Origin of the sequence: Streptomyces sp. NBC_00669, from assembly GCF_036226785.1 — a bacterium.
In the GTDB taxonomy this organism is placed as follows: Bacteria; Actinomycetota; Actinomycetes; order Streptomycetales; family Streptomycetaceae; genus Actinacidiphila.
The window spans coordinates 7071918-7129588 of the sequence record NZ_CP109018.1 but is presented as its reverse complement, the minus strand read 5'-3'; the positions used below and the strand labels follow the sequence as shown (position 1 = coordinate 7129588).

At 72.3% G+C, this 57671-nt stretch carries 54 protein-coding genes and 1 riboswitch (1 of these 55 only partly in view); of the genes, 22 read left to right on the top strand and 32 right to left on the bottom strand.

Annotation, left to right across the window (positions count from 1 at the left end; all coding sequences use genetic code 11):
• Positions 1-84: 84 nt before the first annotated feature.
• The 6 genes from OG896_RS30090 to OG896_RS30065 form a co-directional block, all read right to left on the bottom strand.
• Positions 85-828, bottom strand: coding sequence for an endonuclease/exonuclease/phosphatase family protein (locus OG896_RS30090; protein ID WP_329370372.1), 744 nt, complete (start codon positions 826-828; stop codon positions 85-87).
• A 184-nt stretch (positions 829-1012) separates the two neighbouring features.
• On the bottom strand, positions 1013-1954 hold the full coding sequence (locus OG896_RS30085) for an ROK family glucokinase (RefSeq protein WP_328463049.1): 942 nt from the start codon (positions 1952-1954) through the stop codon (positions 1013-1015).
• A gap of 54 nt (positions 1955-2008) precedes the next feature.
• Positions 2009-2413: a DUF5304 family protein gene (locus tag OG896_RS30080; RefSeq protein ID WP_329370371.1), complete on the bottom strand. Its 405-nt coding sequence runs from the start codon at positions 2411-2413 to the stop codon at positions 2009-2011.
• A 578-nt stretch (positions 2414-2991) separates the two neighbouring features.
• Positions 2992-4179: an ArsA family ATPase gene (locus tag OG896_RS30075; RefSeq protein WP_329370370.1), complete on the bottom strand. Its 1188-nt coding sequence runs from the start codon at positions 4177-4179 to the stop codon at positions 2992-2994.
• Between the two features lie 2 nt (positions 4180-4181).
• Positions 4182-4697, bottom strand: a complete 516-nt coding sequence (locus tag OG896_RS30070; RefSeq protein ID WP_329370369.1) for an SRPBCC family protein — start codon at positions 4695-4697, stop codon at positions 4182-4184.
• Positions 4698-4807: 110 nt separating this feature from the next.
• Positions 4808-5569 (bottom strand): metallophosphoesterase family protein, encoded by a 762-nt coding sequence (locus tag OG896_RS30065; protein WP_329370368.1) that lies wholly within the window; start codon positions 5567-5569, stop codon positions 4808-4810.
• Positions 5570-5710: 141 nt separating this feature from the next.
• Here OG896_RS30065 and OG896_RS30060 point away from each other — a divergent pair, with 141 nt between their 5' ends.
• Entirely contained in the window at positions 5711-7507 is a 1797-nt protein-coding gene (locus OG896_RS30060; protein ID WP_329370366.1) for an AMP-dependent synthetase/ligase, read from the top strand.
• A 475-nt stretch (positions 7508-7982) separates the two neighbouring features.
• Here the strand turns inward: OG896_RS30060 and OG896_RS30055 are convergent, their stop codons facing one another.
• From OG896_RS30055 to OG896_RS30020, 8 genes are all read right to left on the bottom strand, one after another.
• The gene (locus tag OG896_RS30055) at positions 7983-9074 is read right to left on the bottom strand and encodes an IS630 family transposase (protein WP_329361896.1); all 1092 of its coding nucleotides are present in this window, start codon (positions 9072-9074) and stop codon (positions 7983-7985) included.
• A gap of 43 nt (positions 9075-9117) precedes the next feature.
• The gene (locus tag OG896_RS30050; protein ID WP_329370365.1) at positions 9118-10248 is read right to left on the bottom strand and encodes a glycosyltransferase family 4 protein; all 1131 of its coding nucleotides are present in this window, start codon (positions 10246-10248) and stop codon (positions 9118-9120) included.
• A 76-nt stretch (positions 10249-10324) separates the two neighbouring features.
• Complete coding sequence (locus tag OG896_RS30045; protein ID WP_329370363.1) at positions 10325-11509, bottom strand: M48 family metalloprotease; 1185 nt, start codon at positions 11507-11509, stop codon at positions 10325-10327.
• Positions 11506-12747, bottom strand: coding sequence for a hypothetical protein (locus OG896_RS30040; protein WP_329370361.1), 1242 nt, complete (start codon positions 12745-12747; stop codon positions 11506-11508). Before OG896_RS30040 ends, OG896_RS30045 begins: the two co-directional genes overlap by 4 nt.
• Before the next feature lie 152 nt (positions 12748-12899).
• Positions 12900-13946, bottom strand: a complete 1047-nt coding sequence (locus OG896_RS30035; RefSeq protein ID WP_329370359.1) for a C40 family peptidase — start codon at positions 13944-13946, stop codon at positions 12900-12902.
• Between the two features lie 278 nt (positions 13947-14224).
• Positions 14225-15259 carry a C40 family peptidase gene (locus tag OG896_RS30030; protein WP_329370357.1) on the bottom strand — a complete coding sequence of 345 codons (1035 nt, stop codon included), beginning with the start codon at positions 15257-15259 and terminating at the stop codon, positions 14225-14227.
• Positions 15260-15615: 356 nt separating this feature from the next.
• Positions 15616-17007 (bottom strand): NYN domain-containing protein, encoded by a 1392-nt coding sequence (locus tag OG896_RS30025; protein WP_329374372.1) that lies wholly within the window; start codon positions 17005-17007, stop codon positions 15616-15618.
• Positions 17008-17274: 267 nt separating this feature from the next.
• Positions 17275-17535 carry a hypothetical protein gene (locus OG896_RS30020; RefSeq protein ID WP_328463069.1) on the bottom strand — a complete coding sequence of 87 codons (261 nt, stop codon included), beginning with the start codon at positions 17533-17535 and terminating at the stop codon, positions 17275-17277.
• A 167-nt stretch (positions 17536-17702) separates the two neighbouring features.
• On the opposite strand from OG896_RS30020, the gene OG896_RS30015 reads away from it, so the two are divergent.
• Positions 17703-18482, top strand: coding sequence for a rhomboid family intramembrane serine protease (locus OG896_RS30015; RefSeq protein WP_329370355.1), 780 nt, complete (start codon positions 17703-17705; stop codon positions 18480-18482).
• Entirely contained in the window at positions 18479-18760 is a 282-nt protein-coding gene (locus OG896_RS30010; RefSeq protein WP_328463073.1) for an Lrp/AsnC family transcriptional regulator, read from the top strand. The genes OG896_RS30015 and OG896_RS30010 overlap by 4 nt, the downstream gene beginning before the upstream one ends.
• 152 nt (positions 18761-18912) lie before the next feature.
• Here the strand turns inward: OG896_RS30010 and OG896_RS30005 are convergent, their stop codons facing one another.
• From OG896_RS30005 to ctaE, 6 genes are all read right to left on the bottom strand, one after another.
• Positions 18913-20232 (bottom strand): aminotransferase class V-fold PLP-dependent enzyme, encoded by a 1320-nt coding sequence (locus OG896_RS30005; protein ID WP_329374371.1) that lies wholly within the window; start codon positions 20230-20232, stop codon positions 18913-18915.
• A gap of 272 nt (positions 20233-20504) precedes the next feature.
• Positions 20505-20622, bottom strand: a riboswitch (SAM riboswitch).
• Between the two features lie 158 nt (positions 20623-20780).
• Positions 20781-21848, bottom strand: coding sequence for an anthranilate phosphoribosyltransferase (gene trpD, locus OG896_RS30000; RefSeq protein WP_328463075.1), 1068 nt, complete (start codon positions 21846-21848; stop codon positions 20781-20783).
• 171 nt (positions 21849-22019) lie between these two features.
• Positions 22020-23657 (bottom strand): cytochrome bc1 complex cytochrome b subunit, encoded by a 1638-nt coding sequence (qcrB, locus tag OG896_RS29995; protein WP_329370353.1) that lies wholly within the window; start codon positions 23655-23657, stop codon positions 22020-22022.
• Complete coding sequence (qcrA, locus tag OG896_RS29990) at positions 23654-24718, bottom strand: cytochrome bc1 complex Rieske iron-sulfur subunit (RefSeq protein ID WP_329370351.1); 1065 nt, start codon at positions 24716-24718, stop codon at positions 23654-23656. The genes qcrB and qcrA overlap by 4 nt, the downstream gene beginning before the upstream one ends.
• Positions 24715-25524 carry a cytochrome bc1 complex diheme cytochrome c subunit gene (qcrC, locus tag OG896_RS29985; RefSeq protein WP_329370349.1) on the bottom strand — a complete coding sequence of 270 codons (810 nt, stop codon included), beginning with the start codon at positions 25522-25524 and terminating at the stop codon, positions 24715-24717. The genes qcrA and qcrC overlap by 4 nt, the downstream gene beginning before the upstream one ends.
• Positions 25525-25632: 108 nt before the next feature.
• Positions 25633-26253, bottom strand: coding sequence for an aa3-type cytochrome oxidase subunit III (gene ctaE, locus OG896_RS29980; protein WP_328463083.1), 621 nt, complete (start codon positions 26251-26253; stop codon positions 25633-25635).
• Between the two features lie 177 nt (positions 26254-26430).
• Between ctaE and OG896_RS29975 the strand changes: the two genes are divergently transcribed.
• Positions 26431-26850, top strand: a complete 420-nt coding sequence (locus OG896_RS29975; RefSeq protein WP_329370347.1) for a hypothetical protein — start codon at positions 26431-26433, stop codon at positions 26848-26850.
• Between the two features lie 71 nt (positions 26851-26921).
• On the opposite strand, the gene OG896_RS29970 is transcribed toward OG896_RS29975, so the two are convergent.
• The 4 genes from OG896_RS29970 to ctaC form a co-directional block, all read right to left on the bottom strand.
• Entirely contained in the window at positions 26922-28262 is a 1341-nt protein-coding gene (locus OG896_RS29970) for a L,D-transpeptidase (RefSeq protein ID WP_329370345.1), read from the bottom strand.
• A gap of 136 nt (positions 28263-28398) precedes the next feature.
• Positions 28399-28797, bottom strand: coding sequence for a cytochrome c oxidase subunit 4 (locus tag OG896_RS29965; protein WP_328463088.1), 399 nt, complete (start codon positions 28795-28797; stop codon positions 28399-28401).
• Positions 28794-30539 (bottom strand): aa3-type cytochrome oxidase subunit I, encoded by a 1746-nt coding sequence (ctaD, locus tag OG896_RS29960; RefSeq protein ID WP_328463090.1) that lies wholly within the window; start codon positions 30537-30539, stop codon positions 28794-28796. Before ctaD ends, OG896_RS29965 begins: the two co-directional genes overlap by 4 nt.
• Complete coding sequence (gene ctaC, locus OG896_RS29955; protein ID WP_329370343.1) at positions 30536-31528, bottom strand: aa3-type cytochrome oxidase subunit II; 993 nt, start codon at positions 31526-31528, stop codon at positions 30536-30538. Before ctaC ends, ctaD begins: the two co-directional genes overlap by 4 nt.
• Before the next feature lie 303 nt (positions 31529-31831).
• Between ctaC and OG896_RS29950 the strand changes: the two genes are divergently transcribed.
• A complete protein-coding gene (locus OG896_RS29950) occupies positions 31832-33352 on the top strand; it encodes a cysteine desulfurase/sulfurtransferase TusA family protein (protein WP_329370341.1) in 1521 nt (506 codons plus the stop codon).
• A gap of 61 nt (positions 33353-33413) precedes the next feature.
• Here the strand turns inward: OG896_RS29950 and OG896_RS29945 are convergent, their stop codons facing one another.
• The gene (locus OG896_RS29945) at positions 33414-34391 is read right to left on the bottom strand and encodes a carbohydrate kinase family protein (protein WP_329370339.1); all 978 of its coding nucleotides are present in this window, start codon (positions 34389-34391) and stop codon (positions 33414-33416) included.
• A gap of 193 nt (positions 34392-34584) precedes the next feature.
• On the opposite strand from OG896_RS29945, the gene OG896_RS29940 reads away from it, so the two are divergent.
• Positions 34585-34785: a hypothetical protein gene (locus tag OG896_RS29940; protein WP_329370337.1), complete on the top strand. Its 201-nt coding sequence runs from the start codon at positions 34585-34587 to the stop codon at positions 34783-34785.
• 144 nt (positions 34786-34929) lie between these two features.
• Entirely contained in the window at positions 34930-36513 is a 1584-nt protein-coding gene (locus tag OG896_RS29935; protein WP_329370336.1) for a hypothetical protein, read from the top strand.
• 117 nt (positions 36514-36630) lie between these two features.
• Here the strand turns inward: OG896_RS29935 and OG896_RS29930 are convergent, their stop codons facing one another.
• Positions 36631-36984, bottom strand: coding sequence for a HesB/IscA family protein (locus OG896_RS29930; RefSeq protein WP_328463099.1), 354 nt, complete (start codon positions 36982-36984; stop codon positions 36631-36633).
• A gap of 249 nt (positions 36985-37233) precedes the next feature.
• Between OG896_RS29930 and nadA the strand changes: the two genes are divergently transcribed.
• On the top strand, positions 37234-38427 hold the full coding sequence (gene nadA, locus OG896_RS29925) for a quinolinate synthase NadA (protein ID WP_329370333.1): 1194 nt from the start codon (positions 37234-37236) through the stop codon (positions 38425-38427).
• A 132-nt stretch (positions 38428-38559) separates the two neighbouring features.
• On the opposite strand, the gene OG896_RS29920 is transcribed toward nadA, so the two are convergent.
• On the bottom strand, positions 38560-39141 hold the full coding sequence (locus tag OG896_RS29920; protein ID WP_329370332.1) for a PadR family transcriptional regulator: 582 nt from the start codon (positions 39139-39141) through the stop codon (positions 38560-38562).
• Between the two features lie 79 nt (positions 39142-39220).
• Between OG896_RS29920 and OG896_RS29915 the strand changes: the two genes are divergently transcribed.
• Positions 39221-39697, top strand: coding sequence for a hypothetical protein (locus OG896_RS29915; protein ID WP_329370331.1), 477 nt, complete (start codon positions 39221-39223; stop codon positions 39695-39697).
• Between the two features lie 9 nt (positions 39698-39706).
• Positions 39707-40582 (top strand): GNAT family N-acetyltransferase, encoded by an 876-nt coding sequence (locus OG896_RS29910; protein ID WP_329370330.1) that lies wholly within the window; start codon positions 39707-39709, stop codon positions 40580-40582.
• 81 nt (positions 40583-40663) lie between these two features.
• Here the strand turns inward: OG896_RS29910 and OG896_RS29905 are convergent, their stop codons facing one another.
• Complete coding sequence (locus OG896_RS29905) at positions 40664-41725, bottom strand: nicotinate-nucleotide--dimethylbenzimidazole phosphoribosyltransferase (RefSeq protein WP_329370328.1); 1062 nt, start codon at positions 41723-41725, stop codon at positions 40664-40666.
• Positions 41726-42219: 494 nt separating this feature from the next.
• Entirely contained in the window at positions 42220-43443 is a 1224-nt protein-coding gene (locus OG896_RS29900; protein WP_329370326.1) for a bifunctional adenosylcobinamide kinase/adenosylcobinamide-phosphate guanylyltransferase, read from the bottom strand.
• A gap of 211 nt (positions 43444-43654) precedes the next feature.
• Here OG896_RS29900 and OG896_RS29895 point away from each other — a divergent pair, with 211 nt between their 5' ends.
• Positions 43655-43885, top strand: coding sequence for a hypothetical protein (locus OG896_RS29895; protein WP_328463108.1), 231 nt, complete (start codon positions 43655-43657; stop codon positions 43883-43885).
• Positions 43886-44019: 134 nt separating this feature from the next.
• On the opposite strand, the gene OG896_RS29890 is transcribed toward OG896_RS29895, so the two are convergent.
• The 3 genes from OG896_RS29890 to OG896_RS29880 form a co-directional block, all read right to left on the bottom strand.
• Positions 44020-45141 carry a S1C family serine protease gene (locus OG896_RS29890; RefSeq protein ID WP_329370324.1) on the bottom strand — a complete coding sequence of 374 codons (1122 nt, stop codon included), beginning with the start codon at positions 45139-45141 and terminating at the stop codon, positions 44020-44022.
• Positions 45142-45259: 118 nt separating this feature from the next.
• Positions 45260-45991 carry a class I SAM-dependent methyltransferase gene (locus OG896_RS29885; protein ID WP_329374370.1) on the bottom strand — a complete coding sequence of 244 codons (732 nt, stop codon included), beginning with the start codon at positions 45989-45991 and terminating at the stop codon, positions 45260-45262.
• 269 nt (positions 45992-46260) lie between these two features.
• The gene (locus OG896_RS29880) at positions 46261-46851 is read right to left on the bottom strand and encodes a DUF3043 domain-containing protein (protein WP_329370322.1); all 591 of its coding nucleotides are present in this window, start codon (positions 46849-46851) and stop codon (positions 46261-46263) included.
• A 195-nt stretch (positions 46852-47046) separates the two neighbouring features.
• Between OG896_RS29880 and OG896_RS29875 the strand changes: the two genes are divergently transcribed.
• The 11 genes from OG896_RS29875 to OG896_RS29825 all read left to right on the top strand — a co-directional run.
• Positions 47047-47841, top strand: coding sequence for a PspA/IM30 family protein (locus tag OG896_RS29875; RefSeq protein WP_329370320.1), 795 nt, complete (start codon positions 47047-47049; stop codon positions 47839-47841).
• 31 nt (positions 47842-47872) lie between these two features.
• On the top strand, positions 47873-48151 hold the full coding sequence (gene pspAA, locus OG896_RS29870) for a PspA-associated protein PspAA (protein ID WP_328463113.1): 279 nt from the start codon (positions 47873-47875) through the stop codon (positions 48149-48151).
• Between the two features lie 246 nt (positions 48152-48397).
• Positions 48398-49861: a sensor histidine kinase gene (locus tag OG896_RS29865; protein ID WP_443057174.1), complete on the top strand. Its 1464-nt coding sequence runs from the start codon at positions 48398-48400 to the stop codon at positions 49859-49861.
• 9 nt (positions 49862-49870) lie between these two features.
• Positions 49871-50587 carry a response regulator transcription factor gene (locus tag OG896_RS29860; RefSeq protein WP_329370318.1) on the top strand — a complete coding sequence of 239 codons (717 nt, stop codon included), beginning with the start codon at positions 49871-49873 and terminating at the stop codon, positions 50585-50587.
• Between the two features lie 235 nt (positions 50588-50822).
• A complete protein-coding gene (locus OG896_RS29855) occupies positions 50823-52313 on the top strand; it encodes an arabinofuranosidase catalytic domain-containing protein (RefSeq protein WP_329370317.1) in 1491 nt (496 codons plus the stop codon).
• Positions 52314-52464: 151 nt separating this feature from the next.
• Positions 52465-53373 (top strand): hypothetical protein, encoded by a 909-nt coding sequence (locus OG896_RS29850; RefSeq protein WP_329370316.1) that lies wholly within the window; start codon positions 52465-52467, stop codon positions 53371-53373.
• A gap of 37 nt (positions 53374-53410) precedes the next feature.
• Positions 53411-53668, top strand: coding sequence for a hypothetical protein (locus OG896_RS29845; protein ID WP_329370314.1), 258 nt, complete (start codon positions 53411-53413; stop codon positions 53666-53668).
• 78 nt (positions 53669-53746) lie between these two features.
• Positions 53747-54388 (top strand): DUF1707 SHOCT-like domain-containing protein, encoded by a 642-nt coding sequence (locus OG896_RS29840; RefSeq protein ID WP_329370312.1) that lies wholly within the window; start codon positions 53747-53749, stop codon positions 54386-54388.
• A 127-nt stretch (positions 54389-54515) separates the two neighbouring features.
• Positions 54516-55097: a 3'-5' exonuclease gene (locus tag OG896_RS29835; protein ID WP_329370310.1), complete on the top strand. Its 582-nt coding sequence runs from the start codon at positions 54516-54518 to the stop codon at positions 55095-55097.
• A 42-nt stretch (positions 55098-55139) separates the two neighbouring features.
• Positions 55140-55952 (top strand): adenosylcobinamide-GDP ribazoletransferase, encoded by an 813-nt coding sequence (locus OG896_RS29830; RefSeq protein WP_329370308.1) that lies wholly within the window; start codon positions 55140-55142, stop codon positions 55950-55952.
• A gap of 325 nt (positions 55953-56277) precedes the next feature.
• Positions 56278-57671 carry the 5' portion of a leucyl aminopeptidase gene (locus OG896_RS29825; protein WP_329370306.1) on the top strand. It continues 121 nt past the right edge of the window, so 1394 of the gene's 1515 nt are visible here — the first part of the coding sequence; its start codon is at positions 56278-56280; its stop codon lies off the right edge, out of view.

Here is a 57671-nt window from a genome sequence, read left to right as displayed (position 1 = left end):
CCCGGGCCGGGACGCGCGTGACCCCGGGCCGGGACGCGTGACCCCGGGCCGGGACGCGTGACCCCGGGCCGGGACGGGAAGGCGCTAGGCCGGGACGCGCAGGGCCGCCAGCACCGGGAGGTGGTCGGTGGCCGAGGCGAGGTCGGTGCGCTTGACGCCCGGGAGGTCCAACGGGACGCCGGCGCCGAGGACTTGGATGCCCGTGGAGGCGAAGATCGCGTCGATCCGCCGGCGGGGACCCAGCGCGGGAGAGGTGGGCTCGCCGCCCCACGGTTCGGTGGCCCAGGCGTCCTGGAGGGTGCCGGTCAGCCGCCGGAAGGCGCGCCCACCGGGCGGGTCGTTGAGGTCGCCGCCGACCACCCGGTGCTCCTCGCCAAGGGCGTCGAGGCGGCGCAGCAGGAGGTCGGCCTGCTCGGCGCGCTCGTCGGCGCGCAGGCTGAGGTGGGCGCTGAGCACGGACAGCCGGGTTCCGCCGAAACCCAGCACGGCGGTGGCGAAGCCGCGCTGGTGGAGCCCGGGGGTGCGCGGCAGCAGGATGTCCTCGGTGCGGATCACCCGGGCCCGCAGGGACGCGAGGACCATCGGCCCGGCGGCGGGAGCGCCGCCGGTGACGTAGAAGAGCCCGGTCGACTCGGCGAGGCGGGCCGCGGCCTTGCGCCACCGGAAGAACCGCGGGGCCTCCTGGACCAGGACGAGGTCGGGGGCGCAGGCACGGATCACCCGGGCCAGCGCCGCCGTGTCGTCCCGCAGCGAGCGGACGTTGTAACTCAGTACGCGGATGACCGCCGAGCCCCCTGGCTCCGTGGCGGAACTCGGCAGATCTTCCACTCGCGCTGCGCTTTCGTCGTGTCGTCCGGGTCGGCTCGAACCGGAGGGGTCGAGCCGGAGAGGTCGAACCGGTCGGGTGGGATGGGTCGGGTGGAACCGGTCCGGTGGGACCGGGTCCGGTGCGACCGGTCGGGTCGGGTCGGGTCCAGTCGGTCCGTTTCCGGTCCGGGCCGGACCCGAGCGCTCAGCCCTGGCGGGCCAGGTCCGCCGCCCCCACCAGCCCTGCCTTGCCGCCGAGTTGGGCGGCGAGCACCTGGGCGTGCGGCCGCCACTCGCCGCCGATCAGCCAGCGCCGGAACGACTTGCGGATCGGGTCGAGGACGAGCTCGCCCTCGTCCGAGACGCCGCCGCCGACGATGAACGCGGACGGGTCGAAGAGCGAGGCGAGGTCGGCGAGGCCGGCGCCGGCCCAGCGGGCCAGCTCGCGGAAGGAGTCGATCGCGACCGGGTCGCCCTGCCGGGCGGCGGCGCTGATGTGCCGGCCCTCGATGCTCTCCGGGGTGCCGTCGCCGAGGGCGAGCAGCACCTGGGCGTTCTCCGGAGTGGCGTTGGCACGCTGCTTCGCGTACCGGACCAGGGCGCGGCCGGAGGCGTACTGCTCCCAGCAGCCCTGGCTGCCGCAGCCGCAGAGCAGGCCGTCGGGCACCACGCGGACGTGGCCGAACTCCGCGGCGACGCCGAACCGGCCGCGGCGCAGCTTGTTGCCGATGATGATGCCGCCGCCGAGCCCCGTGCCGAGCGTGATGCAGATCACATCGGAGTGGCCCTGTCCGGCGCCGAAACGGTACTCGCCCCACGCCGCCGCGTTGGCGTCGTTCTCCACCACGACGGGCAGCCCGACGCGCTGTTCGACCTTGTCCTTGAGCGCTTCGTGCCGCCAGTTGATGTTGGGCGCGAAGAGCACGGTGGCGCGCTTGTCGTCGACGTAACCGGCGGCGCCGATGCCGACGGCCTCGATCTGATGACCGGTGCTGACCTGGCGTACCGCCGCCACGATCGCGTCGATGACGCCTTCGGAAGTCGACGGTGTCGGCACCTTGACGGTCTCGAGAATCGAGCCTTCCTCGTCGACCACTCCGGCCGCGATTTTGGTGCCGCCGATGTCGACGCCGATGGTGAGTCCCATGTGTCCCTCAGTTTTCGGTCGATCCCCGCTAAGAGAACCGTACCGGAGAGGGGGTCAGTCGAGGTCGATGTGTTCAGCGGTTGAACGCGCGGAGCTCCCACCTGAGGTCCAGCGCGCCTCCGCTCCGGCCACCGCGGAGCGGTAAGCCGCCAGGAGTTCGGCTCCCGCGGTGCTCAAGTGATCGAACAGATCCGGGTTGCGTTCCTTGATGGGTTCGACAACGGAACGCACCTGGGAGATGACGCCTTGCGCGGCCATCTGCACGGCCGGGTTGCGGAGGGTGGCCAGCCGCTCCGTCACGGCGTCCCCCACGGCCTCCGCCAGCCTGCGCAGTTCGTCCGCCGCCGAGCCCGGCATCTCGCCCGCCTGTGCCCTTCGCCGCGCGTGCTCCGCCGCGATGTCCTCCGCGCTGGCCTTCGCCCACGCGTCAGCGTCGGGACGGTCCTTGGCTTCGCTCATGATCGGCTCCAAACGGTGTGTATCTCCGACGGTACCTGAACCCCCCGAGTTTCCCCTTTCTCCCGGTTCCGGGACCACCCGCCGGTGGTGGGCTTCTCGCGCCGTTCTCCCCCAGAGCTTCGCCTGGGAGGTACCCCCACGCGCCCCTGGGTTTGTGCGGGTACTCCGCGGTGCGGCTCCGCCCGCTCTGCCCCTTCGCGGGTTGCCGGATCTTCCGCCGGTAAGTGGCTGATCGCGCAGTTCCCCGCGCCCCTGGGTAAGCCGACCTTCGTACGGAGTGGGGTGACGTGGCTGAGGTGCGCTGTCCCCGCGGCGAACAACCACCCACCAAGGGGCGCGGGGAACTGCGCGACCAGCCCAGCACCGGGAGAAGATCCGGCAAACCCCGCAAGGGGCAGCCTGGACGGCAGTCCAGCCCGCCAAAGCCCGAGAGAGGCAAGCATTCCCGGGCACCCCGAAGGAAGCGAGCTTCTTTTCACGGAGGAGCCGAGCGCAACCAGGGGCGCGGGGAACGGCGCGACAAGCCACCCACTCACCGCAAGGTCCCGGGACGGGCGGGTCCGGGCCACCCGGGGGGTTCAGCTCGGCCACACCGTGGGGTCGGGGACGAAGCGCACCCGTAGGGCGCCGTCGCGGAGGGCGGCACCCTGGACGGTGCAGCGGCGGAGCGCCGAGGGGAGGGGGAGAATACGGCGGAACCCACCTGCGTCGACGACGAGTTCGTCCCCGCGCCGGACCAGGTCGAGCCCTTCGCGGTCGGCCCCGGGCAGCGGAAGCACCCAGAGGAAGTGCCCTTCGGTGCCGAGCAGATCCTCGACCTCCCAGGGCTCGCCGGCCCGCGCCGGACCGCCGGACAGCGGCACCCCGCCCAGCTCGGCAAGATCCGCGGGGATGCGCGGCTCCCGCCCGAGATGCGGGAGTTCGACCAGCGGTACCCCGTCGGCGGCGCAGCTCTCGGCCACCGCCTTGAGCTCGCTCTGCTGCTGCCCGGACAGCCCCGCGAGGAACGCGTCGGCCGAGCCGGTCGGCAGCAGGCGGTTGGCGACGACGGCGGCGAGCCGGTGCCCGTACAGGGCCAGCCCGGTCCGCGCGGTGCGCAGCGCCTCCTGGGGCCGGGCCCCGGGGTCGAGGACGACGGCCACCGCCGTGCCGGGGTCCTCGATCACCGCCTGTACGGCGGCGAGTTCGCGGTCGGCGCGGGCCGCGGCGTCGTACGCCCACTCGGCGGGCATCGGGACGCCGGCGAGTTGGGCGAGCACCGGGCGCAGCGCGCGGGCGGCCTGCCGGTCGGGGGGCAGAAACCGCCAGAGGTAGCGGCGCAGTTGCTCCGGGAGCGCCAGCATCCGCAGCGCGTCCCGTACGGCGGGCAGGTCCACGACGACCAGGTCCCACGGGGACGGGCCGGCGGCCCCCGTGTCGTGCTGGTCGGACAGCACCCGGGCCTGCCGCAGCGCCCGCAGCAGGGCGAGCGGGTCGGCGCCGGGAAGTTCGGTCAGTTCCTCCGGGTCCAGCGGCGCCGCGCCGAGCAGGGCGAGCAGCGCGCCTGTCCGGCTCTGCGCGTCGAGCGCGCCCTCGCGGAACGCGGCGGCCGGATCGACCGGGCCGACCGTCAGGCCCGGCGCGGTGACCTCGGCGGCGGCCCGGTCGGCGGTGAGCAGCAGGGTGCGGCTGCCGCCGCCGGCCGCTGCTGCGGCGACGGCAGCGGCGACGGTGCTGCGGCCGGCCCCGGACGCGCCGGTGACCAGCAGGGTGCGTACCGCGGTCACGCTCAGACCGACTTGCCGGACGTGCCGGACCCGGCGTCCGTGCCGGCGCCCTCGACGCCCTCCGCGGGCCGGTCCGCGTCGCCGGACTCCACCCGCTGCTTCAGGCCGGCCAGCGCCCGGTCGATGATCACCTTCTCGGCCTTCCGCTTGATCATCCCGAGCATGGGGATCTTCACGTCGACCGTGAGCTGGTAGGTGACCTCGGTGCGGCTGCCGCCGTCCAGCGGCACGAGCGCGTAGGAGCCGTCGAGGGTGCGCAGCATCTGGGACTTCACCAGCGACCACCGCACCTCGTCGGCGCCGATCCACTCGTACGCCAGGGTGTGGTCGTCCTTGATCGCGCCCGCGTCCAGCACCAGCCGCACCTGCGCGGCGCGCCCGGCGTCGTCGGTGGCGAGCACCTCCGCCTGCTTGACCTCGCCGGTCCACTCCGGATAGCGGTCGAAGTCGGCGATGACGCCCATGACCGCGGCCGGCGCCGCCTCGATCGTGATGCTCGACCTCGTGTGTTCCGCCATCGCCGTGGCCCTCCGGACTACTGGTGCATCTGGTGAAAGTGCTGATAGCGCTCGTACTGCTCGACCTGTCCCGACGTGGGGAAGGCTATCGCGCCGGGCCGTGCGGCAGGTCACCACTGGAGTGCCCAGGGGACGCGGGTGTGGTTGAAGTGGCCGACATTGACGCATTCGGTGCGGCCGATCCGGGTGCGGCGCACCAGCGGCTGGTGGACGTGCCCGAAGAGCGCGTACTTCGGCTGCACGGACCGCACCGCGTCGAGCAGCGCCTCGCTGCCGCGCTCGAACCGCCGGGCGGACGTGTCGTAGCAGAGTTCGGGGACGGCCGGCGGGATGTGCGAGCACAGCACGTCCACCGGGCCGAGGGCGGCCACCTTGGCGGCGTACGCCTCCTCGTCGATCTCGTACGGGGTGCGCATCGGGGTGGGCAGGCCGCCGCCGACGAAGCCGAAGACCCGGCCGCCGATCTCCACGGTGGCGCCGTCCAGGACGGTGGTGCCGGGCCGGGCGTACTCCTTCCACAGCCGGGGCACGTCGACGTTGCCGTAGGTGGCGTAGGTCGGGGTGGGGAACGCGGCGAAGAGCTCCGCGTACTGCTTGCGCACGGCCTGCTCGATCAGCGCGGGCCGGTCCCGGCCGGCCCACAGCTCGCGGTCGAGCACCCGCGCCTCGTCGAAGCGGCGGGCAGTGCGCAGGGCCACCATGCGGTCGGCGTTGGCCTCGCCGAAGAGGTCGGGGAAGATGCCCCGGGAGTGGTCGGCGTAGTCGAGGAAGAGCACCAGGTCGCCGAGGCAGACCAGCGCGTCCGCGCCGTCCCCCGCCCTCGCCAGCGCCTCGACCGCGCCATGTACGTCACTGACCACGTGAACCCGCATGCCGTCACCCTATGCTCGGGTGTGTGACCCTGAGAACATCTGCCCTGCGCCCCCTATCCCGAGGCTTTACCGATGGGTAACGTCCTCGCAGTCCATACCTTCCCTCCGGGTGCGACGCGGCACCGATGAGGAGCAGCAGCCTTGCGTGAGTTCAGCCTTCCGGCCCTGTACGAATTTCCCGCGGACGGCAACCTGACGGACCTGATCCGCCGCAACGCCGCGCAGCACCCGGACACGCCCGTCATCGGCCGCAAGGACTCCGCCGGGCACTGGCAGGACATCACGGCGGCCCGCTTCCTCGACGAGGTGCGGGAGGTCGCCAAGGGCCTGATCGCCTCCGGGGTGGAGCCCGGCGACCGCGTCGCGGTGATGTCCAGGACCCGCTACGAGTGGACGCTGCTGGACTTCGCGATCTGGACGGCGGGCGCGGTGACCGTGCCCGTCTACGAGACGTCGTCCGCCTCCCAGGTGGAGTGGATTCTCGCCGACTCCGGCGCGGTCGCGGTGGTGGTGGAGTCGCAGCCGCACGAGGAGACGGTGGAGTCCGTACGGGAGCGCCTGCCGCAGCTCAAGCAGGTGTGGCGGATCGACGGCGGCGGGGTGCGGGCCCTGGTCGAGGCGGGCAGCGACGTCTCCGAGGCGGTGGTCGACGAACGCTCCACAGCCGCCGGCGCCGACGCCCCGGCCACGATCGTCTACACCTCGGGCACCACCGGCCGCCCCAAGGGCTGCGTGCTCAGCCACCGCAGCTTCTTCGCCGAGTGCGGCAACGTGGTGGAGCGGCTGAGCCCGCTCTTCCGCACCGGGCACTCCTCGGTGCTGCTCTTCCTTCCGCTCGCGCACGTGCTCGGCCGCCTGGTCGAGGTGGGCAGCGTGATGGCACCGATCCGGCTCGGACACGTGCCCGACGTCAAGAACCTCACCGAGGACCTCCAGGGCTTCCGGCCGACCCTGATCCTCGGGGTGCCGCGGGTCTTCGAGAAGGTCTACAACACCGCCCGGGCCACCGCGCAGGCGGGCGGCAAGGGCCGGATCTTCGACAAGGCCGCGGACGTCGCGATCGAGTACAGCAAGGCGCTGGACACCCCCGGCGGCCCCTCGTTCAAGCTGCGGCTGACCCACCGCGTCTTCGACCGGCTCGTCTACGCCAAGCTCCGCGCGGTGCTCGGCGGGCGTGCCACCCACGCGATCTCCGGCGGCGCCCCGCTCGGCGAGCGGCTCGGCCACTTCTACCGGGGCCTCGGCTTCACCGTCCTGGAGGGCTACGGCCTCACCGAGTCCTGCGCGGCCACCGCGTTCAACCCGTGGGACCGTACGAAGATCGGCACCGTCGGCCAGCCGCTGCCCGGCTCCACCGTGCGGATCGCCGACGACGGCGAGGTGCTGCTCTACGGAGAGCACCTGTTCACCGGCTACTGGAACAACGACGCGGCCACCGCCGAGGCGGTCTCCGACGGCTGGTTCCACACCGGGGACCTGGGCACCCTCGACAACGACGGGTACCTGACGATCACCGGCCGCAAGAAGGAGATCATCGTCACCGCCGGCGGCAAGAACGTCGCGCCCGCGGTGATCGAGGACCGCATCCGCGCGGACGCGCTCATCGCCGAGTGCATGGTCGTCGGCGACAAGCGGCCCTTCGTCGGCGCGCTCATCACGCTCGACGAGGAGTTCCTGCCGCGCTGGGCCGAGCAGCACCAGAAGGCCGGCCGCACCCCGGCGGAGCTCTCCTCCGACCCGGACCTCCTCGCCGCCGTCCAGCACGCCGTCGACGAGGGCAACGCGGCCGTCTCCAAGGCCGAGTCCGTCCGCAAGTTCCGCATCCTGCCCGGCCAGTTCACCGAGGAATCGGGCCACCTCACACCGTCCCTCAAGCTCAAACGCTCCGTCGTGGCCGCGGACTTCGCCGCCGACATCGAGGCGATCTACTCCGCGTAGGGGGTGCCCCCGACCCCCCGGGGTGGGTGGTCCTGTCGGTCGAGGGACCACCTGCCGGTGGTGGCCGGTCGCGCAGTTCTCCCCCAGAGCTTCGCCTGGGTGGTACCTCCACGCGCCCCTTTGGGGCGTACCCGCCTGCGGCGGGAAGAGCCGCACATACCCAGGGGCGCTGGGGGTACCTCCCAGGCCCAGCTCTGGGGGAAGACCTGCGCGCTCAGCAGGCCACTGCATGTGGCCGGGAGCGGACCGCAAGGGGCGCGGCGCAGGCCCGTACACCCCCACCGGGCCGGCAACCGGCCTAGGCCGTGTTTTGGAAGTAGCGCCTGGCCCGTGGCGCCTGGCACGCACGCTCGCTTCGTTGTCGGGCTTGTCCGAGTAGGCCCACTACGAGGACAACCCTCCGCCTTGCGATCGCACGCACCAGACGCCACGGGCCCCGCCCAAAGGGCGGACGGCGCTACTTCCAAAACACGGCCTAGTGTTCTGAGTCGGGAATTCGCTTCAGATATCCGGCGAGGCGTTCGAGGATGTCCTCTGCGGTCTTGGTCCAGATGTAGGGCTTGGGATCGGTGTTCCAGGTGGCGATCCACTGGCGGATGTCGGTCTCCAGGGCCTGGACGGATTTGTGGACGCCTCGCCGTATCTGCTTGTTAGTCAGTTCGGCGAACCATCGCTCGACCAGGTTCAGCCAGGACGAGCCGGTCGGTGTGAAGTGCAGGTGGAACCGTGGGTGTGCCAGCAGCCAGGTCTTGATGGCCGGGGTCTTGTGGGTGGCGTAGTTGTCCAGGACCAGGTGCACCTGCAGGTCCGCCGGTATCTCCTTGTCGAGCTTGGCCAGGAACTTCTTGAACTCCTCGGCCCGGTGCCGGCGGTGCAGTGAGCCGATGACCTTGCCCGTGGCGACCTCCAGTGCGGCGAACAGGGTGGTCGTGCCGTGCCGGACGTAGTCGGCCGTCATCCGCTGCGGGACTCCGGGCATCATCGGCAGTACGGGCTGGGACCGGTCCAGTGCCTGGATCTGCGATTTCTCGTCCACGCAGAACACCAGAGCCCGCTCAGGCGGATCCAGATACAACCCGACCACGTCGTGGACCTTGTCGACGAAGTACGGATCGGTCGACAGCTTGAACGTCTCACTACGGTGCGGCTGCAGGCCGAACGCCCGCCACACCCGCGAGACCGTCGACTGCGACAGCCCCGTCTCCTTGGCCATCGACCGCGTCGACCAGTGGGTCGCGTCCTTCGGAGTACGTTCTAAAGTCCTGGCGATCAGGTCCGCCACCTGCTCATCGGTCACCGTGCGCGGGCCACCCGGCCTGGGCATGTCACCCAAGCCGGCGATCCGGTGCTGAACGAACCGCGCCCGCCACCGACCCACCGCATGCGGCGTCGAGCCCACCTCCGCCGCCACGTCTTTGTTCGACGCCCCACTCGAGCAGGCCAGGATGATCCGGCACCGCAAAGCCCACGCCTGCGGCGTCGAACGACGCCGCACCCACCCCTCCAGGGCAGCCCGCTCATCATCCGACAACACCAACTCGGCCTTCGGCCGACCCGTCCGCACCACAGACACAGCCTACCGTTATGAACAGAACTCCCGACTCAGAACACTAGAGCAGGGACTGGAGGCGGTTCGCCAGGAGGTCCCAGCTCCACGCTTCGTGGACCCACGCCCGCCCGCGCTCCCCGAGGGACCGCCGCAACTCCGGGTCACGCAACAGCGTGAGGATGCGGGAGGCGGCCTGTTCGGGCGACCCGCCGGGGACGACGTACCCGGTCTCACCGTCGAGCACGGCGTCCGGCGCCCCCCCGGAGTCGCCGGCGACGACGGGCAGCCCCGTCGCGGACGCCTCGAGGTAGACGATGCCGAGCCCTTCGACGTCGAGCCCGCCCCGCCGGGTCCTGCAGGGCATCGCGAAGATGTCCCCCGCGCCGTAGTGCGCGGGCAGTTCGGACCAGGGCACGCTGCCGGTGAACCGGACCGCCGCGGCCACCCCGGTGCGGGCCGCCAGCTTCTCCAACTCGCCGCGGTACGGCCCGCCGCCGACGATGAGGAGCACCGCGTCGGGCACCTCGCGGAGGATGCGCGGCATCGCGAGGATGAGCGTGTCCTGCCCCTTGCGCGGCACCAGCCGCGACACGCAGACCACCACCGGCCGGTCGGCGAGCCCGAGCCGCGCCCGCAGCACCGCGCCGTCCGGCCCGGGGTGGAAGACGCTCTCGTCGACGCCGGGCGGCAGCCGCACCATCCGCTCGGCCGCCTCGGGAGTGAGCGCGGCCGCGATCCGCGACCGGGTGTACTCCCCCAGGTAGGTCAGGACGTCGGTGCCCTCGCCGATCCTGCGCAGGAGTTGGCGGCTGGCCGGGAGCTGCGCCCACCCGGCCTCGTGGCCGTGCGTGGTGCCGACCAGCCGCCGGGCGCCCGCCTTGCGCAGCGCGGGCGCCATCAGGGCGAGCGGCGCGGCCGCCCCGAACCACACCGACGAGCAGTCGTGTTCCCGCAGCAGTTCCGCCGCGCGCCGGGTGACCCGGGGCGTCGGCACCATCATCCTGGTCCGGTCCCGCACCACGGTGAACGGCTGCTCGGCGTCGAACCGCGCGACCTCGCGCCCGTCCCGCCAGGTCGAGGCGTACACCACGACCTGCTCGGGGTCCATCCGCACCGCCATGCTGTGCACGAACGCCTGGATGCCGCCGGGCCGCGGCGGGAAGTCGTTGGTGACGATGAGGGTCTTTTCCATCGCCGCCGACAGTACCGCCTCGCCCCGGCCGGCGGGCCGCGCCACCCGTCCGGGCACCCTGAGCGGCGGTGCGCGGTCAGCGTCCGGCGGCCCACCGGCGGGCGGCGGCGATGCGCTCGGCGGCGGTGGGGTGGCTGCCGAGCAGGGCGTGGGCGAGGCGGGGCGGCGCCGGGTCGGCGACGTTCGCCACGGTGAGCCGGCGCTGCATGGCGATGAAGGTGGCGGGGTCGCCGGTGGTGTCGAGGGCGTGCCGGTCGGCGCGGCGCTCGACGCGCCGGCTGAGGAGGGCGGTGAGCGGGCCGCCGAGGGCGCCGCCGACCGCGGCCACGGCGGCGAGCAGCCAGGCCGAGCGGGGGTCGGCGAAGTGCCGTACTCCGGCGGCGTGCAGCAGCGGGTCCCAGCTGACGACGGCGGCCAGGACGCACACCCCGGCGGCGGCGCCGACCGCGCCCAGCGCGGTGCCGCGCGCCACGTCGCGGTGGACGACGTGGCCGAGTTCGTGGGCGACGACGAGTTCGACCTCGCGCGGGTCGGCCGTGCTCAGCAGGGTGTCGTAGACGACGATCCGCCGGGTGCCGCCGAACCCGGAGACGTACGCGTTGAGCGCGGTCGTACGGCGCGAGGCGTCGGCGACGAGCACGTCCCGTACGGCGACGCCGTCGCGGGCGGCCAGCGCCAGCAGGTCGGCGCGCAGCGGTCCCGGGGGCATGGGCGTGAAGCGGTTGAAGAGCGGTTCGAAGACCAGCGGGGCGAGGAAGGAGAGCAGGACCGTCAGCACGGCCGCGCCGAGCGCCGCCCACGCCCACCACCAGCGGGTCACCCCGGCGAGCGCGTAGACCGCGAAGAGGGCGCCGAGCGCCAGCGGCAGGGACACCAGCAGCCCGCGCAGCCGGTCCACCGCCCAGCCGCCCCAGCCCTGCGTGACCAGGCCGTAGCGGGCCCTGACCACCCGTCCCCGCGCGGCGAACGGCAGCCCGGCCGCCTCGCCCAGCAGCACGAGCGTGACCGCGCCGCCCACCACCCGCACCGCCCACGCGGTCCCGAAGGCGCCGACCAGTCGCGCCCCGCCTCCGGTCAGCCCGAGCGCGAGCAGCAGCGCGAGCGAGACCGCGGAGGAGGCCAGCGTCAGCGGCAGCACCTGCCGCCGCAACGCCTGTCCCCGTGCGACCTGCTCGGCCGTGAAGTCGGGCCCCTCGCCCACGGGTTCGGGGCTCTTGGCCTCGCCGCGGCCGTTCTCGCCGTTCGCGTCCTGCCCGCTCAACCCAGCTCCTGTTCCACGTAGGCGCGCCACTTCGCGGTGAAGTCCGCGAGCCCGATGCCGAGCGAGGCGCGCAGGTGGGAGTCGAGTGTGCCGCCCTTCGCCACCGCGCGGTAGAACGTGGTCAGCGTGTCCGGCGACCACTGGTCGGCGATCATCCGGCAGGCGAGCCACCCGCCCTCGTACGCCTGGGCGAGGCCCTTGGCGGTGGAGCGGAAGTCGGCGTCGGTGGGGAGCGCGGCAGGGGTACGGCCGGCCTCGACGTCGGCGGCCAGCTCGGGCGCGATCTCGCGGGCGGTGCGGCCGGAGTCTCGGTAGGCCACCCAGTCGGCGACGCCCTCGGACAGCCACAGCGGGGTGGACGCGGTGGTGGACAGCCGGGTGGCGACGTGCGTCGTCTCGTGGGTGAGCACCACCTGCCGCCCGAACGCGGACAGTTCGCCGAACGCCGCCGGGTTGAGGACCACCCGGTCCGCGGGCGCCGCCGCGTTGCCGCCGCCCTCGCCGGTGGTGACGGCGGCGATGTCCCGGTAGTCGGCGGGCTTCGCCGAGAGCAGCGCCGCCATCTGGTCCAGGGTGGACGGCGCCTCGATCACCACGCTGCCGGGCCAGCCGGAGCCGAACGCGTGCCGCACCTCGGGCACGGCCTTGTCCGCGTCGTCGGCGTAGCCGCGCAGCGTCTTCTCGCTGCCGAGCCCCAGCACCAGGCTGTGCGTGCCGCGCACCACCCGCACCGGACCCTGGTCCCAGATCTGTACGGCGGTGCGGTGGCCGCTCGCGTCGCCGTCGTCATCACCCGCCAGGTACCAGCGGGTGCCGTGCCGCGCGAGGGTCAGGTAGGCGGTGGAGACCACCGGGCTGCTGTCGTAGCCGCGCAGCCGGTAGCTCAGCCGCACCTCGGCGGCGGTGCGGCTGCTGCCGTCGGCGGTCGGCGGCAGCGCGAACGCGCCGGTGCGGACGAGTTGGTACGACCACGCGGCGAGCGGCACGTCGGCGAGATCGGTGAACACCTCGCGTTGCTGGGTGCGGAAGCGGGTGGCCGCCGGGTCGATCCCGGCGAGGAAGGCGGCGCGGTCGTGGTGCAGCACCGCGGTCGCCCGCCGCGCGAGCAGGGCCCGCGCGGCCGCGTCCACCGAGGAGGTCTTCTTCGCCGCCGTCCCGCCCGACCCGGTGCACCCCCCGGCCAGCAGCACCCCGCACACGCCGAGTGCGACCCCGCGCGCTCCGCGGATGAGCCGCACCGTCCGAAGTGATCGAGCCCCATCGTGCACGCAGTGATCGTACGGGGCTCACCTTTCCCCGAGGCGCGCCGGGCCCGCCGGTCCAGCCCCCCGCGACGAGTCGCCGGACCACCCGCCGGGGGCCGACAGGACGGGGCTGACCGGGCGGACCGTCACGGACGAGTGATCGCGGTGATCGGCATCATCGTGACCGGGTCGTAGCGGACCCGGGCGCCCGGGTAGGGGGCGTGGATGACCTGGCCGCCGCCGACGTACATCGCGACGTGGCTGGCGTCGGAACGGTAGATCACGAGGTCCCCCGGGCGGGCCTGGTCCAGCGAGACATGCCGCCCCGCGTTCATCTGCTCCTGCGAGGTCCGCGGCAGCGCCACCCCGGCCTGCGCGTACGCGTACTGCATCAGCCCCGAGCAGTCGAAGGAGTTCGGCCCGGTGGCGCCCCACACGTAGGGACTCCCGAGCATCCGGCGGGCCGCGGCGACGGCGACCGCGGCGCGCCCGGAGGACGCGGGCAGGTCCAGCAGGGGCGGCAGCACCTGGTCGCGGGAGGCGCGGTCACCGCCGCCGCGGAAAGCGGCCTGCTGGGCCGCCGGCATCGCGTGCAGCAGGGTCTGGGCCGTGGCCAGCGCCCGCTGCACCTCCTTCTTGCGCTGCTGGAGCTGCCGCGAGGTGCCCTGCAACTCCGCGAGCTTGCCGGTCGCCTGGTCCCCCTCCTGCCGCAACGTCCGCTCGGCCTCCTGGAGTTCGCCGAGCCGGGCGGCCTGCCGGGCGCCGAGCCGGTCCAGCGCGGTCGCCTGGTCGAGGTACTGGGACGGCCGGTCGGAGAGCAGCAGCGCCAGCGTCGGGTCCATCGCGCCCTCGCGGTACTGCGAGGCCGCGACCGCGCCGAGGTCGTCCCGCAGCGCGTTGACCCGCTGCTGGCCGCGCGCGGCCCGGTCCTGGAGGTCGGCCACCTCGCCGCGCAGCCGCTTCGCGGTCTCCTGCGCGGCGTCGTACTTCTGGGTGGCCTGCTCGGCCTGCTGGTAGAGCTGGTCCAGCCGGGTCGCGGCGTCCGGGGCGGTGCCACCGGCAGGGTCGGCCGCCGCGAACTGGGCGGCACCGCCGGACAGCGCGGCGGTCGCCGCTGCCGCCGCCGACAGCACGGTGACCCTGGTGGTACGGGAAGCGAGTCCCGGCTGCGGGGTGCGTCGATGGGAAGCCACGAACGCTGACAGTAATCGCGCCGTGGCGCACGGTTCAAAGATCCGCGGCCGCCCGAATCCGGACCGCGACCGCGAACCGCAGGTCACACGCCCGCCGTCGGCCCTCTCGGCAAGGTGTTCATCACCCGTCCGCCGTACGGGAGTCGGGCGCGTCACCGTCGACACCGGCTGTCATACGAACGAACGGGTACCCGCGAACGGGCCGGGCGGCCGCCCCTCAACGGAGCGGCCGCCCGGGCCAGGTCATCAGCCGGGGCGCTCCGCCCCGCGCGGGTGCGTCAGATCCGCACGCCGAACTCGAACGGCATGTCGCTCATCGCCTCGTACCGCACCACGGCGCCCGGCTTCGGGGCGTGCAGCACCTGGCCGCCGCCCGCGTAGAACCCGACGTGGTGGAAGTCGCCGTAGAAGATGACCAGGTCGCCGACTTCGAGCTGGGAGGCGTTGTAGATGCGGGTGCCCGCGTTCGCCTGCTCCTGCGAGGTCCTGGGTATGGTCACGCCGGCCTGGGCGTAGGCCCACGAGGTCAGGCCCGAGCAGTCGAACTGGCTGGGGCCGGAGGCGCCGTAGTAGTACGGGGAGCCGATCTTCGAGACGGCGGCGTCGAACGCGTTCTTGGCGCGGGCGCTGGCGGCCTTGGTGTTGCCGAGGTCCACCCGGGAGCTGGCCCGGTTGGCCGCCGCCGCGTCGTCCTGCGCCATCTGCGCGCGCTGCGCGGCGGTCAGTCCGTTGAGCACCGACTGCGCCTTGGCGAGCTTCGCCTGCGCGTCCTTCTTGTTCTTCGCCAGGTCGGTGCGGGTGCTCTGCACCTCCGCGAGCTTCGCGGTGGCCTCCGCCCGCTCCTGGTCCAGCGTCTGCTTCGCGTTCTCCAGCTGCGTGAGCGCACCGGCCTGGAGCGAGGTGATCTGGTCGAGCGAACTCGCCTGGTCCAGATAGTCGTCCGGGTTGGAGGAGAGGAAGAGCTGGAGCGAGGGGTCGATGCCGCCGCTGCGGTACTGCGAGGCCGCGATCGCGCCGATGTTGTCCCGCAGCTTGTTCAGGTGCTCCTGCTGGCGGGCGACCTGGTCCTGGAGGTTCGACGCGTCCTTCTGCAACGACTTGAGCTTCTCGTTGGCCGCGTCGTACTTCTGGGTGGCCTGCTCGGCCTGGTCGTAGAGCGCGTCGACCTTGGTCTTGGCGTCCTTGACGGACTCCTTGGCCGGGGCGGCGGCGTTGGCAGCCTGCGAGGACAGCGCGACCGCTGCCGCCGCGGTGGCGGTCAGCACGGTGACGCGCACGCGGCTTGTCGGCTTGGGACGACGGTGGGACGCCACGAAGGCGGTCTCCTTCTTCCTTCAGCCGCCTACCGGTTCACTGGCGGGCGGCCTCCGAGCGCCACCCGGGTTGGATGATCGACTGCGCGGAGGTACGAGCCCAGACCCTAGTGACCGAACTGTGATCGGTTCAAATCCTTGCAGGCAAAATCTCGACCGCTTCGCATATTCTTTACGCGCCCTGTACCCGGGGTGAGGGCAGGAGGACACTGCGTTGGCGGTCGTGCGCTCGTGAACGCAAGCCGCCGTCGAACGGCCGGAAAGAGCCGGTGAGTTCACGCCACCACCACAGAGCGCGCGGGAAACCTCCCGCGCGCTTCGCACCGTCCGTACGCCTGTCAGGCGCTATGCCCGTTTCACACCCGGGCGAGCCGTTTGAGCAGCAGCACCGAGGCGACCGGGCGGGCCCCGGCCTTCGCCACGCCGTCGGCGACCTCGCGGTCCGCGGAGACCACCACGATCTGCCGCCCCGGCGGCTCCGCGCGCACCAGCCGGCGGATCAACTCGTCCGCGGTCTCACCGGCCTTGGAGAACAGCACCCGCACCCCGCGCGGCGGCGCGAGCAGCACCGGCATGTCCAGGTCGGCCCCGTCGAAGACGCAGGTCACCTCCGCGCCGCTCTGCGCGGCCAGCGCCGCCAGCCCGCCCAGCAGCCGCAGCCGCTGCTTCTCCAACGGCAGCGCGGGATAACCGGTCTTGGTGACGTTGTAGCCGTCGACCACCAGGTGCGCCTGCGGCAGCGCGAGGAGTTGGTCCAGCAGCGCCGGGTCGGTCGCGGACAGCGCCCGGGTGGCGATGTCCCGCGCGCTGAACGACCCGGGCGCGACCGCGTCCACGGTGTCCGCGGGCCGTACCCCGAGCGTGTCGCGCGGCGGCAGCGCCAGCTCGCGGCGCAGCCCGGCCGCCGCGTCGAGCACCGTGTCCAGCAGCAGCCGCAGCCGGACCTCCTCCACGCTGCGGCCCTCGCGCACCGCGCGCCGGCCGGCCTCCACCACCGCCTCGGCCTCGGTGAGCCGGGTCCGCAGCCGGCGCGCCTCGCTCTCGGCCGCGGCACGCTCGCGCGCGGCGGCCGCCCGGGCCTCGTCCAGCTCGGCCTGGAGCTTGCGCTGCGCGGCCTCGGCGCGCTTCACGTCGCTGTGCGCGGCCCGCAGTTTGCGGTGCAGCGCGTCGCCGTCCTTGCGTACGGCGTCGAGTTCGCCGCGGGCGCGGGCCGCGTCGGCGCGGGCCTGGGCCTGGAGCGCGACCACCTCCTCGCGCAGCCGGGCGAGTTCGCGGACCGTCTCCTCGTCGACCCGCTCGGCGTCGGCCCGCTGGGCCTCCTCGCCCGCGGTCGCCACGAGCTTGGCCCACCCCTCCGGCCGCAGCAGATACGCGGCCGCGGCCACGTCCAGCGGGTCGGCGGCCGGCGGCGGGGTGCCGGAGTCCAGCGCCCCGGTCAGCTCCGGCTGCGCCTCCCGCAGCCGCCCGGCGACCTTCAGCCGGAAGCCGGGGTCCGACTCCAGCGCGGCGGCCAGCGCGGTCGCCGCGTACTTCACCCGGCGGGACGGCGTGAAACGGGCATACGGCCGCAGCGACACCGGCAGTTCGGGGAAGGTGAACCCGCCGAAGGCGTCGGCGGCGATGGCGACCACCCGGTGGCGTACGCCTTCGGGCAGCGGCCGGTCGAGCGCGGACTCGACCGCGCCGTCCTGCTCCGCGCCGCGCGCGTCGTCAGCCGCCGCGTCCCCGCCGGCCTCGTCCTCACCCACCGCGTCCGTGTGCTCCGCGGCATGCTCGGCGGAAGGCTCGGCCGGGCCGGTACGGTCGGCGGGCGCGCCGCCGTCCGCGGGCACGGCGTGCTCCACCGGCTCGGCGTCCCGCGCCGCTCCGGCGCCCGGCCCGCTCTCCTCGTCGGGCAGCGGTAGGCCGCCGTTACCATCCACCAGTCACTCCCTGTCGGGTTCCTCGGCGCCCTCCCGGCCCCCTTCGATCCCTCCGGCCGCCGCCTGCTGCTTCCATTGTCCCCGTAACAGAGCTCAACCCGTCGCGGAACCGTCCGTCACGTCCTTGCCGGGGCGGTCCACCAGTTCGACCTGGTCCACCGCGTTGCACCAGCGGCAGCGCACAGACTCCACGGTCTCGCTGAGCACCTCGGTCTCCTCGGTGCGCGGCTCACCGCCCAGATCGAGGTGGACGTACTCGACCACGCGGGTCGAGCGGGTGACGTCGAACCTGGTCAGATTGCCGCACAGCGTGCAGCGCCACCGGGTGGTCGCGGTCGGCAGGGGAACCGTCATCGGCTCCGCACCTCTTCTCGTCTCGGTGCGTCTACTAGGCGGACTATGGCTCACCCATACCCAACGTGAGGGGCGTGTGTGCCCCGGTCACCCTACGGCCTCGGAGGTCCGGCGCGCTGCGGCGAGGCGGTCCTTGCCGGTTGGTCCCGTTCCGTCATGATCGGTGCATGGTCATCCCGGTGTACGACAAGAACCCGGTCCGCCGCCCGCCGGTCGTGACCTACGCCCTCATCGGCATCTGCACCGTGGTGTTCCTGCTCAGCCCGCTCTCCGGCTTCGTCCGGCTGCACGGCAGCGGGCCCGCGCTCCAGTGCGCGCAGACGGTCTACTTCGACCGCTGGGGCGTCATCCCCAGCGAGCTGTTCCACGGGCGGCTCCCGGTCGGCGAGCTCGACCTGCCGGCCGGCTGCAAGACCCCGGGCACGTTCCCCAAGGTGCCGTTCCTGTCCGTGCTCACCTCGATGTTCGTGCACGGCGGCTGGCTGCACCTGATCGGCAACATGCTCTTCCTCTACGTCTTCGGCGACAACGTGGAGAACCGCATGGGCCGGGTCCGCTTCGCCCTCTTCTACCTCGCGGCCGGCTACCTCGCCACCTACGGCTTCGCCTTCGCCAACACCGACGACACGCAGAGCCTGGTCGGCGCCTCCGGGGCGATCTCGGGTGCCCTCGGCGCCTACCTCTACCTCTATCCCAAGGCCCGCGTCACCAGCCTCTTCCCTTTCCTCTTCTTCGTGCCGCTGCGGTTCCCGGCCTGGGTCGTGCTCGGCTTCTGGTTCGTCCTGCAGTGGCTCGCCGCCCAGACCGCGCAGGGCGGCCCCGGCGTCGCCTACCTCGCCCACGTGGTCGGCTTCGCCTTCGGGTTCCTGTGGGCGTGGGTCTGCTACCGGCCACGGCGTAAGGTGAGCGTCGTCATCGGACCCACCCAAGGAGACGTCCAGCCGTGATCACCGCGATCGTGCTCATCAAGACCTCAGTGGACCAGATCCCCGAGATCGCCGAGTCGATCGCCGCGTTGGACCACGTCAGCGAGGTGTACTCGGTGACCGGGACGTACGACCTGGTCGCGCTGGTACGCGTGGCTCGCCACGACGACCTCGCGGACATCATCCCCGGGCAGATCTCCAAGATCCCGGGGGTGGAAGTGACCGACACCCACGTCGCGTTCCGCACGTATTCCCAGCACGACCTGGAGGCCGCGTTCTCCATCGGGCTGGACTCCTGAGGAACCGCAGGTCCTGCCCCCGGATGGTCCGGTCCGACCATCCGGTCCGTTCCGGCTGGTCGCGCGGTTCCCCGCGCCCCTTGGTGGTGCACTTCTTCCGCGGCGTGCAGCCACCGGCCGGGGACGCGTGACGGGCAGCCCGGGCGGTCCCGTCACCGTACGGGCACGCACCGCCCGGCCTCGGTGCGGTAGCGCCACGCCGCACCGTCGCGGACGAGGGTCCGGACGGCCCCGAGGAAACGCTCGATGTGCTCCTCGGGCGTACCCGCCCCGAAGCTGACCCGCACGGCGTTCAGGGAGCGCTCGCCGGGCGCCGCGTCGGGCGCCCCGCACTCCCCCGGCTCGTCCGGCTCCGTGTCGAGCAGGGTCCGCACCAGCGGGTGCGCGCAGAACAGCCCGTCCCGCACCCCGATCCCGTACTCCGCCGAGAGCGCGGCCGCGAAGTGCGAGGAGTTCCAGCCGCGGACGACGAAGGAGAGCACGCCGACCCGGGCGGAGCCGGACCCGAACAGCGAGAGCACGCGGACCTCGGGAAGCTCGCCGAGCCCGTCCCGCAGCCGGGCCAGGAGTTCACGCTCACGGGTGACAAGGGAGTCGAAGCCGGCCTCGGTGAGCGCCTTGCACGCGGACGCGATGGCGTACGCGCCGATCACGTTCGGCGACCCGGCCTCGTGGCGGGCGGTGCCGGAGTGCCATTCGACGGACAGCCCGTCGCCGGAGCGCGCGACCTTGCGGGTGGCGCCGCCACCCGCGAGGTACGGCTCGGCGGCCCGCAGCCAGTCGGCCCGGCCGGCGAGCACCCCGGCGCCGAAGGGCGCGTAGAGCTTGTGCCCGGAGAAGGCGACCCAGTCGACGTCCAGCGCGGTGATGTCCACCGGGTGGTGCGGGGCGAGTTGGGCGGCGTCGAGCACGATCCGCGCGCCGTGCCGGTGCGCGGCGGCGGCCAGTTCCCGTACCGGCCAGATCTCGCCGGTGACGTTGGACGCGCCGGTCACGCAGACCAGCTTCGGGCCCTTGGGGGCGCCGTGCAGCGCCACGTCGAGGGAGGCGACGGCCTGTTCGGGGGTGCGCGGCGCGGGCAGGTACTCCACCCGCGCGCCCTCGGCACGCTGCCAGGGCAGCAGCGCGGCGTGGTGCTCGGTGTCGAAGACGAAGACGCGGGTGCCGGCCGGGAGCGCCGAGGCCAGCAGGTTGAGCGAGTCGGTGGTGGAGCGGGTGAAGATCAGCTCGTCGTCCGGGCGGCAGCCGAGGAACTCCGCGACGGTCTCGCGGCTCTGCTCGAACAGGTCGGTGGACAGCTGCGACAGGTAGCCGGCGCCGCGGTGCACGCTGCCGTAGTAGGGCGCGTAGGCGGCGACGTCGTCCCACACCCGCTGGAGGGCGGGGGCGCTGGCGGCGTAGTCGAGGGCGGCGTACCCCACTTCCCCGCCGGTGACGAGCGGCACCCGCACGTCACGGCCGAGCACGGGCAGCGGGGTGGTCGTACAGGCGGGGCAGTCGGTGGCGGCGGCGCCGGCGGCGGGGCGGGCGGCGGCGCTGACGCCAGTGGTGCTGGTGGTACCAGTGGTGCTGGTGGTGACGGTCAAGGCGAACTCCCGGCGGAAGGCAGGCGAAAGCACCACGAAGCGTGCAGCCGAAAGCGACTGCGCGGGCGGCGCGGAGCATGAAGATCGGGCGGAATTGCTGGTTGCAGAACCGGGGCCGACTGGCCCTAACGCATTCGCTTGCTCATGAAAGAACTCCCCAGTCCGGCTTGCTGTGAGCCTCGCTGCATCACAGCCTGGTCATCACCCGGGGCACCCCGCCTCGGACGGAGGGTTGCCGGACAGCGAGCCGGGGCCTTTGCGCTGTCACTCGTGACCTGGAACAAGATTGTGCCATACGGCGACGCGGGCGCAAGATGCCGTCCGCTCAGTGGACGGCGCCGCACGCCCGCGCCCGCACGCTCTGTACCGATATGCCCGTTTCACGCCCACCGGTGGTACGCGCCCGCGTACGTTCCGGTGTCCGCGCCGCGCCGCTAGCCGCGGGTGGCCGCCACCCACCGCTCCAGCACGGCCTCGGCCGCACCCGAGTCGATCGACTCCGCGGCCCGCTCCAGGCCCTTGATGATGCGCTCCTCCAGCGTGCCGCCGCTTGCCGGCGTCAACGCGGTCAGCGCGGCAGCCGAGTTGAGCAGCACCGCGTCCCGCACCGGCCCGCGCTCACCGGCGAGCAGCCGCCGGGCCACGTCCGCGTTGTACGACGCCTCGCCACCGCGCAGCGCCTCCACCGGCACCAGTTCCAGACCGACGTCCCGCGGGTCGAAGCCGGCGTGCTCGACCTTGCCGTCCCCGACCACCCACACCTGCGAGGTCGCGGTGGTGGTCAGCTCGTCCAGGCCGTCGTCACCGCGGAACACCAGTGCGGACGAGCCGCGTTCGGCGAGCACCCCGGCGAGGATCGGCGCCATCCGCAGGTCCGCGACCCCGGTCGCCTGTGCCTTCACCCGGGCCGGGTTGGTCAGCGGGCCGAGGAAGTTGAACGGAGTCGCCACCCCCAACTCGCTCCGGGCGGTGGCCACATGACGCAGCGCCGGGTGGAACCTGACGGCGAAGCAGAAGGTGATGCCGACCTCCTGCGCCACCTCGGCGACCCGCTGCGGCGACAGGTCGAGGTTGACGCCCAGCGCCGCGAGCACGTCGGACGCGCCGCTCCTCGACGACGCCGACCTGCTGCCGTGCTTGACCACCCGGGCGCCGGTACCGGCCACCACGATCGCCGACATCGTGGAGATGTTCACGGAGTTCGACCGGTCGCCGCCGGTGCCGACCACGTCCACGGTCGGACCCGGCACCTCGATGGTCGTCGCGTGCGCGTACATCGCCTCGACCAGTCCGGCGATCTCCGCGACCGTCTCGCCCTTGCTGCGCAGCGCCACCGCGAAGCCGGCGATCTGGGCGTCGGTGGCCTCGCCGCTCATGATCGAGTCCATCGCCCACGCGGTCTCCGCGGAGCTGAGGTCGTCCCTGCGGATCAGGGCGCCGAGGATGTCCGGCCACGAGCGCGCGGCCCCGGGTTCGCCTCCGGCGGGGTGCACAACGCTCATGGCTTCACGCTCCTGGAATACGGCAACACGTCTGACCGCACCCTATCGGTGGGGTGTGCTCCGCAGGGGCGCGTGGGGGTCCTCCCGCGCACCGGGGAACGCCCGGGGTACGCCCGGGAACGACAAGGCCGCCCGGGCGTACCCGGGCGGCCTTGGCAGCGTGTCGACGGCTCAGTGGTGGCCGTGGCCGCTGGTGATCTCTTCGTACTCCTCGACCGTCGGCTTCGGGATCTGGCTGTGCTCGCCGTAGAACCCCTCGGAGAGCCTCGCCTGCACCTTCGCGACGGGGCTGACCTTGCGCGCGACACCGTTCTCGTCGGTCTCGGGTCCGAGGTCCAGCGGCTGCGGCTGGACGTGCGCGGTGAGCACGTGCAACTGCTGCTGCGACAGCGGCTCGTGCACCTCGATGAACTCGCCGTGCGGCAGCCGCTTGATGATGCCGCTCTCCCGCCCGTGCAGCACCTTGTCGCGGTCGCGGCGCTGGAGCCCGAGGCAGATCCGCTTCGTGACCCAGAACGCGGCCGGTGGTGCCAGGAAGAAGGCGACCCGCACGACCCAGGTGATCGCGTTGATCGACAGATGGAAGTGCGTGGCGATCAGGTCGTTGCCGCCACCGATCAGCAGCACGAAGTACAGCGTCAGCCAGGCGACGCCGAACCCGGTGCGCACCGGACGGTTGCGCGGACGGTCCAGCAGGTGGTGCTCGCTCTTGTCCCCGGTGACCCAGGACTCGATGAACGGGTACACCGCGATGGCCATCATCACCAGCGGGAAGACCATCAGCGGGATGAAGACGCCGAGCACCAGGGTGTGGCCCCAGGCCCTGATCTCCCAGCCGGGCATCACACGGATCAGGCCCTCGGAGAAGCCCATGTACCAGTCCGGCTGGGCTCCGGTGGACACCTGGTCCGGCCGGTAGGGGCCGATCGCCCAGATCGGGTTGATGGTGGCGATCGCGGCGATCGCGGCGATCACACCGAAGACCAGGAAGAAGAAGCCGCCCGCCTTCGCGGTGTAGATCGGCAGCAGCGGCGAGCCGACCACGTTCTTCTCGGTCTTGCCGGCACCCGGGAACTGGGTGTGCTTGTGGAAGAACACCAGGATCAGGTGGGCCACCAGCAGACCGGCCATCAGACCCGGCAGCAGCAGGATGTGCACCGAGTAGAACCGGCTGACGAAGTCGTGCCCGGGGAACTCCCCGCCGAACAGGAACATCGACAGGTAGGTGCCGACGATCGGCGTGGAGAGCACCGCGCCTTCCATGAACCGCACGCCGGTGCCGGACAGCAGGTCGTCCGGGAGCGAGTAGCCGGTGAAGCCGGTGAACATGCCCAGGAAGAGCAGGGTCCAGCCGAAGAGCCAGTTCAGCTCGCGCGGCTTGCGGAACGCGCCGGTGAAGAAGACGCGCATCATGTGCACGATCATCGCGGCGATGAAGATCAGCGCGGCCCAGTGGTGGATCTGCCGGACCAGCAGGCCGCCGCGGACCTCGAAGCTGATGTGCACCGTGGAGGCGAACGCCTCGGACATCCGCTGGCCGTCGAGCGGCGCGTACGGGCCGTTGTAGACGACCTCGTTCATGCTCGGGTGGAAGAACAGCGTCAGATACACACCCGTGAGGATGAGGATCACGAAGCTGTAGAGGCAGACCTCACCGAGCATGAAGGACCAGTGGTCCGGGAAGATCTTGCGCAGGTTGGACTTGGCCAGCTTGTAGAGCCCGAGCCGGCCGTCGGTCCACTCCGCGACCCGCTCACCGGGGTTCGTCGGGCGGCCACGCCGGGTCGGTGCATCGGTCGTGGTGCTCATGAGCGCTCCCAGAATGCCGGGCCGACGGGCTCCTCGAAGTCGCCGAGGGCGATGAGGTTGCCCTCACTGTTGACGCTGATCCGGAGCTGCGGCAGCGGGTGGCCCGCGGGACCGAAGAGCACCCGCGCGCCGTCGGAGAGGTCGAACGTCGACTGGTGGCACGGGCAGAGCACGTGGTGCGTCTGCTGCTCGTACAGGCTGATCGGGCAGCCGACGTGGGTGCAGATCTTGGAGAAGGCAACGATGCCCTGGTGGCTCCAGTCGCGCTCGCGCTTGTCCTTGATGTCGTCCGGCTTGAGCCGGATGATCATCAGGGCGGCCTTGGCGATCTGCTCCTGGAAGTCCTCCTGGCTCTCTTCGAGTCCGTCCGGCTGGGCGAAGGTCAGAGAGCCGACGACGACGTCCTCGGGACGCAGCGGCTGGTTGGTGTTGGTGTTGATCAGCTGCTTGCCCTTGGCCCACATGGTGTGGTCGAGCTTCTTCTCCGGCAGCGGGCCGAGGTCGCGCAGGATCACCAGGCCGGCCAGCGGCACCATGGTGAGCGCGCCCATCATGGTGTTGCGGATCAGCTTGCGGCGGCCGAAGCCGCTCTCCTTCGCGCCGGTGATCCACTGCTGGCGGACGTTCTCCCGCAGCTCGTCGTCGGCGTCGATACGGTGCCGCTCGTCGGCGACCTCCTCGTCCGACATCAGCGTCCGGGCCCAGTGCACGGCGCCCGCGCCGATGCCGAACAGCGCCACGGCCAAGGTGAGGCCGAGCGAGAAGTTCAGCGCACTGACGTGCCCGAACGGGAAGATGTAGACGATCTTGTCGACCGGGAAGATGACGAAGCACGCGATGAACGCGATGGTGCCGAGCATCGACAGCGTGAACAGGCCGGCCACCACTCGCTCGGAGTGCCTGGCCGCCTTCTCGTCGATGTCCTGGCGCCGGTACTCGTGGGGCGGCAGCCCGGGGTCGGCGAACGGGTCGGGCTTGGCGACCTCGTCGCCGTGGTGGCCGCCCCGCTCGCTCGGCAGGTTCTCTGGCACGTCGTTGTGCGATCCAGTCTCGTCGCTCATGATTTCTTGGCCTTAGTCGTCCGTGCAGCGAGCCAGGTCGTGAGACCGATCAGCGTGCCGAGGCCGAAGACCCAGGCGAACAGACCCTCGGACACCGGGCCGAGGGAACCGAGCGTGAAGCCGCCGGGGTTCGGGCTCTGCGCGCTGTCCACGGCCTTCAGGTACGCGATGATGTTCGCCTTCGCGTCGGAGGGCATCGTGCTGTCCGGGAAGGACGGCATGTTCTGCGGGCCGGTCTGCATCGCCTCGTAGATGTGCTTCGACGAGACGCCCTTGAGACTCGGCGCGAACTTGCCGTGCGTCAGCGCACCGCCCTTGCCCACGAAGTTGTGGCACTGCGTGCAGTTGGTCCGGAACAGCTCGCCGCCCTTGGCGACGTCGGCGGAGGCCGGGCTGTACTGGTCCTTCGTCGGGGTCGCCGGGCCGGGGCCCAGGGAGGCGATGTACGCGGCGAGCTGGTCGATCTCGCCCTGGCTGTAGGTGTTCTTCTTCGCCTCGACCTGCGGGCCGGGCTGCTTGGCCGGCATGCGGCCGGTGCCGACCTGGAAGTCCACCGCGGCCGAGCCGACGCCCACCAGGCTCGGGCCGTCTGAACTGCCCTGCCCCGACATGCCGTGGCAGCTGGCGCAGCCGACCTGGTAGAGCTTCTTGCCCTCCTCGATGGCGAGGGAGGACTGCGAGGAGTCAGCCTGCGCCTTGGGCGCCGGCGCGAGCGCGGCGTACAGCCCCCCGGTGGCCGCGAGCGCGAAGAGTAGGACGACAAGCGCCGCCAGCGGATGGCGCCGTCGTGCGGAGAGCTTTTTCACGGATTACCCCGGTGTCAGGATCTCTTGTGTCGATGCTTCTGGCTGTGCCGTCGGCGGGCCGTCGTCCTCCGTCCGGAGTGCGACGCTGCGCCGACCGCGCGGTACCGGCTACTTGATCAGGTAGATCGTGGCGAACAGGCCGATCCAGACGACATCGACGAAGTGCCAGTAGTAGGACACGACGATGGCCGCGGTCGCCTGCTGATGGGTGAACCGCTTGGCCGCGTACGTGCGGCCCAGCACCATCAGGAACGCGATCAGACCACCCGTCACATGCAGCCCGTGGAACCCGGTCGTCAGGTAGAACACCGAGCCGTACGGATCGGAGCTGAGCGAGATCCCGTCCTTCTTGACCAGGTTGGTGTACTCGAAGATCTGCCCGCCGATGAAGATCGCGCCCATCACGAACGTCACGATGAACCACGAGCGCAGCTTCTTCACGTCACCGCGCTCGGCGGCGAACACGCCCATCTGGCACGTGAAGGAGGAGAGCACGAGGATCGTCGTGTTCGTCGCGGAGAACGGCACGTTCAGCGCGTCGGCGTGGGCCTTCCAGAAGGTCTCACCAGTGACCGACCGAAGGGTGAAGTACATCGCGAAGAGGGCCGCGAAGAACATCAGCTCGGAACTCAGCCAGATGATGGTCCCGACGCTGGTGAGGTTCGGCCGGTTGACCGACGGGTGCGCGTGCCCGGTTTCTACTGCTGTTGCTGTCGCCACGTCCGACATTATGTCGGTCCCTTATCCGGCGCTGACTCCGGGGGTCCCCCTTCGGTGTGTCAAGCACCTTCCGCGACCCGCACGGCCTAGTTGGGCGTCCTTCGATCGGGCGACCCCTCCTCGGAAACACCCTGGCGGGAGTAGCATCCGAGCCACTTGAGAAAACCTTCACGAGGAGGAGCCACGATGCAGGCGACCGCCACGGTGCTGGTCTACAGCGACGACGCGAACACCCGGGAGCAGGTCCGGCTCGCCGTCGGCACCCGCCCCTCCGCCGACCTTCCCCCGGTGCAGTACGTGGAATGCGCGACGCTGCCCGCGGTGCTGAGCGAGTTGGAGAAGGGCGGCATCGACGTGATGGTGCTGGACGGGGAGGCCAACCCGGCCGGCGGAATGGGCGTGTGCCGCCAGGCGAAGGACGAGATCTTCCGCTGCCCGCCGGCGATGGTGCTGATCGGGCGCCCGCAGGACGCCTGGCTGGCCACCTGGAGCCGCGCCGACGCCGCGATCACCCATCCGGTGGACCCGGTGGCCCTCACCGACGCCCTGACGGTCCTGCTGCACCGCCGCCTGGAGCCCGTGACGAAGGCCGTCGCCCACCGGTAAGACCGGTGAGCGACGGCAGTCGGTGGGTGAAGGGATGACGGCGCCCACGCGAGGCGGGATCGCGGCAGGAATCAAGCCGTCTGCGGGGTGAGGCGAGCGGGGGTGCCGGCCGGGACGTCGACCGGGGTGGTCTGGTCCTGGTCGGTGCTGCCGGCCCCGGAACCGCTGGGGGTGCTGGGCGTGCTGCCGGCGCCGCCGCCGGAACCGCCGTTCAGCGCGCTGCCCTTCTGCCACTGGGCCCAGCTCAGGTTCCAGTCGCCGAAGCCGTTGTCGAACGGCGTCATCATCGGGCCCTGGCTGTTGACGACCCGCACGACATCGCCGACCCGGACGTGGTCGAAGAACCACTCCGCGTCCGCGGTGCTCATGCCGGTGCAGCCGTGGCTGACGTTGGCGGACCCCTGGGAGCCGACCGACCACGGCGCGGCGTGCACGTACTCGCCGCTCCATGTCACCCGGGTGGCCCAGTAGACGGGCAGGTCGTACGAGTCCGAGCTGCCGGCGGCGATGCCGACGGTGGAGCTCTTCATCTGGACGAACGACTCCTTGTCCAGCACCACCTTGATGCCGTTACGGGTGTCGAAGCCCGGCTTCCCGGTGGTGACCGGGAGGGTGCGGACCACCTTGCCGTCGTCCTTGAACGTCATCTCGTCGGTGGACGCGTCGGTGAGCGCCTCGATCCGGTCGCCGGTGTGCACGGTGAGCGGCTTGTCCGCGCCGCCGTACAGCTTCTTGGCTATCTGCACGCCGCTGAGGGTGCTGCGGGCGCTGATCGTGGCGTGGGCGGGCCAGTACGTGCTGGGGCGGTAGTGCAGGGTGCGGTCGTCGACCCAGTACCAGGAGCCCTTCGCCGCCTGGGGGTTGCTGCTGACCTGGAGGTGGGACTCCACCACGGCGCGGGACTGCCTGTCCTTGACAGGGGCGCTGAGCGTGGCGGTGATCGGCTCGCCGACGCCGTAGGTCCCGGCGTTCGGGCCGAAGGTGACGTGGAAGCCGGCCGCCGCTCCGGTGGTGTCGAAGGTGAGGGTCTTACGGCCGGGGTGGCCGCCCGAGTCCTCGGTACTCACCCGAACGGTGTAGTGCGCGCCGGCGGCGAGCGGGGTGGTGGAGTGCCAGTGCCTGCTGTCGGCACTGAGCTGGCCGCTGACGTAGCGCCCGGTCGAGTCGGTCGCGGTGACGTCGGTTATCTGCGAGCCGGTCTGCACGGAGACTTTGAGGGGCTTGGCCGGGTTGGCCTTGCCACGGCCGGAGGTACCGAAGGTGACCTTGGCCGCGGCGTCGTGGGGGGAGGCTGCCAGCGGGTTGCCGCCACCGCCGCAGGCGGTGAGCCCTATCGCGAGGGGCGCCGCGAGAATCGCGCGGCGCACGGTTATCAGCCGGCGGGGGCGGGGGCGCTCGGGAAGGTGGTTCATGCGTTCACGCTATGAACGGCCGCCGGTTTCCGCGCGGTGGACGCCTGCAAAACGGTGAGGGCGGGTCCTGAGCACCGTACTGGTACTCCGGACCCGCCCCTCGTGCCGGCGGCCGCTCAGCGGCCGCCTGCGCCGCCTACTGGGTGCGGTCCTCACCGTGGTAGTACTCGAACACCCATCCCCACACGCCGATCAGGATCACCGGCAGGGAGAAGAAGAGCAGCCACCAGCCGAAGATGATGCCGAGGAAGGCCAGGCTGCCGCCGATGCCCAGGGCGAGCGGCTGCCAGCTGTGCGGGCTGAAGAAGCCCAGTTCGCCCGCGTCGTCGGCGACGTCCGCGTCCTCCCGGTCCTGCGCGCCGGTGTCGGCCCGCCGGGCGGTGAACGCCAGGTAGAAGCCGATCATGGTGCACAGGGCGAAGGCCATGAACAGCGCCGTGGTGCCGGCCGCTTCCTTGGACCAGATCCCGTAGACGATCGCCGACGCCAGGATGAAGACGGCGAAGCCCAGGAACATCTTGCCTTGGACCTTCACTTGCCGGCCTCCGTCTCATCCGAGCCGGACAGCGCGGAAGCCGCCGGGGCGCCGCTGTGGGCGAGCGCGTCCATGGCCGCGATCTCCGGGTGGTGCAGGTCGAACGCCGGGGATTCGGAGCGAATCCGGGGCAGCGTGAGGAAGTTGTGCCGCGGCGGCGGGCAGGAGGTCGCCCACTCCAGCGAACGGCCGTAGCCCCACGGGTCGTCGACCTCGACCTTCTTGCCGTACTTCGCCGTCTTCCAGACGTTGTAGAGGAACGGCAGGATCGACAGGCCGAGCAGGAACGAGCTGATCGTGGAGACCGTGTTCAGCGTGGTGAAGCCGTCCGCCGCGAGGTAGTCCGCGTAGCGGCGCGGCATGCCCTCGACACCCAGCCAGTGCTGGACGAGGAAGGTGCCGTGGAAGCCGAAGAACAGCGTCCAGAAGGTGATCTTCCCGAGCCGCTCGTCGAGCATCTTGCCGGTCATCTTCGGCCACCAGAAGTGGAAGCCCGCGAACATCGCGAACACCACGGTGCCGAAGACGACGTAGTGGAAGTGCGCGACCACGAAGTACGAGTCCGAGACGTGGAAGTCCAGCGGTGGCGCCGCGAGGATGACACCGGTCAGACCACCGAAGGTGAAGGTGATCAGGAAGCCGATGGACCACAGCATCGGTGTCTCGAAACTCAGCGAGCCCTTCCACATGGTGCCGATCCAGTTGAAGAACTTCACACCGGTCGGTACCGCGATCAGGAAGGTCATGAACGAGAAGAACGGCAGCAGCACACCGCCGGTGACGTACATGTGGTGCGCCCACACCGTCACCGAAAGGCCGGCGATGGAGATCGTCGCGGCGACCAGGCCGATGTAGCCGAACATCGGCTTGCGGCTGAAGACCGGAATGACCTCGGAGATGATGCCGAAGAACGGCAACGCGATGATGTACACCTCTGGATGGCCGAAGAACCAGAAGAGGTGCTGCCATAGCAGTGCGCCGCCGTTGGCCGCGTCGAAGACGTGCGCGCCGAATTTTCTGTCCGCTTCCAGACACAGCAGCGCGGCCGCGAGCACCGGGAAGGCGAGCAGCACGAGCACCGCGGTCAGCAGCACGTTCCAGCAGAAGATCGGCATCCGGAACATCGTCATGCCGGGGGCGCGCATGCAGATGATCGTGGTGATGAAGTTGACCGCGCCGAGGATCGTGCCGAAGCCGGACAGCGCCAGACCCATGATCCACATGTCGGCGCCGACGCCGGGCGAGTTCACCGCGTTGGACAGCGGCGAGTACGCGAACCAGCCGAAGTCGGCCGCGCCCTGCGGGGTGACGAAGCCGCCCACCGCGATCAGCGAGCCGAACAGGTAGAGCCAGTAGGCGAACATGTTCAGCCGCGGGAACGCCACGTCGGGCGCGCCGATCTGCAGCGGCATGATCCAGTTGGTGAAGCCCGCGAACAGCGGCGTCGCGAACATCAGCAGCATCACGGTGCCGTGCATCGTGAACGCCTGGTTGAACTGCTCGTTGGACAGGAACTGGTTGCCCGGGCGCGCCAACTCCGCCCGCATCAGCAGCGCCAGGACGCCGCCGATCAGGAAGAAGGCGAACGACGTCACCAGGTACATCGTGCCGATGGTCTTGTGGTCGGTGGTGCTGAGCCACGACACCGCGATCGAGCCGGGCTTCTTGACCCGGGCCGGGATTTCGTCCTCGTAGGAGTCGTCGGCCTCCGCCGCTCCCTGAGGTTCGTTGAGAATGCTCATGTGGTCTTGGGCTCCGAGTTCTTCGCGTTGCCCGTGGTGGCAATGCCCGACGGCAGAAAACCGGTCTGACCCTTTGCCGCCAGGTCCTTGAGGTGCTGCTCGTACTGCGCCGGCGTGACCACCTTGACGTTGAACAGCATCCGGGAGTGGTCCACGCCGCAGAGTTCGGCGCACTTGCCCTTGAAGTCACCGAGCCGGCTCGGGGTGACCTGGAAGTCGTTGGTCTGGCCCGGGACGACGTCCATCTTCATCAGGAAGGGGATGACCCAGAAGTCGTGGATGACGTCACGCGAGGTCAGCACGAACCGGACGGACTCGCCCTTCGGCAGCCACAGGGTCGGCCCGGGAAGCCCGGTGTCCGGGTCCTTGCTGGCCGCGGTGCCGACGTCGTAGACGCCTTCCTCACCGGGCTGCCAGTCGAGCTTGTTCTGCGGGATCTCGTTGAGCTCCGCCGGCACCTTGGTGGGTGTGGCGGGGTTGCCGTCCACGTTCTCCAGGTAGTTGAAGCCCCAGCTCCACTGGAACCCGACCACGTTGATCACGTGCTGCGGCTTCTTCGAGGTGTCCAGCAGCTTCGTCTCGTCCCGGGCGGTGAAGTAGAACAGCACCGCGATCACGAGGATCGGAACGATCGTGTAGAAGGCCTCGATCGGCATGTTGTAACGGGTCTGCGGAGGGACCTCGACCTTGGTCCGGCTGCGCCGGTGGAAGATCACGCTCCACAGGATCAGGCCCCATACCAGTACACCGGTCGCCAGTGCGGCGGCCCAGGAGCCCTGCCAGAGGGAGAGGATTCGCGGTGCCTGTTCCGTCGCCGGGGTGGGCATACCGAGGCGGGGGTAGTCCTTGTAGGAGCAACCCGTTGCGGTTGCCAGGACCAGGCCCGCGGCCAGCGCCCGCGGCAGCCATCGCCGCACCGGGCGCCGCGACAATGGGGTACCTCCCACGCCGTCCTGGCCGTGGGGGAGGTCGGAGCCGTTGGGACTCACGTAGCGCCTTCCCGAGAGTCTCGCCCGCGCGTCCCGAGTGTTCCGGCCGTCTGCTGGTCGGTCGGCCCGAGCGCGGGCGCGTAGGTGTGGATGTTTATGCGGCACAAACCCTACTGGACGCTATTTGGAGTCTCGCGGGGAGGGGGGCCAACGCGCCGGGGCGCTCCCCGAAGGGGTGGATCAGGTGCGGATCGGGTGCGGATCAGGCCCGGTCCGATCCCGGAAATGCGCCACGCCGCGGGTGTTCTGACGCCGCGCCGAGCGGCGCGCCGGGGCGGGCGGCGCGGGTTGTAGCGTGCTGAGGTGCCCTACTTCGACGCGGCCTCCGCCGCTCCCCTGCATCCCGTGGCGCGCCAGGCGCTGCTCGCCGCGCTGGACGAGGGATGGGCCGACCCGGCCCGGCTGTACCGCGAGGGGCGCCAGGCGCGGCTGCTGCTCGACGCGGCGCGCGAGGCCGCCGCGGAGGCGGTGGGGTGCCGCGCCGACGAGTTGGTGTTCACTCCTTCGGGGACGCGCGCGCTGCACTCCGCCGTGTCGGGGGCGGCCGCCGGGCGGCGCCGGGTCGGCCGCCGGCTGGTGGTCTCGGCGGTGGAGCATTCGGCGGTACTCCACGCGGCGGAGGCGGCCGCGGGGGCCGAAACCGTACAAGTGGGGGTGGATCGGACCGGCCGGGTGCGGCCGGCGGACTTCGCCGCGGCGCTCGCGGGCGAGGGGCAGCCGCGGACCGGGCCGGAGTCGGGGGGCGGCGGTACGGCGCTGGCCGCGCTCCAGTCGGCGAACCACGAAGTGGGCACGGTCCAACCGGTCGCGGAGGTCGCCGACCTGTGCCGCGCGGCCGGGGTGCCGCTGCTGGTGGACGCGGCGCAGTCGCTGGCGTGGGGGCCGGTGGAGGGCGCCTGGTCGCTGCTGGCGGCGAGCGCGCACAAGTGGGGCGGGCCGCCCGGGGTCGGGCTGCTCGCGGTCCGCAAGGGCACCCGGTACGCCCCTCAGGAGCCCGCCGACGAAAGGGAGTCGGGCCGCTCGCCCGGCTTCCAGAACCTCCCCGCGATCGTGGCCGCGGCCGCGTCCCTGCGGGCGGTGCGCGCGGAGGCGGCGGCCGAGGCGGCCCGCCTGTCGGTGCTGGTGGACCGGATCAGGGCGGCGGTGCCGCGCCTGGTCCCCGACGTCGAGGTGGTCGGCCACGACCGGCTGCGGCTGCCGCACCTGGTCACGTTCTCCTGCCTGTACGTCGACGGGGAGGCGCTGCTGACCGGTCTGGACCGGGCGGGCTTCTCGGTCTCCTCGGGGTCCTCGTGCACGTCGAGCACCCTGACGCCCAGCCATGTGCTCAAGGCCATGGGGGTGCTGTCGGAGGGGAACGTCCGGGTGTCGCTGCCGGCCGGCACCTCCGCGGCGGACGTCGACCGCTTCCTCGACGCGCTGCCCGAGGTGGTGGCACAGGTGCGCGCACAGCTCGGCGCCCCGACGGCCGTACGCGGAGCGGGCGTTGGCGCCGGGGACGAGGACCCGGCAGAGGTGGAGCCGGCGGAAGTGAAGGCAGCGGAGGCGGAGGCAGCGGAGGCGGAGACGCCAGGGACGGATGCGCCAGAAGTGGCGGCCGAGGGCCTGCTGGTCGACTCGCTCGGCAAGCGCTGCCCGATCCCGGTCATCGAACTCGCCAAGGTGATCGGCGACGTTCCGGTCGGCGGCCTCGTCACGGTGCTGTCCGACGACGAGGCCGCGCGGCTGGACATCCCCGCGTGGTGCGAGATGCGCGCGCAGGAGTACGTCGGCGAGCGCCCCGCCGAGCGCGGCGTCGCCTACCTGGTGCGGCGCCGCGGCTGAGCGGGGACGTCCCGTACGTACGGTGCCGCGGCAACGGCCAGGCCGGTGCCGCGGGGTACGGTCAGGCGCCGATGTGCCCGCGCACCTCGTCGGCGGCCGTGTCGCCGTACGCCTTCGTGAACCGCTCCATGAAGTGGCCGCGGCGCAGTTCGTACTCCTGGGTGCCGAGGGTCTCGATCACCAGGGTGGCGAGCATGCAGCCGACCTGGGCGGCGCGTTCGAGGCCGACGCCCCAGGACAGGCCGGACAGGAACCCGGCGCGGAAGCCGTCGCCGACGCCGGTCGGGTCGACCTTCGCCTCTTCCTGCGCGCAGCCGACCACGATGTCCTGCTCGCCCTTGCGTTCGATCCGCACGCCCTTGGCACCGAGCGTGGTCACCCGGTTCTCCACCCGGTCCAGGATCTCCTCGGCGCTCCAGCCGGTCTTGGACTCGATCAGCCCGGCTTCGTACTCGTTGTTGAACAGGTACGCGGCGCCGTCGACCAGAATCCGGATGTCGTCGCCGTTCATCCGGGCGATCTGCTGGGAGAAGTCGGCGGCGAACGGGATGTTCCGGGTCCGGCACTCCTGGGTGTGCCGGATCATCGCCTCGGGGTCGTCGGCGCCGATGGACACCAGGTCCAGGCCGCCGGTCCGCTCCGCGACGTGGTGCAGTTCGATCAGCCGCGCCTCGCTCATCGCGCCGGCGTAGAACGAGCCGATCTGGTTGTGCGCCGCGTCGGTGGTGCAGATGAAGCGGGCGGTGTGCAGCACTTCGGAGATCCGCACCGAGTCGGTGTCCACGCCGTGGCGCTCCAGCCAGGCCCGGTACTCGGCGAAGTCGGCGCCGGCCGCGCCGACCAGGATCGGCTTCGTGCCGAGCTGGCCCATGCCGAAGCAGATGTTCGCGGCGACACCGCCGCGCCGTACGTCCAGCGCGTCCACGAGGAACGACAGGGACACCGTGTGGAGTTGGTCCGCGACGAGCTGATCGGCGAACTTGCCGGGGAAGGTCATCAGATGGTCGGTGGCGATTGATCCAGTTACGGCGATACGCACGACGGCGACTCCCGGGAAACGGTGGTGAGGTCCCCTCACGCTACCGGTCCCCGTGGAGTGGATGGCCGGGTTCCCCCCAGTGGCCAGGCCGTCCCCCGGCCGGCAACGGCAATCCCGGCCACAACGGCGGACGGCCGAAAATTACCGGTTGGTAGCCCTTTGTCCGCCCCGCGAACGTGCCTAGGGTCAAGGTATGAGTACTCCTCGCACCGCCCCGTACACGGAAAACCCCGAAAGCATGGCGGAACTGCTCGGCGACTGCCACCGCACCGCGCAGCACTGGAGCCACTCGGCCCCGGCCGCGCCGCAGCCCGCGCACGTTCGCCCCCCGGGTATCCACGTCCCGCCGAAGTCCGTCGCCGTCGTGCGGGACATGACGGAGTACGGCGCCTGACCAGGCACCCGACCGGGCGCCGCCCCCGCACCTCGCGCCTTCTCGCGCCCCACGCGCCCCAGCCTCACCCGAACGGTGGAACCGCTTCGCGCTCCGCCACGTCCCATGTGCACCTGACGGTCGACAGAGCCGAAGGAGCACCCAGTGAGCAAGGAACGCGACGACGGCGCCAACGAAGGCAGCACCCGTGGCACGCAGCCCGCGGCGAGCGCCGAGAGCCCGGAGAGCGGCGACCGCCCCACCCGTAAACCCCGGTGGGCCATCGCGGCGGTCGCGGCGGCCGTACTCGTGGTCGGCGGCGGTGGCGCCTGGTGGGCGTCCGCGGCGGGCGGCGGAGGCGGCGGCAACGCGGGCGACCCCAGCCCGCTGCGTATGGACGCCCCGGTGAACGGCGCCGCGCCCGGCGCTTCGGGGCCGACCGACGGCGGCGCGGACCTCTACCACCTGACCGGCACGCTGCCGCAGGGACCGGAGAAGGCCGCGGTCTACGCCGCGTCCGGCGCGCTGACCACCGCCGACGTGCAACGCCTCGCCCGGCTGCTGGGGGTGCCCGGCAGCGTGCGCACGGAGAACGGCTCGTGGCGGGTGGGCGCCGAGGCGGGCGCCGCCAAGCCGTCGCTCATGGTGAGCAAGGCAGCGCCGGGCACCTGGACCTACACCTCCGGCGGCGCGCCCGCGACGGGCGCGCGGACCGGCGGTTCCGACACCTCCCCGGTCCCCGCGGCGAAGGCGGCGGCCGTGGCGGCGCCGGTGCTCAAGGGGCTCGGGCTGTCCGGCGCGAAGGTGGACACCTCGACCGCGGTCGGCCCGATCCGCACGGTGAGCGCGGACCCGCGGGTGGGCGGGATGTCCACCCACGGCTGGACCACGTCGCTACAGATCGGCGCGGACGGCCGGATCAGCAACGGCTTCGGCCGGCTGTCGGACCTCGCGAAGGGCGACACCTACCCGGTGGTGAGCGCGGCCACCGCGCTCAAGGAGCTCAACGCCTCGACCACGATCATGCACCCGGGCGCCGTGAACGGCGGGATCGTGCCGTGCCGGGCCGTACCGGCGCCGTCCGCGAAGTCCGGCGCGAAATCCGGCGCGGAGTCCGGCGCGAAATCCGGTGCCACCTCCACGACGTCCGGCGGCGCCTCCTCGTCGCCCTGCGTGCCGAGCAGTGGCGGCGGGCAGTCGACCGAGGTGCGCGGCGCGTCCTTCGGGCTCGCGCTGGAGTACGTGTCGGGCGTCCAGACGCTGGTGCCCGCCTGGCTCTTCCAGACCGCGCCGGCCGGGGCGACCCGGACCTCGGTGGTGGCGCAGACCGCGGTCGACCCGCGCTACATCGCGAGCCCGAGCGGCAGCCCCGGCAGCGTGCCGCCCACCGGCCCGGCCTCTCCCCCGCCGTCGCTGAACCCGGGCGGGCCGATCCTGCCCACCAGCCCGGCGGACCCGGCGAACCCGCCGAGCGGCCGGACCGTGCACCGCGTGCCGATCGACTCCTACACCACCGCGGGCCGCACCCTCACGCTCGTCTACGAGGGCGGCGCGTGCGACACCTACCAGGCGTCGGCGAGCGCGAGCAGCGGCCAGGTGCGGGTGTCGGTGGTCGCGACGCCGAAGCCGAAGGGGACGGTGTGCCCGATGATCATCCGGTCGCTGAGCCAGAAGGTGACGCTGGCGGCGCCGTTGGGTGACCGCAAGGTGGTGGACGCCTCGAACGACCGGCCGCTCGCGGGCCGCTGACCGGCTCCGCGACCCGCCGGACACGACGAAGCGGCGGCACCCATGGGGGGTGCCGCCGCTTCCGTGCGACCGCTGCTGTGCGACGCGGTGGAATCCGCGACTCAGCGGCTCACCGACTCAGTGGAAGGAGTCGCCGCAGGCGCAGGAACCCGTGGCGTTCGGGTTGTCGATCGTGAAGCCCTGCTTCTCGATGGTGTCGACGAAGTCGATGGAGGCGCCGCCCAGGTACGGGGCGCTCATCCGGTCGGTGACGACCTTGACGCCGCCGAAGTCCTTGACCACGTCGCCGTCGAGGGCCCGCTCGTCGAAGAAGAGCTGGTAGCGCAGGCCCGAGCAGCCGCCGGGCTGGACGGCGACCCGCAGGGCGAGGTCCTCGCGGCCCTCCTGCTCGAGCAGGCTCTTCACCTTGGCGGCGGCAGCGTCGGACAGGAGGATGCCGTCCGTCGTGGTGGTCTCGTCCTGAACCGTCATGTGCTTCACTCCCGGGTTGTACGGACTGCTGGCTATCGATGCCTAACCGACGCCTATTCGGATTCATTCCGGGTCCGTGGCGACTTCTTCCTCACTCGTCCCTCCATGTTCGCACACGCCCAAGGGATGACCAGCGGTATGCGTCACACTGACGAAACCGGCATCGTCAATCTGACACGAACGGGTTATGATAGATAACGTCAAGTAGACGAGAAGGTCTGCGCGCTGCGAAGAAAGGGCTACGGGCCCGTGACCACCACACAAACGCCGACTGTCCCGACGGAGCCGCTGGACGTCCGGCCCACGCCACTCGCCCTGCTGCTGCTCGGCCGCGAGGCCGACCCGCGCAGCGAGCGCGGCGTGGAGTGCCCGGGCGACCTGCCCGCGCCGTCCGACCCCGACCTGGTCGCGCGGGCCCGGGCCGCCAAGGCCCGGCTGGGCGGGAAGGTCTTCATCCTCGGCCACCACTACCAGCGCGACGAGGTCATCGAGTTCGCGGACGTCACCGGCGACTCCTTCAAGCTCGCCCGCGACGCGGCCGCCCGGCCCGACGCCGAGTACATCGTCTTCTGCGGCGTGCACTTCATGGCCGAGTCCGCGGACATCCTCACCTCGGACGCCCAGCAGGTGATCCTCCCCGACCTCGCGGCCGGCTGCTCGATGGCCGACATGGCCACCGCCGAGCAGGTCGCCGAGTGCTGGGACGTCCTCGTCGACGCCGGTGTCGCCGATGCCACGGTCCCGGTGTCGTACATGAACTCCTCGGCGGACATCAAGGCGTTCACCGGCCGGCACGGCGGCACCATCTGCACCTCGTCCAACGCCCGGCGCGCGCTGGAGTGGGCGTTCGAGCAGGGCGAGAAGGTGCTCTTCCTGCCCGACCAGCACCTCGGCCGCAACACCGCGGTACGCGACATGGGCCTGTCGCTCGACGACTGCGTGGTCTACAACCCGCACAAGCCCGGCGGCGGCCTCACCGCCGAGCAGTTGCGGGCCGCGAAGATGATCCTGTGGCGCGGGCACTGCTCGGTGCACGGCCGGTTCTCGCTGGAGTCGGTCGAGGACGTCCGGGCCCGCATACCCGGCGTCAACGTGCTGGTGCACCCCGAGTGCAAGCACGAGGTGGTCACCGCGGCGGACTACGTCGGCTCCACCGAGCACATCATCAAGATGCTCGACGAGGCGCCCGCGGGCTCCGCGTGGGCCCTGGGCACCGAGCTGAACCTCGTCCGCCGCCTGGCCGCCGCCCACCCCGACAAGCAGATCGTCTTCCTCGACAAGACCGTCTGCTTCTGCTCCACCATGAACCGCATCGACCTGCCCCACCTGGTCTGGACCCTGGAGTCCCTGGCCGACGGCAAGCTGGTCAACCGCATCCAGGTCGACGCGGAGACCGAGCACTTCGCCAAGCTGGCGCTGGAGCAGATGCTGGCCCTGCCGTAACGCACCCGCCCGGCACCCCCGCCCGCGCCCGAGCGGGCCCGAGCGGGCCCGAGCACCCGACGGCCCCGGCCGGCGCACCTCCGCCGGCCGGGGCCGCCGCACGTTCAGCGCCGCACGTTCAGCGCCGCACGTTCAGCGCCGTGTGTCAGGCGCTTCCGGCACTTCCGGCACTTCCGGCACTTCCGGCACTTCCGGCACTTCCGCGAGGATGTCCGGCAGTTCGCTCATCCAGTCGAGCACGGCCCGCTCGTAGTGGATGCCGAAGCGCATCGTGGCGCGCTGGTACGGATTGAGGCCGCCCTGCTTCTCCGTGTCGAGGTATCCGGCGAGCCGCTGCTCGTGGGCCGCGCGGTGCCGCTCGACGTACTGGAGCAGCCTGCCGGTGTCGAGATGCGCCCCGAACGCCAGCGTCAGCAGCAGCGGGTACCGGATCTGCTCGGTCTCCGGCGGCTGCGCCATCCACTCCGCGAAAGCCTCCCGCCCGGCATCCGTGAGGGTGTACGGGCGCCGCGAGCGCGTCCCGGTGGCTCCGGCGTCGACGAGGCCGCGTTCGTCGAGCGCGCCGAGTTCCCGGTACACCTGGCTGCGCGTCAGGCTCCAGAAGTCCCCGATGAACGCCTCGGCGAATCCCAGCAGTTCATAGCCGCTCGCCTCGCCCGCGTGCAGGAAGCCGAGCAGCGAGGCGGCCGTCGGGTTGAGGTCGGTCCGCGTCACACACATCTCCCTTGACAGTCCACAGTGGACGGTGTTTGTCTGGTCGACACAGTCCACTGTGGCATATGGGGGAGCTTTCATGCATGCTGTCGTGTTGGTGGTCCATGTCGTGTCCGGCAGCCTCGGGCTGCTGGTGGGGCCGGCCGCGATGCTCGCGCCCAAGCGCCCGGGGCGCCATCCGCTACTCGGCCGGAGCTACCAGGTTCTGACCGGCACGCTGTGCCTGAGCGCCTTCGGCCTGGTCGCCTACCGGCCCTCGCTGTGGTGGCTCGGCGTGATCGGCGCGCTGACCTGGGCGGCGGCGCTGGCCGGCTGGTGGGTGCGGCGGGCGGCCTTCAGCGGCTGGCTGATCTGGCACATCAACCTGATGTGCAGTTCCTACATCTCATTCGTCACGGCGTTCCTCGTCGTGAACCTGGGGCTGGGGTCGATCGTCGCCTGGGTCCTGCCCGCGGCCCTGGGGACGCCCCTGATCACGCGGGCCACGGTCCGCGCGCTCCGTCCGCGCCAACCGGCCGTGAACAGCCCTGAACCGGCGGTCTCTGACGTGTCGTAAAGTCGAACGGTGATTCTTCGCCCCGTACGCGATGACGCGCAGGACGCAGGGGTCGTACGGGAGGTCGCGGCGGCCGCCTTCGGCGTGCCGCGGTCCCTGGACGACGGCGGGCCCGCCACGGACGGCGCGGCACGGGCCGCGCGGCAGGACAGCCGCACGCGGCATCTGGCCAGGAGCGACCCCGGCGGGTGCTGGATCGTCGAGGACGAGACGGCCGGGCCGGTGGGCACCGTGTTGTCGTCGCGGCGCGAGGGCACGTGGGCGCTGTCGCTGCTCGCGGTCGTGCCGGGCGCGCAGGGCAAGGAGGTCGGCAAGGCGCTGCTGGCGCGGGCGCTGCACTACGGGCGGGCCTGCCTGCGCGGGATCGCGTGCGCGCCGAGCGATCCGGTGGCCGCGCGGACGCTGCGGCGCGCGGGGCTGACGCTGCATCCGACGCTGCGGCTGTCGGGGCGGGTGGACACCGCCGGGCTCGACCCGCTGGACGGCGCCGTCCACCAGGGCACCGAACGGCACCGCGATCTGATGGACTCCGTCGACCGGCGCACCCGGGGCGGGGCGCACGGCCCCGACCACGAGGAACTCCTGCGGCACAACGCCCTGTTCGTCGTGGACGACCTCGCGGGGAGCGGCTACTGCTACTCCCGCGGCGGGCATGTCGAGGCGCTCGCGGCGACCTCCCGCCGCCTCGCGACCCGGCTGCTCACCGCGGCACTCGTCACAACCCCGCCCGGCGAGGCCGCCCGCGTCACCCACGTCTCGGCGGAGTCCCAGTGGGCGCTCGACGTGGCCGTCGCCGCGGGGCTCGACATCACGAACGACGGTTTCCTCTGCTTACGGGGTCTGCGGCCACCCGAACTGGCCATCCCCTCCCGCACGTTGCCCTAGGGGGTGCCCCTGCCCCCCCGGGCGGCCCGGATCTGTCGGCTCAGGGGCCACCTGCGGGTGGGTGGCTGGTCGCGAGGTCCCTCAGTCGACGGGCTGGGGCTCTTCGGAGGGTCCGAGCCCAGCGGAAAGCGCGGCTGCGGCCTGGAGGAGGGGGAGCGCCATGAGGGAGCCGGCGGCTCCGCCGACGGCCACGGCACGGTCGAGGAGAGGTTCGAGGGACACCCGGTCGAGCGCCTTGGCCTGCCCGGCCTCACCGGTGCCGGCCCCGGCCACCCACCAGTCGGGCGCGCGGAAGGCGACCCGCTGGGCGACCAGCGCGCAGGCCGCGCTGACCACACCGTCGAGAACGACGGGCAGCTTACGCACCGCGGCCTGCAGCAGGAACCCGGTGATCGCGGCGAAGTCGGCCCCGCCGACCGCCCCGAGCAGCGCGAGCTGATCCCCGAGTACGGGCCGCGCGCGGCGCAACCCGTCCCGGATCGCCGCGCACTTCCGCATCCAGGCGAGGTCGTCGATGCCGGACCCCCGCCCGGTCACCACGGAGGCGTCGGTGCCGCAGAGCGCGGCGATGAGCACACCCGCGGCCGTGGTGCCGCCGACGCTGAGGTCACCCAGGAGCACGAGGTCCGTACCGGAGTCGGCCTCCTCGTCGGCCAGCGCGAGCCCGGTGCGGAACGCCTTCTCCGTCTCCTCGGGGCTCAGCGCGTCCTCGATGTCGAGCCGGCCCGAGCCGCGCCGTACCCGGTGCGCGGTGACCGGTGCGGGCAGCTCCGCCGGGTCGCAGTCGACCGCCATGTCCACGATGCGCAGCTCCGCGCCGTACTGCCGGGCCAGGATCGCGGCGGGCGAGGTGCCGTCGAGGGCCGCCCGTACCAGCTCCGCGGTGCTGCCCGCGGGCCGCGCCGACACGTCCAGCGACGCGACGCCGTGGTCCGCGGCGAAGACCAGCGCGCGGGGCCGGGTGATCGGCCGCGCCACCACCTGCCCCTGCACCGCGGCGAGCCAGTCCGCCAGTTCGGCGACCTTCCCCAGCCCGCCGGACGGCTGCACCAGCCCGCTCCAGCGTTCCTGCGAGTCCCGGCGCACACCCGCGTCCGGTCGCTCCACCAGGGCCCCGAAGTCGTCCATCTCAATCCCACTCACCCGCCGAACAGTACCGGTCCGCTGCGCTTGGCTGCGCGGACCCTCCAGGCTGCTGTGTTCTGTCGGTTGAGGGACCACCTGTCGGTGGTGGTCGCTCGCGCCGTTCCCCGCGCCCCCTCGGCTACGCGCCGCCTCGGTCACGGTCCGGTTCCCGGCCGCACGCCGGTGGTGGGTTGCTCGCGCAGTTCCCCGCGCCCCTCGGCTACGCGCCGCCTCGGTCACGATCCGGTTCCCGACCCCAGGCCGGTGGCCTGCTCAGCGCGCCGTTCCCCGCGCCCCTTCGGCTACGCGCCATCTCGGTCACGGTCCATTCCCGGCCGCACGCCGGTGGTGGGTTGCTCGCGCAGTTCCCCGCGCCCCTCGGCTACGCGCCGCCTCGGTCACGATCCGGTTCCCGACCGCGCGCCGTTCCCCGCGCCCCTGGGGGATGTGCGGCTTCCTCGCGGAGGAAGGGTGCGTCGGCATCGGGCAGCCCGGGGGGCAGGGGCAGCGTGTCAGCGGAGGGGGATGGGGAGCCCTGAGACGGTGAGGAGGACGTGCTCGGACTCCTCCGCGAGGGTGGCGTTGAGGTGGCCGAGGATGTCGCGGAAGCGACGCCCCGCGGAGGTGGCGGGGACGACGCCGGAGCCGACCTCGTTGGAGACGGCGACGACCGTACGGCGGGTGGCGCGCCAGGCGGCGCGGAGGGCGTCGATGTCGGCCTGGACGGCCGCCGCCCCGGTCCGGTGCCAGGTCTCGTCGTCCCAGGCGCCGGCCGCGTCCATCGCGTGGGTCAGCCACAGGGAGAGGCAGTCCACGAGCAGCGGCGCCCCCGCGGGGTCAGCGAGCAGCGGCAGCAGATCGCAGGTCTCGATGGTGCGCCAGCCTGCGGGGCGGCGCGCACGGTGCGCGGTGACGCGTTCGGCCCACTCCGCGTCGCCGTCGCGGGTGCCGCCGGTGGCGACGTAAAGGACGTCGGGGAAGGCGGCGAGGCGCCGTTCGGCCTCGGCGGACTTGCCGGAGCGCGCGCCACCGAGGACGAGGGTGCGGCGCGGCAGGTCGGGGACGTTCTGGTAGTCGCCGACGACCAGGGTCGTGCCGTCGGGCACCGCGCGGGCACCGAGCGCGGCAAGGCGGCGGGCGAGTTCGGGCCCGGGCGGCGCGTCGTGGCCGAGGTGGACCGCCACCACGTCGGTGGTTCCGGCGACGGCGCCGACCGCCCGCAGCCGGGCGAGCGCGTCGGGCCGCCCGACCACGTCGAGCAGCACCATGTCGTACGGCACCGCGTCCGCCCCGGCAGCGTGGTCGCCGTTGTCCGCGAGGCCCGCCGGGGCGCATCCCGGCGGCAGGTACAGCACGCGCAGCCCCTGCGGCGACTCGACCTCGTACCCGGTGCCGAGCGCGTCGGTCGCGACGGCACGCACCCGGTGCCCGGTCAGCACCGACAGCCGCTGCCCGTCCGGCACCCGGGCCGGCGCGGGCAGCCCGGGCGGGATCTCCACCGGCGGGCCGTCGTGCGGATGCGACAGCAGTACGAGGCGTAGCCCGCCGAGGGTCTGTCCGGCGCGGGCCGCGGCCAGCGCGGCCCCCGGGACCAGGTCGAGCAGCACGACGCCGTCGACGAGCACCGAAGTGGCGCCGCGCGCCCCCTCCCCCGTGGCGAGGGCGCAGACGGCACAAGGGCAGTCGGGCACCGGCAGGCCCTCGGGGCCGCCGGTGCCGAGCAGAGTCAGTTCCACGGGACGATCGTCTCGCGCCCGCCGGGCGCGGGCGCGCGGGGGCCGCCCAAGCGGCTGCCGTACGACGCCCGGGGCACCCTGGCCCGTGGCGACTTCGGGGCGCCCTCTCGACGGCTCCGGGGCGCGCTGGAAGGATCATCGATGCCCCGGCGAATCGTGCAGATACGCTTCCTGGGCACTGTCCTCCATTTCCCGGACCGAGGAGAAGCACATGGCGTGGACGTGGCGGTTCGAGGCGGCTGACGGCACCGAGGTGGAGCCCGCGGTGCAGCCGGAGGAGTTCCCCACCCAGGGCGACGCCGAGTCGTGGGTCGGCGAGGTCTGGAAAGAGCTTGCCGCCGGCGGCGCCGACCAGGTCACCCTCTTCGAGGACGGCACCCGCGTCTACGGCCCCATGAGCCTCTCCTCGCCAACCGACGAAGCGGCGACGGACGAGCCGTAACGGGCCCCCCGGGTCGCCCGGTTGCGGATGTGCCGGGGCCTTCCGGTCCCAGGGTGGCCGGCCGCGCACCCACCGGAAGGTCCCGGAACGCGCGGGACGGGGCACCCGGGCGGGTCAGGTCAGGTCCAGTCAGGTCAGGTCAATGACCCGAGGGTGACCTCGGCCGTCTTCGTGCTGGAGTCCCGCACATACGTGACCTTGACCTTGTCGCCCGGCTTGAGCTCCGCCAGCACCTCCGTCAGCGACTGCACCGTGGTGATCGGCGTGGAGCCGACCTTCGTGATCACGTCCCCGGCCTTCAGCCCGGCCTTCGCGGCGGCGCCCCCCTTCGTCGCGCTGACGATCGCCGCGCCGGCCGGCTGGAAGTTCGATCCGACGACCCCGCGGACGGTCACGTCGAGCGCGGCCCGCCCGGAGTCGGTGACCTTGCCGCTCTTGATGATCTGGTCGGCGATCCGCTTGACCGCGGAGGAGGGGATGGCGAACCCGATCCCGGGCGCCGCGCCGCTGCCGAGTTGGGGGTCGGTGGCGGCGAGGGTGGGGATGCCGATCACCTGGTTGTCGAGGTTGACCAGCGCGCCGCCGCTGTTGCCGGGGTTGATCGCCGCGGACGTCTGCACCATGTCGGGGATGGTGGCCCCGGTGCCGCCGCTGGAGCCGCTGGAGCCGTCGGAACCGCTCTCGCTGACGGTGCGCCCCGTCGCGGAGACGATGCCCTGGGTGACGCTGCTGGACAGGCCGAGCGGGTTGCCCATGGCGAGCACGATCTCCCCGACGGCGGCGGTGCCGCCCGGCGCGAAGGTGGCCGGCTTGAGTCCCTTGGGCACCGAGGAGAGCCGGATGACGGCGAGGTCGCCCGCGGGATAGGACGACACGAGCCTGGCGGCCAGCGGGCTGCCACCGGTGGCCAGCGACACCTGGAACGAGGTGGCGTTCCCGATGACGTGCGCGTTGGTGACGATGTCGCCCTTGCTGTCGTAGACGACGCCGGACCCGAGGTCCTGCTTGGTGGTGATCTGGACGACCGAGGGCAGCACGTTCTTGACGGTGCTCTGGTAGGCGTTCTGCAGGGCGTCCGAGGAGCCGGCCTTGTCCACCGCGGCCTTGGCGACGGGTGCCCCGGGGCCGGCGTCGGACGCGGCGCGGGGCGAGGGACTGCATCCGGAGGCGAGCAGGACGGCGGTGCACGCCACGGCGGTACCGGTGGCGGGCAGCAGGAAACGGTGGCGGCGGTGGTCGTTGCGCGATCGACTCATGCCCGAATTGTCGCTTTCGCGAAGTCCCGTGGCGCGGCCCGGACCGCCAATCGGGTCGTATGACCGCTCGGCGCGGTACGCAGCTCAGCGCGGCGCTCCGCTCAGCCTCGTACCCCGGTCAGCCCCGTACCCCGCACAGGTGGAGCAGCGCGGCCACCGCGCGGTACGGGTCGGTCCGGCCCGCCTGCTCCTCGGCCGCCAGCAGCAGGTCCAGCTCGTGCGGGTCGGGCGGGATCAGCGCCAGGTCGGGGGCGCTGTCGGTGAAGATCCGCACGCCGTACCAGGCGCGCAGCGGTACCCCGATGCCGTCGAGCACCGCGGTCAGTGCCGCGCGGCGGTCGGCGCGGGTGGCCAGGCCGAGCCGGTTGGTGTAAGCGTCGGAGCCGAAGGCGCCCAGCGCGGCCGTCCAGTCGCCGAACAGGCCCGGGCGCATGGCGAGCGCGTCGCCGTTGCGCACCAGCAGGGACAGCAGGCCGCCCGGGGTGAGCACGCGGGCCAGCGCGGCGAGCAGCGGCTCGGGGTCGGGGACGTACATCAGCACGCCGTGGCAGAGCACCACGTCGAAGCAGGCGGGGCCGAAGTGCCGGCCGGTCTCGCGGCCGTCGCCGCGCAGCAGCACGAAGCGCTCGCGGACGTCAGCGGGCTCTGCCGCGACCGCCTGATGGAGCGCAGCCAGCATCGCCGGGTCGGACTCCAGGCCGGTGACCAGGTGGCCGAGCCGGGCCAGCCGCAGCGACTGGGTGCCCTGGCCGGGGCCGATGTCCAGCACCCGCAGCCGGCGCCGGGCGTGCGCGCCGGCCGGCTGCGGGAAGCACGCGTCCAGCTGCTCGTCGAGCTGGCGGGCGACCAGTTCCTGGCGGACGGTGTTCCGCAGTCCGCCGAGCCCGGCAAGCCAGCTGTCGGCGCCGCCGGTGAAGCCGCCCGAGCCGGGTCCGCCCGGAAGTGCCGGCCCCGGCCCGCCGCCTCGGCCGAAGCCCGTGGCGAACCCGTCGCCGGCCCCCGACCCGTCGCCGGAGCCGGCCGGCCCACCATGCGGACCGGCGGCGCCGCCGGGCATACCGCCGGGCGCGCCGTCGCCGTATCCGTAGTCGTACCCCGCCGGGCCCCCGTGCCCTCCGGTCAGAGTTTGGTGCCGCGGCTGACCTGCGGCTTCGGCAGCCGCAGCCGCCGCATCTGGAGGGTCCGCATCAGTGCGTAGGCGGTCGCGCCCTTGGTGTTCTTGTCCGCGAACCGCAGCCGGAGCTGGCGGCGCAGCAGCACGCTGGTGACCACCGAGTCGATCACGATCCCCACGATCACGACCAGCCACAGCAGCAGCGACAGGTCCTGCATGGAGCCGGCGATGCTCAGCACCAGGATCACGACCGCCAGCGGCAGGAAGAACTCCGCGACGCGGTAGCGGGAGTCGACGTAGTCCCGGACGAACTTGCGCACCGGTCCCTTGTCGCGCGGCGGCAGGTAGCGCTCGTCGCCCCCGGCCAGCGCCTGGCGCTGCTTGGCCATGTCAACCCTGCGGGCCTCCCGGGCCTGCTTCGCCGCCGACTTCCGGTCGGTGGGCGTGCTCACCGCCTTACGGCGCTGGCTCTGCGCCTCGCTTCGCTTGGGCGTGGGGCGGCCCTTGGGAGCCTGCGGGTCACGCGACTGGTCCTCCAGCAGCGCCGTGTTACTGGCGCTCTGGGCCTGCTCATCATGGGAACGACGTCGGAACACATCTCCCAGGTTACGTGGTTCCGGCGCCGCACCCCAGCCCCTCACGTACTCCTTGGGCCCTAGGTCACCGAACCGTGATCGTCCCTACGGATGACCGCATCCGATCCCGAACAGTGCGGTAATGGAACCAAGGCCCGTAGGCTGGGGTCTGTAGAGGTGCTGGAGCAGTTGCCGAGAAGGGGGCGCGCGAGGCCCATGAGCGGTGTCATGAAGCGGATGGGAATGATCTTCCGCGCGAAGGCCAACAAGGCCCTGGACCGGGCCGAGGACCCGCGCGAGACCCTCGACTACTCGTACCAGAAGCAGCTTGAGCTGCTTCAGAAGGTGCGCCGAGGAGTGGCCGACGTGGCCACGTCCCGCAAGCGGCTGGAATTGCAGCTCAACGAGCTGAACAAGAAGTCATCCACCTACGAGGACCAGGGCCGCAAGGCGCTCGCGCTCGGCCGGGAGGATCTGGCCCGCGAGGCGCTGTCCCGCCGGGCCGCGCTCCAGCAGCAGGTCACCGACCTGGAGACGCAGCACACCCAGCTCCAGGGCGAGGAGGAGAAGCTCACGCTCGCCTCCCAGCGGTTGCAGGCCAAGGTGGACGCCTTCCGCACGAAGAAGGAGACCATCAAGGCCACGTACACCGCGGCCCAGGCGCAGACGCAGATCGGCGAGGCGTTCTCGGGTATCTCCGAGGAGATGGGCGACGTCGGCATGGCGATCCAGCGTGCCGAGGACAAGACCGAGCAGCTGCGCGCGCGGGCCGGTGCCCTCGACGAGCTGATGGCCTCCGGCGCCCTGGACGACCCGAGCGGCCTCGCCAAGGACGACCTCCAGGCGGAGCTGGACCGGCTCTCCGGCGGCAGCGACGTCGAGCTGGAACTCCAGCGGATGAAGGCGGAGCTGGCCGGCGGCAGTGGCAGCACCCCGGCGATCGAGGGCGGTCAGAGCGGCCAGGGCACCCAGGGGCAGCCCCAGGACACGCCCCGGTTCGACAAGAACTAGTCGCCCTACCGAGCCTTACGGAGGAGCCGTCGTGATCGTACGGATCATGGGGGAGGGCCAGGTGCAGGTGGAGGACTCCCACCTCACCGCGCTCAACAAGCTCGACACCGAACTGCTCGCCGCCGTCCAGTCCGGCGACGAGCCCGCTTTCCGCCGAACCCTCAGCGCCCTCCTCGACGGCGTCCGCGGCTTCGGTGAACCTCTCCCCGACGACGCCCTGATGCCCTCGGAGCTGATCCTCCCGGCACCGGACGCCACCCTGGAGACGGTCCGCGACATGCTCAACGACGACGGCCTCATCCCGGGATAGCCCCTCTGGGGCAGGTCCGCCGTCACAACAGTGCCCAGCAGGGGCGCGGGGAACTGCGCGGGCAACCGGCCCCCGGCCGGTGGTCCGGACACGACAGCGACAGCCCCTTCGGGTCGGTGACGACCCGCGGGGGCCGCGACGTGGCTGAGCGCGCGGTTCCCCGCGCCCCTGCGTGTGTGCGGCTCCCTCCGCGGAAGGAGCTCAAGACGGCCGGGCACCCCGCGGGGGGTATTACCGTTGCTTACCGTGCAGTACCCATCGGGAGTCCTCGCGCCGTGGCAGTGGCTGCGGGCCCACCAGACCACGGCCGACGCCGGGCTGGCGGCAGCCGTCTTCGTGGTGATCCTGCTGGGCAGCGTGCTGGGCGCGGACACCTACCAGCTGAGCCCGGTGGACGTCGGCCTGGCCGCGCCCGCCTGCGCCTCGCTGAGCCTGCGCCGCCGCGCCCCGTGGTCGGTGCTCGCCTTCACCTGCGCGTTGTGCGCCGTGTTCACCGCGCTGCGCCCGGCCGACGGCCGGGTCCCGGTGATCCTGGCGGCGGCGATGGCGCTGTTCACGGTCGCGGCCCGTACCGACCGGCACACCACGTGGCTGACCGGTCTCGCGGTCTGCGTCGGGCTGACCGCGCTCGCGATGTCCTTCGGCAACGGCCCCTGGTACGGCCAGGCGAACTTCGCGGTCTTCGCGTGGACCGGGATGGCGGCCGCGGCCGGTGACGCGGTGCGCAGCCGCCGGGCGTACATCACCGCGATCGAGGAGCGCGCGGAGCGGGCCGAGCGCAGCCGGGAGCAGGAGGCGCGGCGGCGGGTCGCCGAGGAGCGGATGCGGATCGCCCGCGAGCTGCACGACGTCGTCGCCCACCACATCGCGCTGGTCAACGTCCAGGCGGGCGTGGCCGCGCATGTCATGGACTCCCGCCCGGACCAGGCCAAGCAGGCCCTCGCCCACGTCCGCGAGGCGAGCCGGACCGCGCTGGCCGAGCTGCGCACCACCGTGGGGCTGCTGCGGCAGTCCGGCGAGCCCGAGGCGCCGATGGAGCCGGCGCCGGGGCTGGCGGTGCTGGACCAGTTGCTGGACGGCTTCCGGCGGGCGGGGCTGCGGGTCGCGGTCGAGTGCGAGGGCCAGGGGCCGGACGGGGCGGAGCCGCCCGCGCTGCCCGCGTCCGTGGACCTGACCGCGTACCGGGTGATCCAGGAGTCGCTGACCAACGTGCAGAAGCACGCCGGGCCGCAGGCGGGCGCGGTGGTGCGGATCAGCCGGGCCGGCGGCGAGTTGCGGGTCGTGGTGGACGACGACGGCGCGCCCGGGGCCGCGGCCGGGCCGGTGTCGCCGCTGTTCGGCGGGGCGGTGCCGGAGCAGGACGCCGGCGTGGCGCGGGACCGCGGCGGGCCGGAGGAGGCGCGCGGCGGGGCGCCGGAGCGCGTGCGTACGGCGGCGGGCGGCGCGGACGCGGGTGCTCCGGCGCGCGGCACGGGCGCGGGAGGAGCGGGGGGCGGCGCGGGAGGAGCGGGAGGCGGCACGGGCGCGGGAGGAGCGGGAGGCGGCGCGGGAGGAGCGGGGGGCGGCCACGGCCTGCTCGGCATGCACGAACGCGCCTCCGCGCTCGGCGGGGTCTGCCGCACCGGCGCCCGGCCCGGCGGCGGCTTCCGCGTCTCGGTCCGGCTGCCGCTGACGGTGCCCCCGCACGGTTCGGCGACGCCGTCCCCGTAACCTGGCCGTATGGCGACGACCCTTGGCAACGGTGAGGTTCCCCCGCTCGGCGTCGTGAAGGTGCTGCTCGCCGACGACCAGGCGTTGCTGCGGGGCGCGTTGCGCATGCTGGTGGAGTCCGAGCCGGACATGGTCGTGGTGGGCGAGGCGGTGGACGGGGCCGAGGCCGTCCGGCTGGTGCGGGCCGAGCGGCCGGACGTGGTGCTGATGGACATCCGGATGCCGGGCACCGACGGGATCGCGGCCACCCGGGAGATCCTCGCCGACCCCGAACTCGCCAGGACCGCGGTGCTGGTGCTGACCACCTTCGAGGCGGACGAGTACGTGGTGCGGGCGATCCTCGCCGGCGCCTCCGGGTTCCTCGGGAAGGGCGCCGAGCCGGACGAGCTGCTCAGTGCGATCCGCACCGTGGCCAAGGGTGAGGCGCTGCTCTCCCCCGCCGCCACGAGGAGCCTGATCTCCCGGTTCGTCGCCCAGCAGCACGGCGTCGATGACGAACCGCGCACCGTGCCGGGCCTGGACACCCTCACCTCCCGCGAGCGCGAGGTCCTCATCGAGGTCGCCGGCGGCCTCCCCAACGACGCGATCGCCGCCCGCCTCGGGGTCAGCCCGCTCACCGTGAAGACCCATATCAACCACACCATGGCCAAACTCGCGGCCCACGACCGTGCCCAACTCGTCGTCGCCGCCTACGAATCCGGCCTGGTCCGCCCCCAACGCCCCTGACCTCGCGGAACGTTGCCGCCGGGAGGGCACCGCGGCGGAATTCCGCCGCCGGGAAACGCACAGATTCGGACAGGTGAACGCGCTCTCAGAAAAATGAAAGCAACAAATGTTGACCCAACCAATCAGCGCGCGTACCTTCCCAGCGAGCCGCCGGAAGCCGGACCGCGGCTGAAATCGGCTGCCGTAGCGTCAAGTTGAAGCAAGCTCCCACCACCCCCCACCACAGGAGCGCGCCATGCACACTGACCCAACCGCGGCCGTGGGACGAGGACATGTCCCCCGGTTGCGCGGAATCCTGCTGTCGGCCGTCGCCGCGCTCGCGCTCGTGGTCGGCCTGCTGATCAGCCTGCCCGGCACGTCGGCGCACGCCGCCGACTCGCTGCCGTGCGACATCTACGCCGCCGCGGGCACCCCGTGCGTGGCCGCGCACAGCACCACCCGCGCCCTCTACGCCTCGTACGACGGCCCGCTGTACCAGGTGACCCGGGCCTCCGACGGGGCCAGGACCGACGTCGGGCTGCTGGCGCAGGGCGGTTACGCGAACGCCGCCACGCAGGACTCGTTCTGCGCGGACACCACGTGCAGCATCAGCAAGGTCTACGACCAGTCGCCCCGGCACAACGACCTCGACCCGGGGCCGGCCGGCACCGCGGGCAGCGCGGACCGGGGCGCCGACGCGAGCGAACTCGCCGTCACCGCGGGCGGCCACAAGGTGTACGGCATCTGGATCTCACCGGGCGTCGGCTACCGCTCGAACGGCGCCGCGTCCGGCACCGCGGTCCATGGCCAGCCTGAGGGCGCGTACATGGTGGCCAGCGGCACCCACGTCGGCTCCGACTGCTGCTTCGACTACGGCAACGCGGAGTCCACCGCGGCCGACACCGGCAACGGCCACATGGACGCCGTGTCCATCGCGACCACCTGCTACTTCGCACCGTGCACCGGTTCGGGCCCCTGGGTCGAGGCGGACATGGAGAACGGCATGTTCCAGGGCGACAACGGCTCCAACACCGCCAACGCCGGGAACAACAGCACCTTCGTCACCGCCGTGCTGAAGAACAACGGGCAGACGACGTACGCCCTGAAGGGCGGCAACTCGCAGTCCGGCGGCCTGTCGACATGGTGGAACGGATCGCTGCCGACCAGAGGCGGCTACATGCCGATGCAGCAGGAGGGCGGCATCATCCTGGGCACCGGCGGCGACAACAGCAACCGGAACATGGGGACGTTCTTCGAGGGCGTGATGGTCTCCGGCTACCCGACCGACGCCGCCGAGGACGCGGTCCAGGCGAACGTCGTCTCCGTCGGCTACTCCGGCGAGACGAACATCCCCAACGGCCCCCAGGGCACGATCACCGGGCCGGGCGGGCAGTGCGTCGACGTCGCGGCCGACGACACCGGCACCGACGGCTCCGCGGTCCAGCTCTGGAACTGCCAGTCCTACGCGGAGGACCAGTACTGGACCCACCACACCAACGGCTCCCTCAGCACGATCGGCCGCTGCCTCGACATCATCGGCAACGGCACGGCCAACGGCACCGAGGTCGAACTCTGGGACTGCAACGGAGTCGGCGGCCAGGTCTGGCAGCAGCAGTCCGACGGCTCCCTCTTCAACCCCCAGTCCGGCCGCTGCCTCGACTCCCCCAACGGCGCGACCGGCAACGGCACGAGGCTGCGGATCTGGGACTGCAACGGGTCCGCGGCGCAGAAGTTCACGCTCAACTGACTGTGTGACGACGCTCTTGCTCCACCGGCCCGGCGCGCGCCCCTCATCACGGGGCGCGCGCCGGGCCGGCCGTTGTCCGTTCGCTCGGCCAAGCGGAGATGCCACCGACTGATCGTTTCTGCATGTAAACGACCACCTACGCTCCGTGGTTATGGTCACCTCATCGCATGAGGCGATGCACCGGATCTTCCATGAGGACGCCGGCATCTTCGCCCGGACCTTCCGCCGCCTCGGACTCCCCTTCTCCGACCCGGTCGCGGTCTCCCTCCTGCCCACCGACGTCACCGAGCTCAAACCGCTCGAACGGCGCCTCGACACCCTCCTCCAGATCGACTGCGCCGACGGCCAGAGCTACCTGCTCGCCATCGAGGCGCAGAGCCGCAAGGACCCGGACAAGGGCGCCAGTTGGGCGTACTACCTGGCCTACCTGCAGGCCAAGTACCGCAAGCCACCGGTCCTTCTGGTCACCTGCCAGGACGAGAAGACGGCCCGCTGGGCCAAGGGGCCCTTCCACTTCGGGATCTCCCACTGGCGCAGTCTCACCGTCCGCCCCCTGGTCCTCGGCCCCCACAACGTGCCGGTCATCACCGACAAGGAGGCCGCCGCCAAGGACATCCCCCTGGCCGTTTTCTCCGCGATCACTCACGGTGAGCATCCCCAAGCAGATATGATGCTGGAGGCACTGGCTTCCGCCCTGAAGACGGTCGACGAGTCCACCGCCTCGATCTTCAGGGAGCTCACCGAACTCGGACTGGGCAGCAGCCCGGCAGCACACATCTGGAAGGACCTCATGGCCGTCGACCTCTCCTTCTTCCGCTCCGAGACCTCGGAGAAGCTCCGCGACGAAGGCCGTGTAGAAGGCCGCGTGGAGGGCCGTGTGGAGAGCGGCAGGGAGTCCCTGCTTCTCCTGCTCACCACCCGAGGGCTCCTTGACGACGCCATCCGCTCACGCGTCACCGCATGCGGCGACCCGGACCTCCTCGGCGCATGGTTCCAGCGGGCACTGACCGCGGAAACGGCCGAGCAGATCTTCACCGGGGACGACGAACCCACCGGCTGAGCCCAGCCCGCCGCGTCGCCCCACCCGGAAGGACCTCATGGCCGTCGACCTCTCCTTCTTCCGCTCCGAGACCTCGGAGAAGCTCCGCGACGAAGGCCGCGCGGAGGGCCGTGTGGAGAGCGGCAGGGAGTCCCTGCTTCTTCTGCTCACCACCCGAGGTCTCCTCGACGACGCCATCCGCTCACGCGTCACCGCATGCGGCGACCCGGACCTCCTGCGCGCGTGGTTCCGGCGCGCCCTGACCGCGGGGACCGCCGAGCAGATCTTCACCGGGGGCGACGAACCCACGGGCTGAGTACGGGTTCCCGCGCGGCCGTTCCCTGTGAGTCGGGGGTGGCTGCGCGGGCGGGTGGGCTGTCATAGGGTGCCGGACATGACTCAGGAGCCGGTGCCGTGGGCGGGTGGGGAAAAGCTGGACCAGCGGGTCTCGCATGAGGACCGGGAGCGGGTCGCGGAGGTGTTGCGCGTCGCCGCGGGCGACGGCCGGTTGAGCCTGGAGGAGCTGGAGGAGCGGCTGGAGAGCTGCTTCGGGGCACGGACGTACGGGGACCTCGCGCCGTTGGTCGCGGACCTGCCCGGGCAGGCGCCGGTGACGCCGGCGGAGGCGGTACGGACGAAGGACGTCGTACGGGTGCGGCGGGTCGGCGCGAGCCTGCGGTACGAGGGCCCGTGGGTGGCACCGCGCCGCCTGGAAGCGGAGGTACGCGGCGGCAACGTGGTGCTGGACTTCTCCACCGCGACGGTGCGCGGAGCGGTCACCCACGTGGACGTCGAGTTGCGCGGCGGCAACCTGCGGCTGATCGTCCCGGACGGCTACTCCGTGGACGCCGACGAGATCGACATCCGCGGCGGCTCGGTGCGCCACCGCCACGCGCAGGACCGCCCGCAGGGCATCCCCATCACCCACCAGATCGTCATCACCGGCAAGTTGACCGGCGGCAACGTGGTGATCCAGCCCCCGCGACCGCCCCGCCGGCCGGGCCTGCTGCGCCGGATGCTCGGAGGCGGCAAGTAGCCGCGGCAAGCAGCTACGGCGCCGGCCCGCCCCGCGGTCCTGCTCGCCTCCTCCATGCGCGAGCGCGGGTACGGCCCGCCGTGAAAACCGGGTGCCCGCCGCCGGTGCGGCGCCCTACGCTCGCCGGATGGGAGCCGAATCCGCCCTGCTGAACGTGATCGACGTGGAAGCCACCTGCTGGGAGGGGCAACCGCCGCCCGGCTCGGTGAGCGAGATCATCGAGATCGGCCTCACCGTGGTCGACCTCCGGGCGAGGTGCCGGGTGTCGCGGCACCGCATCCTAGTGCGGCCCCACCGTTCCGCGGTGAGCCCGTTCTGCACCGAACTGACCGGCCTGACGCAGGCCGAGGTGGCGCGGGGCGTCACCTTCGCGGAGGCGTGCCGGCTGCTCGTGGCGGAGCACGCGGCGGAGGAACGCCCGTGGGCGAGCTGGGGCGAGTACGACCGCAGGCAGTTCGCCCGGCAGAGCAAGGCCGACGCGGTGGCGTACCCCTTCGGCCATCCCACCGAGCGCTCCCACACCAACGCGAAGGCCGTGTTCACGACCGCCCACGGGCTGCGCCGGAAACCGGGCATGAGCGGCGCCCTCCAGATCGCCGGGCTGCCGCTCGAAGGACGCCATCACAGCGGTGAGGACGACGCGTGGAACATCGCCGCGCTCGTCCTCGACCTGGTCGGCCGAGGGGCGTGGCCGGCCCTGCCCCGCTGAGGTCCGCGCAGGTCGCGGAGGCGGGAGCGGTAGCCTCACGCGGTGGACGAGGCAGCGGCGGGGCCGCAGGCAGAGGCGAGGGCGCGGCCGGGCGACGCGCTGCGGTTCGCGTTCGGCACGTTGACGGTGGTGCCGGTGCGGGTGACCCGCTGGGACCGGGCGGCCGCGCGCGGCGGGATGGCGGCGGCGCCGCTGGTGGGCGTGGCGATCGGGGCCGGCGCGGGCGCGGTCGGCGCGGGACTGCGCGCGGCCGGGGCGAGCGCGCTGCTGGCCGCGGTGGGCGCGGTCGCCGTGCCGGCCGTACTGACCAGGGGGCTGCACCTCGACGGACTGGCCGACACCGCCGACGGGTTGGGCAGCGGCAAGCCGCCCGCGCAGGCGCTGGACATCATGAAGCGCTCCGACATCGGGCCCTTCGGCGTGGTGACCTTGACGCTGGTGCTGCTCGCGCAGGTCGCCGCGCTGGCCGCGTGCTACGGGCACGGGTGGGTCTACGGTTTCACGTCCGCGGTGGCCGGGGCGGTGGCGGGGCGCGCCGCGATGACGCTCGCGGCCCGGCGCGGGGTGCCGGCGGCCCGGCCGGGCGGCCTCGGGGCTGCCGTCGCCGGGGTGCTGCCGGCCCGGACGGCGTGGGCCGTGGCCGCGGGGTGCGCCGGCCTCGCCGCGCTCGCCGGCGCGGGCTTCCACGGTCTGACCTGGCTGCGCCTCCTGCTCGCCGTCGCCGTCGCCGTGACCGCGGCCGAGGTGCTGCTGCGCAGGTGCCGGGCCCGGTTCGGCGGGGTGACCGGCGACGTGTTCGGGGCGCTGTGCGAGACCGCCGTCACCGCCGCCCTGCTGGTGCTGTCGCTGCGCTGACCTCCGGCCCACCGGCCGCCACGGGCCGCCGTCCTGACGGCCCGCCACCGATGCCGCCACCGATGCATCGCACGGGTGTCGCGCGCCGCCTCCCCGTCGTATCCCTGCCGTGCTTCGGGCGGTAAGGCCGCGGCGGGGCAACCGCCCCGTACCGGCGCCCGGTTGCCGCCGTCGTGGACCGCGGGCCCGCGGGTGCGCCCGGACGGGTGCGGACACGTCCGCCCGCCCGGCCACTGAGCCGCAACGCGGCAGCGTAGGCTCGTTGGAGGGCCGCTCCGCCGGCGTGGCGGCCCGCACCCCTTCGACCGTTAGGACCCCACCCACCGTGACTGCTCTGACACTAAGCGCCTCTTCCGCCGCAGCGCTGCGCGCGGATGCCGTCGTCGTAGGCGTGACCAAAGGCCCAAAAGGCCCGCGCCTGGCGCCGGGAGCGGACGCCGTGGACGACGCGTTCGGCGGCAAACTGGCCGCCGTCCTTGAGAACCTGGGCGCGTCCGGCGCCGAGGGCGAGTCGACCAAGGTGCCCGCGCCCGACGGCGTGAAGGCGCCCGTGGTGCTCGCGGTCGGCCTCGGCGAGCCCGCCGGGAACCACGAGCCGTACGACGCCGAGGCCCTGCGCAAGGCCGCGGGCGTCGCCGCCCGCACTCTGGCCGGCGCCAAGAAGGCCGTCTTCGCGCTGCCGGCGGCCACTGCCGCCGACGTCGAGGCCGTCGCGACCGGTGCGCTGCTGGGCGCGTACGCCTTCACCGCGTACCGCTCCGACAGCAAGAAGGACGCGCGCGGGCCGCTCGGCGAGGTCGCCGTGGTCGGCGCGAAGCCGCGCGACAAGGAGCACAAGGCCGCCGCCGCGCGCGCCGTCGCGGTCGCGGCCGAGGTCAACCGGGCCCGCGACCTGATCAACACCCCGCCGAACGACCTCACCCCGAAGGCGTTCGCCGCGGCCGCCCAGGAGGCGGGCAAGGAGTTCGGCCTGAAGGTCGAGGTGCTGGACGAGAAGGCGCTCACCAAGGGCGGCTACGGCGGCATCCTCGGCGTCGGCCAGGGCTCGGCGACGCCGCCCCGGCTGGTCAAGGTCGCCTACACCCACCCCGAGGCGACCCGCACGCTCGCCTTCGTCGGCAAGGGCATCACCTACGACTCGGGCGGCATCTCGCTGAAGCCCCCGGGGCACAACGAGACGATGAAGTGCGACATGAGCGGCGCGGCCGCCGTGTTCGGCGCGGTGCTGGCGACCGCGAAGCTCGGCCTGGCGGTCAACGTGACCGGCTGGCTGGCGCTGGCCGAGAACATGCCCGGCGGCAACGCGATCCGCCCGGGCGACGTGCTGAAGATGTACAGCGGCAAGACCGTCGAGGTGCTGAACACCGACGCCGAGGGCCGCCTGGTGCTGGCCGACGCGCTGGCCCGCGCCTCGGAGGAGTCGCCGGACGCGATCGTGGACGTGGCGACGCTGACCGGGGCGATGGTGCTGGCGCTCGGTGACGGCCGGTTCGGGATCATGGCCAACGACGACGACTTCCGGGCCGCCGTGCACGACGTGGCGCTGGCGGAGGGCGAGGACTCCTGGCCGATGCCGCTGCCGCAGCAGCTCCGCAAGACGTTCGACTCGCCGGTCGCGGACATCGCGAACATGGGGGTGCGGCCCGGTGGCGGCCTGATCGCCGGGCTGTTCCTGCGGGAGTTCGTCGGCGAGGGCATCACCTGGGCGCACCTGGACAT

Excerpts from the sequence above, each read along its gene's own strand:
- OG896_RS29845 (WP_329370314.1), top strand. The coding sequence starts at position 53,411 with ATGGCCGTCGACCTCTCCTTCTTCCGCTCCGAGACCTCGGAGAAGCTC.
- OG896_RS29875 (WP_329370320.1), top strand. The coding sequence starts at position 47,047 with ATGAGCGGTGTCATGAAGCGGATGGGAATGATCTTCCGCGCGAAGGCC.
- OG896_RS29895 (WP_328463108.1), top strand. The coding sequence starts at position 43,655 with ATGGCGTGGACGTGGCGGTTCGAGGCGGCTGACGGCACCGAGGTGGAG.
- OG896_RS30070 (WP_329370369.1), bottom strand. The coding sequence starts at position 4,697 with ATGGCGGAACACACGAGGTCGAGCATCACGATCGAGGCGGCGCCGGCC.
- OG896_RS29860 (WP_329370318.1), top strand. The coding sequence starts at position 49,871 with ATGGCGACGACCCTTGGCAACGGTGAGGTTCCCCCGCTCGGCGTCGTG.
- OG896_RS30050 (WP_329370365.1), bottom strand. The coding sequence starts at position 10,248 with ATGGAAAAGACCCTCATCGTCACCAACGACTTCCCGCCGCGGCCCGGC.
- OG896_RS29930 (WP_328463099.1), bottom strand. The coding sequence starts at position 36,984 with ATGACGGTTCAGGACGAGACCACCACGACGGACGGCATCCTCCTGTCC.
- OG896_RS30015 (WP_329370355.1), top strand. The coding sequence starts at position 17,703 with ATGGTCATCCCGGTGTACGACAAGAACCCGGTCCGCCGCCCGCCGGTC.
- OG896_RS29915 (WP_329370331.1), top strand. The coding sequence starts at position 39,221 with ATGCATGCTGTCGTGTTGGTGGTCCATGTCGTGTCCGGCAGCCTCGGG.
- ctaE (WP_328463083.1), bottom strand. The coding sequence starts at position 26,253 with ATGTCGGACGTGGCGACAGCAACAGCAGTAGAAACCGGGCACGCGCAC.
- OG896_RS29840 (WP_329370312.1), top strand. The coding sequence starts at position 53,747 with ATGACTCAGGAGCCGGTGCCGTGGGCGGGTGGGGAAAAGCTGGACCAG.
- OG896_RS29940 (WP_329370337.1), top strand. The coding sequence starts at position 34,585 with ATGAGTACTCCTCGCACCGCCCCGTACACGGAAAACCCCGAAAGCATG.
- trpD (WP_328463075.1), bottom strand. The coding sequence starts at position 21,848 with ATGAGCGTTGTGCACCCCGCCGGAGGCGAACCCGGGGCCGCGCGCTCG.
- OG896_RS29975 (WP_329370347.1), top strand. The coding sequence starts at position 26,431 with ATGCAGGCGACCGCCACGGTGCTGGTCTACAGCGACGACGCGAACACC.
- OG896_RS30065 (WP_329370368.1), bottom strand. The coding sequence starts at position 5,569 with ATGCGGGTTCACGTGGTCAGTGACGTACATGGCGCGGTCGAGGCGCTG.
- qcrB (WP_329370353.1), bottom strand. The coding sequence starts at position 23,657 with ATGAGCACCACGACCGATGCACCGACCCGGCGTGGCCGCCCGACGAAC.
- OG896_RS29890 (WP_329370324.1), bottom strand. The coding sequence starts at position 45,141 with ATGAGTCGATCGCGCAACGACCACCGCCGCCACCGTTTCCTGCTGCCC.
- OG896_RS30085 (WP_328463049.1), bottom strand. The coding sequence starts at position 1,954 with ATGGGACTCACCATCGGCGTCGACATCGGCGGCACCAAAATCGCGGCC.
- OG896_RS29835 (WP_329370310.1), top strand. The coding sequence starts at position 54,516 with ATGGGAGCCGAATCCGCCCTGCTGAACGTGATCGACGTGGAAGCCACC.
- OG896_RS29855 (WP_329370317.1), top strand. The coding sequence starts at position 50,823 with ATGCACACTGACCCAACCGCGGCCGTGGGACGAGGACATGTCCCCCGG.
- OG896_RS29970 (WP_329370345.1), bottom strand. The coding sequence starts at position 28,262 with ATGAACCACCTTCCCGAGCGCCCCCGCCCCCGCCGGCTGATAACCGTG.
- ctaD (WP_328463090.1), bottom strand. The coding sequence starts at position 30,539 with ATGAGCATTCTCAACGAACCTCAGGGAGCGGCGGAGGCCGACGACTCC.
- OG896_RS30020 (WP_328463069.1), bottom strand. The coding sequence starts at position 17,535 with ATGACGGTTCCCCTGCCGACCGCGACCACCCGGTGGCGCTGCACGCTG.
- OG896_RS29850 (WP_329370316.1), top strand. The coding sequence starts at position 52,465 with ATGGTCACCTCATCGCATGAGGCGATGCACCGGATCTTCCATGAGGAC.
- OG896_RS30080 (WP_329370371.1), bottom strand. The coding sequence starts at position 2,413 with ATGAGCGAAGCCAAGGACCGTCCCGACGCTGACGCGTGGGCGAAGGCC.
- qcrA (WP_329370351.1), bottom strand. The coding sequence starts at position 24,718 with ATGAGCGACGAGACTGGATCGCACAACGACGTGCCAGAGAACCTGCCG.